Raw genomic sequence first — 47,362 nt, forward strand, 5'->3', positions numbered from 1 at the left:
CGGATTTCGACCGCAGCATGGAAAAGCCTCCGGCTTTCCCATGCTTCCCACAGGCCCGACTATCACTGAACAGAGGTGGGTTCCTTTTGCTTTATCACGGTGGGTCCCTTTTGCGTTGTCAAAACGATGCAATCCGACAGCGTCGTCACAGACCTGCCGCAGCGGATCTGGGCCATGATCACGAGCAATCTGGAGAGAACCGGTCCGACACGCGTCCTTGTCCGCCGAGATAGCTTAGAAGGAGGGGCGATGGGCATCCTGCGGATTCGGTGATCGTCGCGGATAACCTCGCCACGGTCTTGGATCGGGAGATCGACAAGCGAATTGGGAGATGCCCGAACATGTCGGCAGTGGATCAGGCTCTCCGGTTGCTTCTAGAACTCTAGACTCTTTAACGATTCTCTCCGTTCTCACGACAGGCCCTTCCCTCGAACGTCAAACCTTGCATTATGCTCAAACAGACCAAACAGACGCAACAGACGCTACGGACGCACATCTGCTTTAATCTATCGAAATAACATTAATATTGACCGGCGTGATTCAAATATGGTAAAAAAAAACCCAACTTACACGATCTTACCTCTCTCCAACCCTGGAAGAGGACCAGCGACTCAGATGTCTGCCCTCGGCGCTTCAGGGTCGACGCAAGCCCATTACCAAGCCGACCCTGTAAGTGAGAGGGCGAGAGCCTATCTGACCCACACGCTATCAACGCAATTAACGCGATAGACGCGATAGATAAGGTGGACCCACTTGTCAAGACAAGTTTTAGAGATATTTAAGTTACACCTTGGGATCTGAAGTTACGTGTTTTGGAAGAGAGAGAGATGTGGGCGTCATTCTCTTCCACTCTTGCATCCGATCTTTGAAAATAGACCTCCGCGGGGGTCATGTAATCGAGAGACTGGTGTGGCCTCTCATGGTTGTAGAAATTGAAGTAATAATCAATTCCCCGTCGTCCTTCAGAGACACATTGATAATCCCTGATGTAGATCTCTTCATACTTGAGAGAGCGCCATAGTCGTTCTGTAAAGATGTTGTCCATACACCGTCCCCGACCGTCCATGCTGATGTTGATCCTCTTGCCTTTGAGCCTGTCCGTGAAGGCGTAGCTGGTAAACTGGGAGCCCTGGTCGGTATTGAAGATGCCGGGGGCGCTGGCCACACACGCCTTCTCCAGGGCCGCTAGGCAGAACCCCGTCTCCATCGTGATCGAGGTCTCCCAGGCAAGAACATACCGGCTGAACCAATCCATGATCGCCACCAGGTAGAGCCAGCCGCGGTGCAGCCGGATGTACGTGATATCCGCCGCCCACACCTGATCCGGGTGCGTGATGATCAGCCCTCGCAGCAGATACGGATAGATCGGATGATGCACACCGGGCCGGCTCAGATGAGGCTTCGGATAGATAGCCTCCAGGCCCATCACCCGCATCAGCCGTTGCACATGCTTTACGGTTTACCGGATAATCATGGCCGTCTCAGGTGAGCCGCCATCTTCCTGGAACCGTAGAATGGCGTCTGAGTATATTGCTCGTCGATCATGCGCATGAGCAGCAGATCGTACTCATCCACCACCGGTCTATAGTAGATGCTGGAGCGTGAGATACCCAGAAGCTCCGCCTGATGGCTGATGGAAATCTCTCTAGTACCGTGTAACCATTAAAGTTGCGGATAAAGGCGCTTTAGCTTGATCCGAGCGTCCGCTGTAGTGAATTGCCAGACAATTTTTCTTGTGCGATCGTTCCGGTCTTTTTCCCATGCGGTCACTTCGGTTTGCATGGTCGTCATGTCGGCAATTCGGCGTTCAAGGCACTGTCCTTTCAGGACGCTGAGTTCAATCTCCGCCATGTTCAACCAGCTACCGTGTTTGGGCGTGTAATGTATATCAAGTCGCTCCGCCAACCTCCTGGCTTCTTTTGGCGGGAATGTGTCATAGAATGAGGCAATGCCGTGGGTGTTCAGATTATCCATAATCAGACGTACCTTGATTGCGTTCGGATACCGTTCATCAAGCATCTGTTTGATCTGCCTCGCCCAATCCTTTTTGGTGCGACGCTCTGTGACAACCACATGTCTTTTGCCGGCAAGCGGCTCTACTTCCATAAGTATCTCAGCCACACCGTTCCTTACGTATTCATCGTCAATGCGCGCCGGTTGTCCCGGCTTACACGGAATCGGGTCGCGTACTTCACCGATCATCTGCTTGCAGGATTCGTCCATATACACCACCGGGTAGTAGGGGTCATACGGCAGATGATACACCTCCAGGATAGCCTCCATGTTGGCTACAAACGCCGAGTTTCCTTCCGGGGGGATCTTCCAGTACTTGCACAGATGAGGCTTAAGTTCGTTTTTTTTAAAACCCGCTGCACGGTCATATGTGATACGGAAGAAGCGAAGTTCAGTTCAACAACCCTGTCGGCGAGGAGCCTGACTGTCCATCGCAGACGCCCTTTTGGAGCATCTGAACAGGCCAGTGCGATCAGCCTCGCCTCAAACGCCCCATCAAACGTGACTTCCCGGGGCGGCTTTTCCCGTGGTTTTCGTTCAAGCGCAGCTTCAAGTCCATCCTCTACAAAGCGCTTCTTGAGGTGCTCAATCGCTCGGCTGCTTACCCCAAGGGCCTCCGCCGTATCAGCGACAGTCCAAGCCGGGCCGCCTGCTCCGGCGTCACACAGCAACAACGCTCGGGCGTGTATGAATTTCCGCGCATGCGTCTTGCCGCGTTTCGTCAACGCCTCAAGCCCGTTGCGCTCCTGCTCGGTAAGAGTGACTCGGTACCTCGGCGACATGGCGGACTCCTTTGTTGAGTTTCCGCCAGTCTATCATCCCTCTAGTAAAGTACGCAGTATATAATGTTACATGGTAATAGTTTGCGGTTACTACTCGATGAGGGATGCGCTGCTTCATAGGGTTCAAGGGACTATCGACCGGCATCGAATGCTGGCAGCGGGAGATATTGTCGTCCTCGCCGTGTCTGGCGGCGTCGATTCGATGGCGATGTTCCACCTTCTGCTGCGCCTTCGAGCCCGCTATCATATTTCACTCCATGTCGCCCATCTGAACCATGACCTTCGAGGGACGGAATCGGCTGAGACGGCCAACTTTGTGCGTCGCCAATGCGAGGCCCATCAGATTCCTGCGACCATTACGACGGCCGATGGGAGGACGTTGCGGGACCGGGGAGTAGGCTCGCTTCAGGCCGCTGCCAGGGATCTCCGTTACCGGTTTTTGGAACAGGTGGCGGACGAGCAGGGAGCGGCCAGGATTGCCCTGGGCCATCATCGCAACGATCAGGCGGAGACTGTCCTGATGAACCTGCTCCGGGGGTCCGGGGTAAGGGGGCTTGGAGGGATCCCGCCAGTCAGGGGCCGGATCATCCGCCCGTTGATCGACTGCTCACGTGAGGAGATCGAGCGGTACGCACGGCAGCAGGGGATCCCGTACGTCGATGACTCCTCGAATCAGGTTCTCTTGTACAGCCGAAACCGGATTCGTCTGGAACTCCTGCCGGAGCTGGCGAAGCGGTATAACCCACGCGTCGTCCATGCCATGGCGAATGCAGCCACGATCCTTGAAGCTGAGGATACACTGCTGAACGCGATGGCCGACAAAGAGCTTCGCGCTGTCCTGATCTCGCGATCGCCTGAGGAGTTGGTGCTGTCTACCCACCGCATGGCGACCTTTCACACCGCTCTAAGATGGCGGATCATTCGGCGGGCCGCCGAGTATCTGCGAGAGGGCCGCTCAGGATTGACCTTCCAGCAGACGTTGGCCATCGATCGACTTTTGCTGACAGAGGGCGCGCAGGGCACCATCCAAGCGCCAGGTGGGTTGCGCGTAAGACGAGCAGGCGATGACATCGTCCTTTCGGTGGGGGAGAGTCAAGTGAGGGGTCCCATTTCGTCTTCCCCCCTCGCCGTCCCTGGCCTCACTGCCATTCCGGAATCGTCGCTCAGCCTTCGAAGCGATCTCCTGGAGGAGTGGACAATGGACGAACTTGCCCCGGATGCATGGACCGCTCTCCTTGATGCCGATTGTGCCGGACAGGACTTGCACGTAAGGCGGTGGGAGCCGGGTGATCGGTTCATCCCCCTCGGGATGAGTGGCCGAAAAAAGCTCCAAGATTTCTTTGTGGACGCAAAGGTGCCGCGCGATCAACGCGGGAGCATCCCGTTGATGGTCTCAGGTGATCAGATCGCATGGGTCGTGGGTTTTCGAGTAGATGAGCGGTTCAAGGTTACCGATTCGACCCGACGTATCCTTCGGGTGCGTGCAGCCACTACAGGTGAACAAGCGGGCTAACGCATGAATTAAGAAAATCTCCCCCCCTGATTAATACATGCAGGGGCAGGCTCTACCCCCTCTTTTCCAAAAAGGGGTGCATCCTCCCTTTGGCAAAGGGAGGTTAGGAGGGATTCTTCGATACCGTAAAGTTATTATTTTGAGCCAGTTAAGAATATTTGTTGGCTTGGTCGGTCAGGACTTCCAAGGGTTGGAGGGATGGTCTGTAGGTATATTGTGTTGAAAACGCATAAGCTTTTTGATATAAGTATTTGTCACGCTACAAAGTCGTGTACATTGACCTGCCGGGTGAGGAAAAGGGATTGAATGCAGGAGGTAAAAGGTTGAGCCCGTTTTTTAAGAATATAGCCCTGTGGCTTGTTATCGGATTAATCATGGTGCTGGTTTTCAACATTTTCAATCAGAGCCAGCCACTGGAAAAGGAGTTGATCTTTAGCGACTTCATGGCCAAAGTCACGAAGGGTGAGGTAGCCGAGGTCATCGTGAGGGGCGCGGATATTAAAGGTAAGCTCGCTAGCGGCGAGATCTTCCGGACGTATGCCCCTGACGATAAGGATATGATTTCAGAGCTGCGGCAGAAGGGGGTTCGGATTATTGCAAGACCGATCGACGAGAATCCCTGGTATGTCAATATGCTGCTGTCGTGGCTTCCGATGCTGCTGTTTATCGGGGTATGGATCTTCTTCATGCGGCAGATGCAGGGCGGAGGCGTGAAGGCCCTTTCATTCGGTAAGAGTCGGGCACGCTTACAGACTGACAAGCAAACCAAGGTGACCTTTGCCGATGTCGCGGGTGTGGACGAGGCAAAAGAGGAGTTGCAAGAGATTATTGAGTTCCTAAAGGACCCGCCCAGGTTTCAGAAACTTGGCGGGAGGATCCCCAAGGGTGTGCTGCTAATGGGCCCCCCGGGTACGGGTAAGACGCTGCTTGCGCGGGCCATCGCCGGCGAGGCTAATACCCCTTTTTTCAGTATCTCGGGCTCGGACTTTGTAGAGATGTTCGTTGGCGTCGGCGCCTCGCGCGTGCGGGATCTGTTTGAACAAGGCAAGAAGCATGCCCCTTGTATTATCTTTGTGGACGAGATCGATGCCGTGGGCAGGCATCGGGGTGCAGGTCTCGGTGGCGGTCACGACGAGCGGGAGCAGACTTTGAATCAGCTCCTGGTCGAGATGGACGGCTTCGAGTCGAACGTCGGGGTGATCCTGGTCGCAGCGACCAACCGTCCGGATGTCCTGGATCCGGCGCTGCTTCGCCCAGGGCGGTTCGATCGCCAGGTCGTGGTGGCAAGACCTGATATTAAGGGTCGCGAGGGGATCCTGCGCGTTCACACGAAAAATATTCCTCTTGACACCGACGTTGACCTCATGCTTTTGGCGCGAGGGACCCCTGGCTTTTCCGGGGCCGATCTGGCCAACCTCGTGAACGAGTCAGCCCTGTTGGCCGCCCGGCACAATAAGCAATCAGTGGCCATGACGGATTTCGAGAACGCCAAAGACAAAGTGATAATGGGCGTCGAGCGGAGGAGCATCGTCATCAGCGAGGAGGATCGAAAGCTGACCGCCTATCATGAGGCCGGACACGCCTTGGTGGCTAAGGTCCTCCCTGGAACCGACCCTATTCATAAGGTGACGATTATCCCGCGGGGCAGAGCGCTCGGCATGACCCAGCAATTGCCAATCGACGAGAAGCACAACTATGCGAAGGAGTACCTCCTTAACCAGATCGCAATCATGATGGGCGGACGTGTTGCGGAGGAGTTGGTCTTCGGTCAGATTACCACCGGGGCAGGTAACGACATTGAGCGGGCAACTGATCTGGCCCGGAAGATGGTGTGCGAGTGGGGCATGAGCGAGAAGCTGGGCCCTCTCACATTCGGCAAGCGCGAAGAGATGATCTTTTTGGGCCGGGAGATCGCCCAGCATAAGGATTACAGCGAACAGACGGCGGTAGAGATCGATCGAGAAGTAAAAGGGATCGTCATGACCAATTACGACAAGGCCAAGGCGCTGCTCATCGAACGAATGGGTATCCTACACGCCCTGGCCAAGGCCCTGCTGGAAACCGAGTCGCTTGACGGCCCTCAGATCGATGCTATCATGAAACGGGCTGCCGCCCCCTCCCCGGCGCCAGCCTAAGGCGTAACCCTCTGCCACTTGATCGGGTGCCGCAGGCGAGGACACCTGGGACTCTTCTTTCTGCAGCCTCGCCCACACTGTTTTCATCAACCTTCTTCGCCTGCTCCTGGTTCGACGCAAAGACGCAATCAACGCAATAAACGCTACAGACGCCATAGGCGCAATGACGCAATTAAGCTTTCGCTGCCGGAACCACCTGCTGGATGTGCGGGAAAAGACCTGGATTGTGGGGGTATTAAATATCACCCCGGATTCTTTTTCCGATGGCGGTCGCTTCCTGGATCCTGGGGCGGCCACCGATCAGGCGCTGCGGATGGTGGAGGAGGGAGCCGATATCCTGGAGCTGGGAGCTGAGTCAACCCGTCCAGGCGCCGTCCCTGTCTCTGTAGACGAGGAGCTTCGCCGGATCCTTCTGGTTCTACGCGACTTGCGTCCCAAGCTCACGATCCCGGTGGCGGTGGACACCTATAAACCGGAGGTGGCAAGGGTAGTCCTGGAGGAGGGGGCAGACATCATTAACGACGTCTATGGCGTTCGAGGAGAGGGACGTCTGGCAGCAGTGGTGGCTGAGAAGCGCGCCGGCCTTGTCATCATGCACATGAAGGGTACCCCTCAGGATATGCAAATCGAACCGCACTACAACGATGCCGTGGGTGAGGTCTTGGCCTTCCTGGCCGATCGCGTCGCCTTTGCCGAACGTATGGGCGTTGACCCTGAGTCAATCATTGTAGATCCCGGGCTGGGCTTCGGCAAGCGGCCGCAGGATAATTTGGTTCTGCTCCGACATCTGGCGGAGCTTGATTGTCTTGGGAAGCCGATTATGGTCGGTCCATCGCGTAAGTCGCTCGTTGGGAATGTACTGAATCTTCCCGTTGAGCAGCGCCAATACGGTACGGCGGCCTGTGTCGCGGCGGCGGTGCTGCAGGGTGCGGCCTTCGTCCGAGTTCACGATGTTCGGCCCTGTGCGCATCTGGTCAGGATGCTGGACGCGATCAAGAGGGCGTAGCGGCCACGTACTCAGGTAGATAGGCTGAAGGCTGAAGGCTTTTAGGGGTAAGCTATGCGTGATCAAAGAAAACTCAGAAAAGGTCTTGAATAGCTCGATTTATGCCTTGCGAGATAATGTAGAACCTTCAGCCTTCAGCCTAAACACATGAGTAGTTACAAGTAATCGCAGGGGTGAGGCGCATCGAGGATAAAGGAGTGATTGTGCGAAAACTATTCGGCACCGACGGAATTCGGGGTGTGGCCAACAGAGAGCCGATGACCCCGGAGACCATGGTCAAGGTGGGGCGCGCAGCGGCTCACATGTTACGCGGGACGAGCGAGCGGGCCGCGATCGTGATCGGGAAGGACACGCGCCTGACCGGCTATATGCTGGAGACGGCGCTGACCGCCGGCATTACCTCGATGGGCGTGGACGTGCTCTTGGTGGGCCCGCTCCCGACGCCTGGGATCGCCTTTATTACGCGAAGCCTTCGAGCCGACGCCGGGGTGGTGATTTCTGCCTCTCACAACTCGTACGAGGATAACGGCATCAAGTTCTTTTCTCACGACGGCCTGAAGCTGCCGGATGCGATGGAACATCGGATCGAGGAGCTGATCGGCAATGGAGAGATCGATGGGATCAGGGCGACGGCTCGTGAGATCGGCAAGGCCTACCGAGTGGGTGATGCCGTCGGCCGCTATATCGAATTTGTGAAAAACACCCTTCCCAAGGGAACAACGCTGAAGGGGATGCGGGTGGTAGTAGACTGTGCCAACGGCGCCGCCTACAAGGCGTCGCCGGCAGTTCTTCGGGAGCTGCATGCAGAGGTGGTGTCGCTCAATGTCCAGCCCGACGGAACCAACATTAACAAAGAATGCGGCTCGTTGCATCCCGAAGGACTGCGGCGAGCTGTCGTGGAACACAAGGCGCACATTGGGATTGCCCATGACGGGGATGCTGACCGAGTTCTGTTTGTGGACGAACAGGGTGAGACGATGGATGGCGACCACATCCTCGCCCTCTGTGCCCTCGACCTGAAGCGAGAAGGCCGTTTGCGTGAAGACACGGTCGTGGCGACCGTAATGAGCAACATCGGCTTAGACATCGCGATGCAGGAGGCGGGGATCAAGGTCGTTCGAACCGCGGTGGGCGATCGGTACGTCCTGGAGGAGATGCTGTCGAAGCGCTATACGCTGGGGGGCGAGCAGTCCGGGCATATCATCTTCCTGGAACACCATACCACCGGCGATGGGATAGTGACCGCCTTGCAGGTATTGGCAACCATGCAAAGGTGTGGGAAGCCGCTTTCGGAACTCAAGGCATGCATGCGCTCTTATCCCCAAGTCTTGATCAATACGCCCATTCGACGCAGAGCTGCCATTGAGGAGCTTCCACGGGTGCAGGAGGCGATTCGATTGGCGGAGGCGGGTATGGGCGGCAGGGGACGGGTCCTGGTTCGCTTGTCCGGCACGGAACCGCTAGCCCGTGTGATGGTAGAAGGCGAGGAGCCAGCGAAGATCGAGCGGCTGGCCCGAGAGATCGCACTGGTGATCGAAAAAGAACTGGACTAAGAACTGTTTCGAGTTTTGAGTTCCGAGTTTCTGGTCCGAAACCCGAAACCCGAAACCCGCAACTCGAAACGGCGAGCGGAGCGAGCGATGGTTGGGTTGTGTGTGAATGTTGATCATGTCGCGACGATCAGGCAGGCGAGACGGGTGCAGGAGCCTGATCCAGCTCAGGCGGTCATGCTGGCCGAACTGGCCGGCGCGTCAGGGATTACCGTACACCTACGAGAGGACCGCCGGCATATCCAGGATCGGGATGTCGAGCTCCTGCGAAGGCTGGTCAAGACGAAACTGAACCTGGAGATGGCAGCCACGCAAGAGATGATCCAGATCGCCCTTGCTGTCAAGCCGGAGATGGCGACGCTTGTCCCGGAACGGCGCGAGGAGCTCACCACTGAAGGAGGACTGGACGTTCACGGACACGTCGATGAGATAGGTATGGCCGTACGCAGCTTGCGAGAGGGCGGTATCGCGGTCAGTCTCTTTATCGACCCGGAACAGGATCAGTTATCGGCGGCTGCGCGCGCCGGTGCCGACTTCGTCGAGCTTCACACCGGAACGTATGCAGAGGCGAGGGATCGCAAGACGCAGCAAGCCGAGCTGGCCCGCCTCATTCAGTCGGCGACAGTAGGAAGAGAGTTAGGCCTTCTGATCAATGCCGGGCATGGCCTGGACTATCGCAATGTCGGGCCGATAGCAGCGATCCCGGAGGTGGAGGAGTTGAGCATTGGCCACAGTATCATCGCTAGAGCCGTTCTTGTGGGTCTGGAGCGTGCGGTCCGCGAGATGCTCGCAGCGATGAATACGGACCGTGCGAGGTAAAATCCCCTCTCGCCCCCCTTTATCAAAGGGGGGATGGGGGGATTTCGTGGGTGCTGAATGGTGATCGGGATCGGAATCGACGCCGTACAGATCGGACGATTCGAACGCGCTGTCGCGCGTCACGGCGCCCGCTTGCTCGATCGACTTTTCACTGCGGGGGAACAGGCCCACTTGAGAAGCTACCGGTCGCCAGGGCGGCACCTCGCGGCCCGTTTTGCGGCGAAGGAGGCGGCCTTCAAGGCGCTTCGTACTGGATGGGGGCAAGGGGTGGTGTGGCAAGACGTGGAGATAGTGGGCGGCGGGCCTGAGCCGCCTAGCGTGGTCCTTTCGGGCTGTGCCAGGGATGTCGCAGCCCGCCTTGGGATCACGCAGATGCTGGTGAGTCTTACGCACGATGGCGACTACGCGATGGCCTATGTTGTGGCCACTGACGGCAATTAGCGTCTTGCGTGCAGCGTCTATCGCGCCTATTGCGAACGACGCGATGACCCATGGGAGAGGACGATGGCTGTGAGCGTTGTGACGGCGAGCCAGATGCGTCAGCTTGATCGACGTGCGACGGAGGAGTACGGCATCCCGTCATTGCTGCTGATGGAAAACGCCGGACTTCAGGCGGTCCTGGAGCTGGAGCGCGCGTTCCCGCACCTGACGCGAAGCCGCGTGGCCATAGTCTGTGGCAGGGGTAATAACGGCGGCGATGGCTTGGTTGTGGCGCGTCACCTCTTCAATCGCGGGATCATGGTCGAGGTGTTTCTGCTGGCTCGACAGACGGAGATCAAGGGGGATGCCAGGACGAATCTCGAAATTATTCGAAAATCAGGTGCGCCGATCTATGAAGTGACTACCAGCCAGGAACTCGAGGCGATAGGAGAGGCGATCGAACGAGCCGATGTCGTTGTGGACGCCATCCTGGGAACCGGGACGATCGGACCCGCAAAAGGTCTCTTCGAAGAAGCTATCGAGCTGCTCAATCGGTTTGGCAAGTCGATCGTGGCCCTCGACATCCCCTCCGGCCTGAATAGCGATGAAGGGGTCATCCCATACCCTAGCATCAACGCGGTCCTTACCGTCACCTTCGGTCTGCCGAAGCGATGTCTGATCCTCTATCCGGCGGCCTCTTGTGCCGGTCGGGTCGTAACGGTGGACATCGGTCTGCCAAGGCAACTGCTCACCGATCCGATTCTCGATGTCTCGCTCGTACAGGCTGAGGATCTGGTGGGCGTGCTTCCGCCCCGCGACCCGAATGCCCACAAAGGGACCTATGGTCACGTCCTGGTCCTGGCCGGCTCGCCCGGCAAGACCGGTGCAGCGGCGATGTGCGCGCTCTCAGCGCTTCGAATCGGCGCGGGGTTAGTGACGCTTGCGTTGCCGGAGAGTCTGAACGACGCCATCGAGGCAAAGCTCACGGAGGTGATGAGCGAGCCGCTCCCTGAGACGAGGGAGCGTACAGTTGCCCACGCCGCGCTGGAAAGGGTCCTGGAGCTGATGCAGGGCAAGCGGGTTATCGCGATCGGTCCCGGCCTGTCGATCCATCCAGAGACTGCCGAACTGGTCCGGGCAGTCGTGAAGACCGCCAAGACGCAGATCGTGGTAGATGCCGATGGAATCAATGCCCTTGGACCGAATCTGGACATGCTACGCGATGTCTCACTCCCGCCGATCCTAACCCCCCACCCTGGAGAGCTCGCCCGTCTGCTCGGCATCGATCGGGATGAGGTGGTCCGGCACCGGATTCCAATCGCGCAAAAGGTCGCAACGAGTTTCGGCGTTCACCTGGTGTTGAAGGGCGCCCGTACCCTGATTGCGAATCCGGAAGGGCAGGTGGCGATCAACATGACGGGGAACCCCGGCATGGCGACCGGTGGGACCGGTGACGTGCTGACTGGTCTGATCAGTGGCCTCCTCGCTCAAGGGGTGAGTGCCGGGCTCGCAGTCAAGGCCGCGGTCTACCTCCACGGCTTGGCCGGGGACCTTGCGGCCGAGGCGGTTGGCCAGGAGGCGATGGTGGCCTCGGATCTGATGACACAGATCCCGAAGGCCATTCGACAACTGAAGTCCCACGCTACTTCCCTCACTTCCACCAAATCCCCCCATCCCCCCTTTGCCAAAGGGGGGTACGGGGAGATTTTCGGTAGAGGGTGACCGTGAGCCTGTATCACTCTACCTCACCCGAGCAGACGCGCGCGCTAGGAGAGGCAGTGGGCAGGCTTGCCGATGCGGGCGACTTGATCGCCCTCACCGGTGAAATCGGAGCCGGGAAAACCCTCTTCGTAGGGGGGCTGGCCCGCGGGCTTGGCGTAGACCCGGCGACTTATGTGAGCAGTCCGACCTTCACCATCATGCACCGATACGGTGGCCGCCTTCCCCTCTACCATATCGACCTGTACCGCATCGAGACCCCGGAGGCCTTTGCGAGCTTGGGGCTCGATGAGTATCTGGCAGGGGATGGTGTGGCCGCGATCGAGTGGGCCGAGCATGGCTGGGGGTGCTTGCCGAAGGAGATGCTAACGTTTAGACTTCGGTATACCGGGTCGGATACGCGAACAATCGAGATCGTTCCGGAGGGCGATCGATACATGCGATTGGTCCAGGCGCTGACACGCGATTTACTAGTGTAGTGTTTCATAAATTAATCGTAACTATTCAGGTGTTTAGGCTGAAGGCTGAAGGCTCTGAATTATTACTCAGAGTAGAAAATAGCTTACCCCCCTTTCGTAAAGGGGGAAGCCCTCTGTGTCGAAGCGTGTGGGCTTCTTGCCCAATGAGGAGTCATCTCTGATAGAACTAAAGGTTGTAGAACCCGAGAAGGTGTTGAATGGCGTGATTCGTGCCTTGCGAGATAATGTAGAGCCTTCAGCCTTCAGCCTTCAGCCTACACGCCTAAGCAGTTACATTCTATGATTCCCCGTCAGGTGGTGGCCTGGACCCTGTACGATTTTGCGAACTCATCGTTTGCTGCGGTCATCGCGGCGACCATCTATGCGACCTACTATGCCCAGGTCGTCGTCGGCAACGTCCATGGGGAGGGTGACCTGTGGTGGGGACGACTGATCTCCACCGCTATGGCCATCGTGGCACTGGCCTCCCCTGTCTTGGGGGCTGTTGCCGATCGGGCCGGGATCCGCAAGCGCCTCCTCTTTGCCGCAACCTACCTGAGCGTCGGCGCTACTGCATTGATGGCGACCGTGGAGCAGGGGATGGTTCTCTGGGGATTCGTGCTTGGCGTCCTCGGCATAGTGGGATATGAAGGGGCGATAGTCTTCTATAACGCCTATCTCCCGGACATTGCGTCTCGGGAGTGGCAGGGGCGCATCTCGGCCTACGGCTTTGCGGTCGGCTACGCCGGATCGATTGCGGCCCTCCTTATCGCCCTCCCATTCGCGCGGGTGGGTGCTCTCGGATGGTGCTTCCTATCCACCGCGGCGCTCTTCGGGCTCTTCGCCATTCCCACATTCCTGGTCCTTCCACAGGATCGGCCAAGCCATGTCGGGGTTATTGAAGCGGTCCGCGAGAGCGTTCGGGGTACAGTACGGACCTTCCGAGATGTTCTCGCGTTGCGTGAGCTACGGCGGTTCCTCGGGGCGTATCTGTTGTACGAGGATGGCGTGAACACGGTGATATTCTTTTCCTCTATCTTCGCGGCCAGGACGCTTGGCTTTGGGATGGTGCAGTTGATCGGCTTGTACGTCCTCGTCCAGGTCATGGCGTTGGTCGGGGCCTTCCTGTGGGGGAAGCCCACTGATCGCCTTGGCCCGAAGGCAGTCGTGCTCTGCATGCTGGTGCTCTGGATCGGCGTGGTGATCGCTGCCTACCTGGTCGAGTCGCAGCGGCAGTTCTACCTCCTTGCCGCCGTCGCTGGGTCTGGTCTCGGCGCCATACAAGCCGCCAGCCGAACCTTTATGGTCACGCTGATCCCGAAGGGGCGAGAGGGGGAGTTTTTTGGATGCTACGCCATCTGCGGGAAGACAGCCTCCATCCTTGGACCGCTCGTCTTCGGCGCGGTGTCATATACCATGGCAGGTAACCAGCGGGCGGCGATCCTTGTCGTCGGGCTATTTTTCGTCATGGGTCTGATCCTCCTGTCGCGTGTACGGGCCGGGGGACCTACGCGTGCAGCGTCTGCAGCGTCTGTTGCGTATGGGCGCAATGACGCAATGACTCAATAGGCGGAATTTGCTATGCTGGTAATGGGGATAGACACGTCGACAACGCAGGGAGGGGTGGCCCTCTTATCAGGGCAGGGCGTGATCTGTGAATATACGCTGAATATCAAGGCGACCTATAGCGAGCGACTGCTGCCTTTGATTGATCGGGCCTTACAGGATGCCGGGATCACCTTGGGCCAAGTCGAAGGTTTCGCCGTAGCTGTTGGGCCAGGCTCCTTCACAGGCTTGCGAATCGGCCTGAGTACCGCCAAAGGTCTGGCGGTTGTCGGTGGTCAACCGCTTGTCGGCGTATCGACCCTTGAAGCAATGGCATGGACGCTCCCGTTCTGCACTCACCAGGTGTGCCCCATCCTCGATGCCAGGAAAGGTGAAATCTACAGTGCGCTGTTCCGTCATGAGGGGGATCGGTTGATCCGTCTGATGGACGATGCCGCTATCGCGCCAGACATCCTGTTGAGGCGCATCCAACAGCCAACCGTGTTCCTGGGCGATGGATTGGTAGTCTACGAAGGCTTGGTGCAATCCCAACTGAAGGAGCTGGCGTTCTTCCCTCCCCTTGCGGGGCGCGGAGGACGTCCTGCCGCTGTGGCGGAACTCGGACGTCGCCGTCTCCTACGTGGCGACCGGGATGATCTCGTACAACTGGCCCCCCAGTACCTGCGGCCATCCGAGGCGGAGTTCAAACGCCTTGACAAATTCACCCCGGTGGGTTCATCGTAGCGAGAGGCGGGTCTAAGTGTAGGGGCAACCCCTTGTGGTTGCCCTGCATCCCAGGTGGGGACATTGGAGTGGGGCACAGATCCACTGGATACTGATGAGCAAGACGAGACTTTCAGTTACGTGCCATTCGATGCGCAGGGAAGATCTGCCGGAGGTGCTGGTGATTGAGAGCCTCTCGTTCGCCGAACCGTGGACCGAGGAGATGTTCTTGCAGGAGTTTACCTCCGAGGGGATAGCCGAGCCGCTCGTGGCAAGGGTGGATGAAGGTTCGGGAGAGCGGATAGTGGGCTTCCTGTGCGCGTGGATCGTCAGCGGGGAACTGCATATTAACAATATCGGGGTGCATCCGAGCTATCGACGACGCGGGGTCGCCGCTCAACTGCTGGAAGGGATGCTTGGTCGAGCCTATGCCAAGGGTGTCACAGTAAGCTACTTGGAGGTGAGGGAGTCGAACGAGGCGGCTGCTGCGCTGTACAAATGTTACGGCTATCATCCGATCGGCCGCCGCCGCAACTACTACGATCACCCACAGGAAGATGCCATCATGATGCGCAAGGCGCTGCTCTGACTTTACGGGGGCGAGGCGTGATAGGCTATAGTGGTCAGATAAAAGGGGAGTAGGCTGATCGCTGAATGCTATTATTTAAGGAACACTCCATCGGCCAGGGCCGCACCACGGTGCACGAAAACCCCCTCAATCCCCCTTTACGAAAGGGGGGTCAGGGGGGTTTATCTGAAGCTGACGTCTGAGCGCTGACGTCTGAGCGCTATTCTTCAAGGAGGGAGTAAAAATGATCGATAAGGAACTGCTTGAAATATTGGCGTGCCCCGCATGCAAGGCCGAGGTGGTGTTGGACGAGCCGGCATCCAGGATCGTCTGTACCGCCTGCGGGCGACGCTATCCTGTTCGGGACGGCATCCCGGTCATGCTGATCGACGAGGCGGAAGCTGGACCGCCGGCGAAGAAATAGGACGAACATGGCGTCCAAGGTAAGGGTCAGATTCGCGCCAAGCCCAACGGGGTTTCTGCACGTCGGTGGGGCCAGGACCGCGCTGTATAACTGGTTATTCGCCCGCCATGAGAATGGAGTCTTCATCCTTCGGATAGAAGACACCGATGTCGAACGGTCTACGGATGAATCGGTGACGACGATCCTCGATTCGTTGCGCTGGCTCGGCCTGGACTGGGATGAGGGTCCAGAGGTGGGCGGACCGGCTGGACCGTACCGGCAGGCTGAGCGCCTGACGCTGTACCAGGAGCATGCCCGGAAACTCCTGGATGAAGGGAAGGCCTATTACTGTACCTGTACGCCGGAAGAGCTGGAAGGCAGACGCAAGGCGGCGCTTGCTGCCGGGACCTCCCCGAAGTACGACGGCCGCTGCCGTGCGCGCGGAAACGATCTGGCGGGAGTGGGCGGAAGAGGCGCCGCCGTCCGTCTGCTGGTTCGGGACGAGGGGAGCATTGAGATTGCGGACCTCGTTCACGGTCCTATTCGCTTCGAGCGTGCCGATCTGGACGACTTCATCCTCCTTCGCTCCGACGGGATGCCAACGTATAACTTCGCTGTAGTGATAGACGATGTGCTGATGGACATTACGCACGTGATCAGGGGCGACGACCATATTTCCAATACGCCACGTCAGATCATGCTCTACGAGGCGATGGGTCTCCCTGTCCCATACTTCGCCCATATCCCCATGATTCTAGGGTCGGATCGCTCGCGTCTTTCAAAGCGGCATGGCGCTACGTCGGTCTTGGCCTACCAGCAGATGGGTTACCTGCCTGAGGCGATGGTGAACTACCTGGTACGGCTTGGTTGGTCCCACGGCGATCAGGAGATCTTCAGTCAGGAAGAGCTGGTCAGGCACTTCAGCCTCGAGAAGGTGGGCAAGACCCCCGCAGTCTTCGATCCGGTCAAGCTCGAGTGGCTGAATGGCCAGTACATCAAGCATATCGCCCCTGATCGGCTGACGGCGTTGCTGAGGCCCTTCTGGGAGGCGGCCGGCGTGAGTCAGCAAGAGCTGTTCCAGGGGGACGAAGCCTGGTTGCATCGGGTGGCCTGCCTCTTTCAGGAGCGGGCCAGGACCGTGACGGAGCTCGCATCCTCGTCCAGGTTCGTGTTCACCGGGAAGATAGAGCGCGACAAGGCAGTAGCCATGAAGGTTCTGTCAAACGAGGCGAAGGCCAGGATTCGCGCGCTCTTGCCGGAGATCGAGGCGCTGCCGACCTTTACTGCGGCAACCCTGGAGTCGCTGTTCCGGATGAGGGCAGAGGCCCTTGGTCTGAAACTGGTCGACCTGGCCCAGCCCTTCAGGGTTGGGCTGTCCGGGAAAAGCGTCAGTCCCCCCATCTTTCCGATTATGGAGTTGATGGGATGGGAGGCAGCGCGACGTCGGGTAGAAGAAGCACTGGAGGAGGAAGGATGAAGATCGATGCATTGCTTGATGGGCTTCGAGCAGAGTTCAATAAGCTCGATCGGGAGTTCAAGGTAGATATCCCGAAGAAGATCCAGACTGCCAGAGAGTTGGGCGATCTTAGTGAGAGCGGTGAGTACGAAACGATCAAGGACCGGCAGGGTTTTGTCAAGGCCCGGATGATCTTTCTACAACAGCGGATATCAGAGATCAGCAAGATCGACCTGAGAGCGGTCCCGAAGGACCGCGTCGCCCTGGGCAGCACCGTGCATCTTGTGGACGAAGATAGTGGGGAGGAAAGTGTTTACACTCTGGTCTTTCCAGAGCTGATGGATAGCAAGCGTGGCTGGATTTCGGTTGCCTCCCCGGTTGGACGAAGCCTCATCGGTAAACAGGTCGGCGATCGGGTCGTGATGAATATGCCAAGCGGGACCAAGGCTTTTGAAATGATGAGCTTTCAGACGCTGCACGAGAGCCTACAAAGCAACCCCGACGGGACGGGCTCCTGACACTACATCCACTCCCTTATCCAACCCTCCCCCCTCGGGTGGGGTGGGGGACTTTCGAGGCAATCTCACGTAATTCTTCAGTTGCGGGTGGAAAATCTCCCCTAACCCCTCTTTTCCAAAGAGGGGGACTAACCGTTTCCCCCTTTTAAAAAGGGGGATTAAGGGGGATTTTATAAACAAATATCACATTTTATTCAATGATTTCCCACACTCACTGAAGGATTACAATCTCGCTGTTTTTCACCTTGACTTTTCTCGGCTGTTCCTCCATATTCTGAACGTCCAAAGGGAGCCCCTTTGGACGTTCATTTTTGGTGGGGGGTCGTCCAATGGTAGGACAGCAGACTCTGAATCTGCTTATCGAGGTTCGAATCCTTGCCCCCCAGCCACTCGTTCACAGCCGTTGCCGCTGTACTGACGCTAGCGCCTTTAACCGGCCATAGTCATACTCGAAGAACCACAGCCCCTACTCCGCGGCCTTCAGCGCAAGCTCCGTATACTTTTCGCACTCCCATTCATGGAAAATGATTCATGCGCATCGGCCCTCACAAGCTCAAAAACAACCTGATTGTCGCCCCCATGGCTGGCGTGACGGATCGGCCTTTCCGCATGTTGTGCAGGAGCATGGGCGCAGGCATGGCGGTTAGCGAAATGGTGGCCTCCAACTCGCTGCTGTATGGTTCGGAAAAAACTAAACGGCGTACCAATCATGATGGCGAGGCCGATCCGATCTCGGTGCAGCTCCTCGGCGCTGATCCGAAAATGCTGGCACAGGCCGCCCGTTACAACGTGGATGCGGGCGCGCAAATCATCGACATCAATATGGGCTGCCCGGCGAAAAAGATTTGCCATGTTATGGCCGGTTCCGCGCTGTTGCGGAATGAGGCGCTGGTGGCACAAATACTTGAAACGGTGGTAGCGGCGGTGAGCGTACCGGTTACCTTGAAAATACGCACCGGATGGGATACGAAAAATCGCAATGCGGTGCGCATCGCGCAGATCGCCGAAATCAGCGGTATCCAGGCGCTTGCCATTCATGGCCGCACCCGCGCTTGCGCCTACACCGGTGAGGCGGAATATGACACCATCGCGGCAGTGAAAGCCAGCGTGAAGATTCCCGTCATCGCCAACGGCGACATCACCACCCCGGAGAAAGCCCACTATGTGTTGGAGTACACCGGTGCGGATGCCGTGATGATAGGCCGAGCCGCACAGGGCCGCCCGTGGCTGTTCCGCGAAATCGCTCATTTTCTAGAGACCGGTGTGCGCCTGCCCGCGCCACAAGTGGATGAAATTCAGCGCGTGCTGCTCAATCACCTGCACGGCCTGTACGATTTGTACGGTGAACGTACCGGCTTGCGTGTGGCGCGCAAACACATCTCCTGGTACACCAAAGGGCTGGCCGACTCGGCGCAGTTCCGCCACTACATGAATCAACTGGAAAGCATTGCGGAACAATTGATAGCAGTAAATGATTTCTTTGCTGGGCAGTTGCAGCGCGGGGAACGCCTGCACTATGCCGAGGAACTGGCTGCATAAGATGATGTCCATAATCGAACAGGAAAAAAAGGACTGCTGGTCCTGTGCGTATCAGAATATCTTACTCCAGACAACCTTGTTAGGTATTTGTACCTGGTTTGAGAAAAACAACAAGGGCCAAAACAAAGAAATACCTGCCGATCTAGTGGATAAAGGGTGCAAGCAGTGGATAAGGAAAACGGATCGGTAAACAACGTGAATAGTGTGAAGAAAATTAGTAATCACGAGGTAGATAGACTGTAGGAACGCGCACGGATGAGCCAGGCGTTTCCTAATGTGACGCGAAAATAATGGAGACCGAAAAGGTTCCGGGCGCCTTGATTCGGTCCATGCGTAATGACTAACAGCCTTCAGCCTACAGCCTAAACACCTTGTAGTTATAACAAACCAAGGACGGTCGATGCTACCTTCTCTCCAACTGATCAAATCGCCTATGCTTCAAACCATCGAACACCGCATCGCCACCGAGCTCGGGGTCAAGCCCGCCCAAGTCATTGCCACGGTTCAATTGCTCGAGGAGGGTGCCACCGTTCCCTTTATAGCCCGCTATCGCAAGGAAATCACCGGCGAGCTCGACGACATCCAACTGCGGTTGCTTGAGGAACGACTGACCTATCTGCGCGAACTCGAAGAGCGCCGTGCGACAGTGCTTGCGTCCATAGAGGAGCAGGGCAAGCTGACTGCCGAGTTGAAAGCCGGGATCGATGGTGCCGAGACCAAACAGCGCCTCGAAGACCTCTACTTGCCCTATAAATCCAAACGACGCACCAAGGCCCAGATTGCTCGAGAGGCAGGTCTAGAGCCCTTGGCCGATGCCCTGTTAGGCGATGCAACACTAGTTCCGGAGATTGAAGCCGCAAAATATGTTCGAACTGACATTGAACCGCCGGAGCAGTGTGTACAGGATGTCAAGGTCGCGCTCGATGGGGCGCGCCAGATCCTGATGGAACGGTTCTCTGAGGATGCCAGGCTGCTTGACGGGCTGCGTCATTACCTGTCCGATAATGCACTGATCGTCTCCAGGGTGGCCGAGGGCAAGGAGACAGAAGGCGCCAAGTTCCGCGACTGGTTCGATTTCCGTGAACCAATCAAAAGCGCTCCATCGCACCGGGTTCTGGCAATGTTGCGAGGCCGCAACGAGGAGATCCTGCGTTTGGCGCTGAAGACCGAACCTGAACTTGAAGAGCCGCCGCGTGCCTCGCCCTGCGAAGCCATGATTGCAGGCCATTTCGGCATCGCCGACAAAGGACGCCCGGCGGACAAGTGGTTGCTGGACTCGGCGCGCTCGGCCTGGATGGTCAAGCTCTCGCTGCACCTCAAGCTTGAACTGATGAACCAGATGCGGGAACGTGCCGAGGAAGAAGCCATCCGGGTCTTCGCCCGCAACCTTCACGATCTGCTGCTCGCGGCACCGGCCGGACCGCGCATCACTATCGGTCTTGATCCAGGGATTCGCACCGGAGTCAAAGTCGCTGTCATAGACAAGACCGGAAAACTCGTCGACACCTCCACGATCTACCCTCACGAACCGCGCCGGGACTGGGAAGGTGCGCTTGCTACTATTCGCCAGTTGGCTCAAAAGCACGGTGCAGAGTTGATCGCCATCGGCAACGGCACAGCCAGCCGGGAAACCGACAAGCTCGCCGCCGATCTCATCAAGCGCCACCCCGAATTGACACTGGCCAAGGTGGTGGTATCGGAGGCAGGGGCCTCCGTGTATTCAGCCTCCGAACTGGCCTCGAAGGAATTCCCCGATATAGACGTCTCATTGCGGGGTGCAGTTTCCATCGCGCGCCGTCTGCAGGACCCCTTGGCAGAACTGGTCAAGATCGACCCGAAGAGCATCGGTGTCGGCCAGTATCAACACGATGTGAATCAGGGCAAACTGGCAAAGTCGCTCGGCGCAGTGATCGAGGACTGCGTTAACTCGGTCGGCGTCGACGTCAATACCGCATCCGTGCCGCTACTGACTCGCATCTCCGGTCTCACCCCGACACTTGCCGGTAACATCGTCAGCTACCGCGATCAGCATGGCGCCTTCAAGAGCCGCAAGCAGTTGCTGCTTGTCCCCCGCCTGGGCGATAAAACATTCGAACTGGCTGCCGGTTTCTTGCGCATCAACAATAGTGACAACCCGCTCGACGCCTCGGCTGTGCATCCAGAAGCCTATCCCGTCGTCGAGCGAATTCTCGCCGACATCAGAAAGGGCATCCGTGAAGTGATCGGCGACAGCAAGGCCGTGCGCGCCCTCAAACCCGAGAAATACACCGATGATAAATTCGGCCTGCCCACAGTACAGGACATTCTCAAGGAACTCGAAAAACCAGGTCGCGATCCACGACCTGAGTTCAAGGCCGCCACATTCCGCGAAGGGGTTGAAAATCTCAAAGACCTTGAGCCCGGGATGATGTTGGAAGGCAGCGTCACCAATGTCACCAATTTCGGCGCCTTTGTCGATATCGGCGTACATCAGGATGGCCTCGTCCATATCTCAGCGCTTGCCAATAAGTTTGTCAAAGACCCGCACAGTATCGTCAAGGCTGGCGACGTCGTGAAGGTCAAAGTGTTGGAGGTCGATATCGCACGCAAGCGCATTGCCCTGACCATGCGCCTGTCGGACGAAGTCACAGCGAGGATTGACGGCACCATTGCGCATCGAGTAGGCAAAGCCTCGCGACCGAAACCAGATGCAGTACAACAAAGCGGTGCGATGGCAGCGGCTTTCGCGAAGTTGAATCAGTCATAATGGGTGGGGCCGGAATCTTCCGCATGCCTGGAAGTACCAATCGACTGCAGCGTCGCGCAATCCGACCCCGTAATAATACGTGGGACAAGTGAGACACCGCGATGCCCGTGACGCAGGCTATTCTCGTTCGCCGACCGAGTGATTTGACGGTCGCCTGGGCGCAACGCATCGTTTCGCAACATGCTGCCGACGCCACCGTATCTGAGGTCAATGTCCTGTCCGTTGATATCGGGACGACCACCCGGGTACGCGTCGCGGTTGAACACAATGGGCCGGAAGCGTTGCCCCGTCGTTGGTTCGTGAAGCTGCCGTCGCGGTCTTGGCGAGCATGGTGCATCACGGCGTTACCTCGCCTCCTCCAGACGGAAGTGCGTTTCTATCAAGAAACAACGCAGGCTGTCCCGGTACTTCAGCCCACCGTCTTAGCGGCGCAGAGCCAATGCGGACGGGGTACGACACTGGTCCTTGCCGACGTGACAGAGCATGGCGCTATCCCCGGCGCTCCCGGGGATGCTTTGACGGCGGAGCAAGCGGCCCTGGTGGTCGAACAACTGGCCCGACTCCACGCGCAGTTTTGGCAGAAAGCTAGCCTCGACCATGAATATCGCTGGATGGCTGGTCCTGTCCGGCGCTGGGAAGATCGGCTGGGAACAGCCATGGCAGTGCCATTGATGCAACGGGGGTTACGGCGTGCCGGGAGCGCCGTTCCCATAGCGCTCCACGCCCCCGCTACGCACTATGCGCGCCGGCGTTGCCACGTGATGCGTGTGCTTGCAGACGGCCCACGCACCCTCGTCCATCACGATGTACATCCCGGCAATCTCTTCTGGCAGCAGTCCCAACCAGGACTCCTCGACTGGCAGCTCGTCCGCATTGGTGAGGGGATTGGCGATGTCGCGTACTTCCTGGCCACCGCGCTCACACCCGAAATCCGGCGGACGTGCGAAGCGCGCATCCTCGCACGGTATCAACAAGTCCTTGCGGACCATCAGATCGCGGCTCTCGATTCCACAACGCTGCGGCAAAGATATCGCGCCCATCTCCTCTATCCCTTCGAAGCCATGGTGGTGACGCTTGCGGTCGGTGACATGATGCCCCTGGAGAGCAATCTCGAACTCATCCGCCGAGCGGCCGCGGCGATTGAGGATCACGACGCCTTTGCGGTCATACCGGCAGGAAAGTAAGGCAAACCCTAATGTCAAGATAGAAAAAGGTAGTAGTGAGCCTGTAGGTCGGGTTAGCGCAGCGTAACCCGACGAAGCACATGCTGGAATGTATCCAGCGGAGTGGGGACAGGGTGCGATAGAAATCGAGGGGGTGGGATTTGAGGGATGGAATAGGATTGTCGGGTTATGCTACGCTAACCCGACCTACTTACCGTCGGCGCATACTTTACGCTCGTGTGGGTCTTGGAGCGTTTCGGTGTGAGTCTGTAGGGTCACGCCCAATCAGACATTGAAGCGGATGGTCATGATATCGCCGTCAGCCACGAGGTACTCTTTTCCCTCAAGGCGTAGCAGTCCTTGGTTTCGGGCCGTTGCCAGCGACCCACAGCGGTCGAGCGCCTCGTAGGCCACCACCTCTGCTCTGATGAAGCCATGCTCCAGGTCGCTATGGATGGCCCCGGCCGCCTGCATCGCCGTCGAGCCGTGAGGGATCATCCAGGCCCGCACCTCATCGCTGCCTACGGTAAAGAACGTCGTGAGACCAAGGAGGTCATAGCAGGCCTGGCGCAGCCGTGGCGCCGCGGAAGCCCCAAGGCCAAGCTCGGCACAGAAGGCGCTCGCTTCATCAGGGGGCAGGTCCGCCAACTCCAGTTCCAGTTTGGCGGATATGGCCATTGGGGCTGACTGAGAGGCCCCCATCGCCGGTAGGGCCTTCAGGCCGTCGGGCCCTCCATCAGCCTCTTCACCGGTGTTGACCACCAGAAGGCTCGGCTTGGCCATAAGGAACTGAAAGCCGCGAAGCAAGCGCTCATCTTCAGCGGTCAGTGCCATCCCGCGCAGGGGCTTTTCCTCCTGCAGTGCTGCGTAACATCGTTTCAAGAGGGCCAGCTCCTGAGGACTCTCGCCCTTCTTCCCCTTTCGCATCGCCTCTTCGATCTTGGCGATTCGCTTCTCTACCACATCCAGATCGGCCAGGATCAGTTCAGCCTGTAGTGTGTCCGCATCCTTGGCCGGATCGACGCGCCCTTCGATGTGGGGGACCCGCTCGTCCTCAAAGGCCCGAACGACCATGAGCAGGGTAGTGGTCTGCCGCATCTGAGGGAGGAGCTGTCCACCAGGGCTCGTGGGTTTGCCGGATTCTTTCACGAGCGGGGCGAAGTCCACGAGCTCGAAGCTGGCAGGTGTGAGCTTTTTTGGCTTGAACATAAGAGCCAGCCGATCGAGACGGGGATCGGGGACCTTGACGACGGAGATCGAGGCCTCCAACTGGCCCGCATGGTGGCTTGGCTGGCCGTGGGTCAGCAGTTGGTAAACGGTGCTCTTGCCGGAGGCCGGCAGTCCAATGATACCGATGCGCATCTGCTCTATCTCCTGATTATGGTCCACCTCGTAGGCCGCTCATACGGCGTTGTCACAGTATCACAGGCTCAGGGTACGCGCCACCGAAACCGGCCTGGCCTCGTGCTTTTGAATTGAAATATTCCCGACCTGTGGTAAGCTCAACTTCCAATGAAGGCCTACCTGGATATCGAAACCTCGTTCGATGGCGCCATTACGGTGGTAGGCTTGTATGCTGCCGACCGAGGGCTGATTCAGTTGGTCGGTACAAAGATCAGCGATGTCACAGTCTGGCAGGCGCTTGAAGGCGTGGATACGGTCTGTACGTATAACGGCAGCCGCTTCGACCTTCCGGTGATCCGCCGCCGTCTTGGCCTCGACCTGCGCGCGACGCTTCAATCCCACGACCTGATGTATACGTGCTGGCGACATCGCCTGTTCGGCGGGCTGAAACGGGTAGAGGAGCAGCTCAGTATCCCCCGGCGTTCGAAGGGGGTCGATGGCATTGAAGCGATGCGGCTATGGTCCAGATATGAGGATGGCGGTGATGAGGAGGCGCTACAGGTGCTCCTCACCTACAACGGCGAGGATGTTTTGAACCTCCCGGTCCTCGAAGCACGGCTAGTGGAGCTCGAAAGCACGTATGCGCGTCGCGATTAAGACCCTGGGGTGCCGGCAGAATCAATCTGAGAGCGATGCCCTCCAGGAGTCGCTACGGCGGGATGGACACACGGCGGTTGGCCCTGACGAAGCGGCCGATCTTTTCATCATCAACACCTGTGCCGTGACGCAGGAAGCCGATGCCGACTCGCGACAGATGATCCGGCGAGCGATCCGCCACAACCCGTTGGCCCGTGTGGTCGTTACGGGGTGCTATGCCCAGGTGGCTTCCGGGGCAGTTGCCGCAATCCCCGGTGTGGACTTGGTTGCAGGTAATGGCGAGAAGGCACAATTGCCTGCGCTAATATCGGGCCTGGGCGACCGGAGGCCGCCGCTCATTGCCGTCGGCGACATACAGCGGGTAAGCCGCTTTACCGCGCTTCCACCACCGATTGGTGCAGCACGGAGCCGGGCGCTGCTCAAGATCCAGGATGGGTGCAACTATCGGTGCACCTTCTGTATCGTACCAGAGACCCGCGGGCCGAGCCGGAGTCAGACGAACGATGCCGCAATGCGAGACTTGCGGGCCCTCGTGGATGCCGGGTATCCCGAGGTGGTCCTGACCGGGACTCACCTGGGCACGTACGGGCGCGACCTGCCGATCGGCAGTTCAATTGCCGGATTAGTCGCTCGGATGCTGGAGGTGGCGGCGCCCGCGAGGTTGCGTCTGAGCTCGCTCGATCCGCATGAGGTGGGGGAGGATCTGGTCGCCCTCTTTGATCGCTTCGGAAACCTTTGCCGTCATCTGCACCTGCCACTGCAGAGCGGCGATGAGGCTGTCCTGAAGCGCATGCGACGCCCGCACACGGCCGACGATTTTCGCCGGCTGGTAGAGCGGCTTGCGGAGGCGGTCCCCGGGATCGCCATCGGGACAGATATCATTGTCGGTTTTCCTGACGAGGGGGACGCAGAGTTTGAGAACACCTACCGGCTGCTCGACCGTCTGCCGATTGCCTATCTTCACGTGTTCAGCTACTCACAGCGGAAAGGAACCGTCGCTGCCTCAATGCCGAACCATGTTCCTAAAAGCGTGAGGGCAACCAGGAGCGCTGCTATCCGGGCGCTGAGCGAAGCGAAGTGGCAGAAGTTTCGACAGACACAGGTCGGGCAGTTGTTCACGGCTGTCGTCCTGGACAGGCGGGATGCGCGACCCGGGCGGATCGAGGCGCTGACCGACAATTATATCACGGTGGGAATCCAGGATGCTGAGGGGTACATCGGTCGCACGGTCGATCTGAGCATCGAGGCGGTGACCGAACGGGAGACCGTTGGGCGCCTGCGCGCGCGATGTGCCGATGATTTCATACCTACGCCGGAGGGAAAATGAGCCAGGGGCTGATCGGTATCATCGGCGGAAGCGGGTTGTACGAAATGGAGGGACTCGATCGGGTTGAGGAGCGGCGCATCGAAACCCCCTTTGGGGCGCCGTCAGATGCCTACATTATCGGGTCCCTGGCAGGGCGACGGGTGGCGTTTCTCGCGCGGCACGGACGCAGCCATAGCCTGATGCCGTCCGAGCTGAATTTCCGCGCAAACATCTTCGGGTTCAAGCTCCTGGGCGCGGAGTGGGTAATCTCCGCCTCGGCGGTGGGCAGCATGCGCGAGGATCTCCCGCCTCTGGACATTGTCATTCCAGATCAGTTCTTCGATCGAACGAAGGGGCGGGTCAGCACCTTCTTCGGGGGCGGCCTCGTAGCCCATGTGAGCTTCGCCGATCCGACGTGTCCGATCCTGGGAAAGTCGCTGTTCGCCGCCGGGCAGTCGGTCGGGGCCAGAATACATCGCGGTGGCACGTACCTGTGCATCGAGGGGCCGCAGTTCTCGACCAGGGCCGAGTCGCGGATCTATCGAAGTTGGGGCGTGGATGTCATCGGGATGACGAATCTGCAAGAGGCGAAGCTCTGCCGCGAGGCCGAGATCTGCTATGCGACGCTGGCCCTGGTGACCGATTATGATGTCTGGCACGAGACAGAGCAGGATGTGTCGGTGGAGGCGGTAGTGGCTATCCTCAAGCAAAACGCCGAGACCGCCAAGGCCATCATCAAGACCACGGTGTCGTCGTTTCCGGCCGGCAGGGAAGGCTGCGCGTGCGGGAGCGCGATGCAGGATGCGATCATCACCGCTCGCGACGCCATCCCAGCCGATGTGCGCGAGCGACTGCGGCCGATCATTGGGAAGTATGTTCAGTAACGTGAGAAGTGTACCCCCCCACCCTTCCCTCCCCCTCGGAGGGGGGAGGGGTAGAGAGGGGGTGCGAGGCGCATTATGAGTATCCTTGTTGTTGGATCGGTCGCGCTTGACTCCGTCCAGACGCCGTTCGGTAATGCGAAAGAGGCGCTGGGTGGTTCCGCGACGTACTTCTCGGTGGCGGCAAGTTTCTTTACCGATGTTCGGGTTGTGGCAGTAGTGGGGGAGGACTTTCCAGAAGAGCACCTGGCGTTTCTGAAGAGCCGGTCGATTGATCTTGAAGGGCTGGTTCGGGTCCCTGGGCGGACCTTTCGGTGGGCTGGAGAGTACGGGTTTGATCTGAACGAGGCTAAGACGCTGGAGACGCAGCTCAATGTGTTTGCAGCGTTTCAGCCGGAGATCCCGAAGGCGTACAAAGAAAGCGAGTTGGTCTTCCTGGCCAACATCGATCCCGATCTGCAGCGGCAAGTTCTTGGCCAGGTGAGCCTGCCGAGGCTGGTGGCGGCCGACACGATGAACTACTGGATCAACGGGAAGCCCGAGGCGCTCCGGGAGACCCTGAAGCTGGTCGATATCCTGCTGATTAACGACGCCGAGACCCGTCAGCTTGCCGGAGAGCCGAACCTGGTCCTGGCGGCGCAAAAGATATTGAGTTGGGGACCCACCTCGCTGGTCATCAAGCGGGGAGAGTACGGCGCGCTGATGATCCGAAAGGGCGGGTGGTTTGCCGCGCCAGCGCTCCCACTCGATTCGGTGTTTGACCCGACGGGAGCGGGTGATTGCTTTGCCGGCGGATTCATCGGGTATCTTGCCAATACGATGAATTTCGAGGAGCAGAACATCCGGAAGGCGATCGTGATGGGATCGGTAATGGCCTCTTTTAACGTTGAGGCCTTTTCGCTCGATCGCTTACGACGGCTTACCTATCCTGAAATCGAGGCGAGGTACAAGGCGTTCAAACGCCTCACGCAATTTGAAGACCTTTAGGCCGAAGGGGAGAACATGATGGCGAATGAGCGCCATAAGGACAAGCTGGAAGAGCTGCGCCGCCGACGCGAAGCCGCCATGCAAGGGGGCGGGCAAGGGCGCATCGATCGGCATCACCAGTCGGGGAAGCTGACAGCGCGCGAACGGATCGACGTGCTTCTCGATCCGGGGAGTTTCACCGAGCTGGACGCCTTCGTCACCCATCAGTGCCACGACTTTGACATGGATCAGCAACGGATCCCTGGTGACGGGGTTGTCATCGGATACGGGACGATCGATGGGCGACAGATCTACATCTTCGCCCAGGATTTCACCGTGTTCGGCGGTAGCCTGAGCGGGGCCCACGCCGCCAAGATCTGCAAGGTGATGGATTTGGCCATGAAGATGGGTGCTCCAATCATCGGCTTGAGCGATTCTGGAGGGGCCAGAATTCAGGAGGGGGTCGTCTCGCTGGCGGGATATGCCGATCTCTTCCTCCGCAACACGTTGGCCTCAGGGGTGATCCCGCAGATCGCGGCCATCATGGGACCATGCGCCGGCGGTGCTGTCTATTCACCGGCCCTGATGGACTTCGTCCTCATGGTGCGCCATACCAGCCACATGTTCGTCACAGGACCTGATGTGATCAAGACCGTCTTACACGAGGAGGTGAGCTTCGAGGATCTGGGTGGCGCGATGACCCATAATGCCACGTCGGGTGTTGCCCACTTTGCTGTCGATTCAGAGCAGGAGTGCCTGGCTTCGATCAGGGAACTCCTCTCTTACCTCCCTCAGAACAACGTGGAAGACCCGTCTCTCCGCGAGTCCAGTGACGATCCGGAGCGGCAAGAGGATGCCCTGAACGCCCTTATCCCAGACAGCCCCAACAGACCGTACGATATGAAGGAGCTGATCCGCATGGTGGTGGACGACGGCGAGTTTCTAGAGGTTCAGGAACACTTTGCCCGGAATATGGTGGTTGGCTTTGGGCGCTTGGGGGGACAGTCGGTCGGGTTTGTCGCCAACCAGCCCATAGCGCTGGCTGGCTGCCTCGACGCCAACTCATCCGTCAAGGCAGCCCGCTTTATCCGCTTTTGCGATGCCTTCAACATTCCCATCATTACCTTGACGGATGTTCCGGGCTACCTCCCAGGCACAGCCCAGGAACATGGCGGTATCATCAAGCACGGAGCGAAGCTGCTTTACGCCTACGGAGAGGCCACGGTACCGAAAATCACCATCATCGTCCGAAAGGCCTACGGGGGCGCCTATTGCGTGATGGGCAGTAAGCATATGCGGGCCGATATCAACTTTGCCTATCCGACGGCGGAGATCGCCGTTATGGGACCAGAGGGGGCGGTCAATATCCTGCATAAGCGGAAGATTGCCGAGGAGGTTGATGACGCTTCTTTCCGCACGGAAAAGGTAGCGGAGTTCCGCGATAAATTTGCTAATCCGTACATTGCCGCAGAGCGGGGCTACATCGATGAAGTGATCGAGCCGAAAGAGACTCGTCCAAAACTGATCAAGGCGCTTAGGTCACTGAGGACAAAGCGCGTGACTAACCCTCCAAAGAAACACGGGAACATCCCACTGTAGAGAGGCAGCGTTCAGCCATCGTAGGGGCAGGGCTTGCCCTGCCCCAGAAGGGCGCAGCAAGCAGCGCCCCTACGATGGGGCTGAATGCTGATAGCTGGCGGCTGATTCACATGTTTGACAAGATCCTGATTGCAAATCGTGGGGAAATCGCTGTTCGGGTGATCCGAGCCTGTCGCGAGATGGGCATCGGCACGGTGGCGGTCTACTCAGAGGCCGATCGAGCTGCGCTGCACGTCAGGTTGGCGGACGAGGCGTACCTGATCGGTCCAGCCCCTTCCCCCCAGAGTTATCTCAAGGTTGACCGGATCATCGAGACCGCGAAGCTGTCAGGCACGAATGCCATCCATCCAGGATATGGCTTCCTGTCGGAGAATGCGGAGTTCGCCTTGCGGTGCGAGGAAGAAGGATTGGTGTTCATCGGTCCTTCCTCTCACGCAATCCGCGCGGTGGGCGGTAAGACTGCCGGCCGGAACCTGGCGAGCAATGCCGGTGTCCCTATCGTCCCAGGGACGACCCGAGACCTCACCGATCAGGAGGTACGAGAGGCCGTCCGAGAGCTTGGCCTGCCTGTGGTCATTAAGGCCTCTGCCGGAGGGGGCGGAAAAGGGATGCGAATCGTCTCAAGCGAGGCGATGCTCGGTAGCGGCATCCGCGCCGCTCGCTCTGAAGCCTCCTCTGCGTTCGGTAGCTCTGCCATCTATGTGGAGCGGCATCTGGGTTCCGCTCGCCACATCGAGATGCAGATTATAGCCGATACCCGGGGCAACGTGGTGTACCTTGGGGAGCGCGAATGCTCACTACAGCGGCGTCACCAGAAGGTCATTGAAGAGTCGCCGTCACCCTTTGTGGACCTCGAACTGAGGCACCGGATGGGAGAGGCGGCGGTGAGGATAGCCAGAGCCGCAGGCTACACGAATGCCGGAACGATGGAGTTCCTGGTCGATCCGTCCAGGAACTTCTATTTCCTGGAGATGAACACGCGGCTACAGGTGGAGCATTCGGTCACCGAGATGGTGACCGGGCTTGACCTGGTGAAAGAGCAGATCCGGATTGCGGCTGGGGAACCGCTCTCAGTACGGCAAGATGAGATCCAGTTGTACGGTCACGCGATCGAGTGCCGTATCTACGCCGAGGATCCCTTCAATAACTTCATGCCGTCGCCAGGACGGATTCGGGCGCTGCGTACGCCTGGTGGGCCTGGCATCCGGATCGAGAGCGCGATCTACGAAGGCTGCGAGGTTCCGATCTACTATGATCCCCTGATCTCGAAATTGGTCGTCTGGGGACGGGACCGTAGCGAGGCGATCGGGCGAATGCGACGCGCCCTGGCTGAGTATGTCGTACTCGGCGTGAAGACTAACATCCAGTTCCACCAACAGGTCCTTAATCTTTCGGAGTTCGTTACGGGCCAGATCCATACGGAATTTCTTGAGAGTTGGCTGGCCACCGGACTAAAGCCAGAGGGCGAGGCTTTCGCGGAGATTGCGCTGATTGCTGGAGCGCTCTATCTCCATACCAGGAAGCGCGCAGCCCCCTCGCCCATCGGGGCCGGCGGCCAGGTGGAAAGTGCCTGGAAGCTCGCCGGCCGTCAGGATGGGCTGCGACGACGATGACCTACTCCGCTGATCTGCATGGCAGAATTCACAGGCTCGCGGTGAAGGGTACGGGATCGCCAGTACCGGTTCAAATTGACGGGAAGACCTATGATGTCGATTTCAGCGCTGGTGACGGCAGTCTTCTCTCACTTATCGTGATGGGCCGCTCGTACGAGGCCGATGTGGTCGAAGAATCGGAGGGGGTCCTTACGGTATGGGTGGAGGGCAAGCTGCACCGAATCGAGTACCAGGAGGAGGGGCGTCGCCCCCGAAGAGGTGCAGGGGTTCCCCGCCAGGACATAGGAGGCCGCCAGATGATTGTGGCCCCGATGCCGGGAAAGGTTGTGGCGTTACTCGTCTCACCAGCGCAAGAGGTGAGTGCGGGTCAAGGGGTGATTGTCATTGAGGCGATGAAGATGGAAAACGAGTTGAAAGCTTCGGGGCCTGGGGTAATCAAAGAGATCAAGGTTCAAGAAGGGGACGCTGTCAGCGGAGGCGATGTCCTCATTATTATTGAGTAACTGTACGGACGGCCAGACCGCACCACGGCGCACGAAACGGCATCTTCACCCCCCCATCCTCACCTTCCCCCTCATGGGGGGGAAGGGACACCTCACGCGAACTCCTCCCCCCGTGGAGGGGGAGGATACAGGTGGGGGGGATTTTCCAGGGAAGCGATATGGACGACGAAGAGCGAATGAAAAGGCTTAAGCGCGAGTGCGATGACTGGCAGGCGAATGTCCTTGAGCCTGCCCTTACGCGCACCCCGGAGCGGAAAAAAGAGTTCCGGACCAGCTCATGCATCGAGGTGAAGCGTCTCTATACGCCCCTGGATCTTGCCGATCATGACTATCTGGATCGGCTGGGATTTCCGGGTAGCTACCCGTATACCCGCGGGGTGAGGCCGACGATGTATCGAAGTCGCCCTTGGACCATGCGGCAGTACGCCGGCTACGGAGTTGCGGAGGAGACCAACCGGCGGTTCCACTTTCTACTTGAGCAGGGCCAGACAGGGCTGTCGGTAGCCTTCGATCTTCCTACCCAGCTCGGGTATGATGCGGATGACCCGATGGCCGCCGGCGAGGTGGGCAAGGTAGGTGTAGCCATCGACTCCCTGGCCGATATGGAGACGCTGCTGCTAGGCATTCCCCTAGATCGGGTGAGTGTCTCCATGACCATCAATGCCACCGCGGCTATCCTGCTGGCGATGTATGTGGTCGTTGCCGGTCGACAGGGCGTCGCGTCCGAACAGCTTGCGGGGACCATTCAGAACGATATCCTCAAGGAATATATTGCTCGTGGGACCTATATCTTTCCGCCCGGACCTTCTATGCGTCTAGTGACCGACACGGTCGCGTACTGTGCCGCGCATCTTCCGCGCTGGAACGCGATCAGCGTCAGTGGGTACCATATTCGGGAGGCAGGTTCGACGGCAGTCCAGGAGGTGGCCTTCACACTGGCCGATGGCATCGCCTATGTGGAGGCGGCAATCACTGCTGGTCTTGACGTGGATCGCGTTGCCTCGCAGATCTCCTTCTTCTTCAACGCCCATAACGATCTCCTGGAGGAGGTAGCCAAGTTTCGGGCGGCTCGTCGCCTCTGGGCTAGGATGATGCGGCGGCGGTTGGGCGCACGCGACCCGAGATCGTGGATGATGCGCTTTCATGCGCAGACCTCCGGCGTGAGCCTCACGGCGCAACAGGCTGAGAACAATGTCGTCCGCGTGGCACTGCAGGCTCTCGCTGCGGTTCTTGGTGGGGTTCAGTCGCTGCACACCGACTCGCGCGATGAGGCGCTGGGACTTCCCACCGAAGACGCGGCCCGCCTCGCGCTCAGGACCCAGCAGATCATCGCCTATGAGAGTGGGGTAACCAACACTATTGATCCGCTCGGCGGCTCCTACTATCTGGAAGCGTTGACCGATCGGATAGAGCGAGAGGCCACCGCCTACATTGAAAGAATCGACGCTATGGGAGGGATGCTTCGGGCGATCGAGGTTGGATTCATCCAACGGGAAATCCAGGAGGCTGCATACCGGGAGCAGTTAGCTACGGAGGAAAGGCAGCGCATCGTGGTTGGAGTAAACGACTATACTACCGCCGAGCCTGTCCACATCCCCGTCTTTGCTGTCGATCCCAAGGTTGAGATGGAGCAGCGGGCGAAACTTGATCGGCTCCGTCGCAGTCGAGATAACAGCAGTGTGGAGCGGGTCCTCCATGCGGTGGATAAGGCGGCGAGAGGGAGCGATAACCTGCTGCCGGTCTTGATCGAGGCGGTCGAGGCCTACGCCACTATTGGGGAGATCTGCGGCGCGTTGCGGTGCGTCTTCGGAGAGCATCGCGAATCGGTCGCACTATGACAGGCGCGAAGCTTACAGCAGTCAGCTTTCAGCTTCTTGGTGATAGCTGATGGCTGATAGCTGACTGCTCTCCTGGCTGGAATATTATGGTTCGTCGGATCGAGCATATTGCCATTGCGGTGAAAGACGTTGAGACCTCGGTGAGGCTATTCGAAACGCTTCTGGGGAAGAGTTGTGGTTCTATCGAGACGCTTCCAGATGAGCGCGTGAAGGTGGCATTCTTCGAGCTTGATGGAGGTCGAATAGAGTTGGTGGAGGGAATCGGCTCGGATAACCCCACGAGTAAATTTATCGAGAGGCGGGGCGAGGGTCTCCATCATATCTGCCTTGAGGTCGAAGACCTGCCTGAGACCCTGAGGCTCCTCCATGCTGCCGGATTCCCCCTCATCGACACGGCTCCCAAGCCGGGGTCCAGCGGTACGAGGGTAGCCTTCTTGCACCCAAAGGGATGCAATGGTGTGCTCATAGAGCTTGTTGAGCAACCCAGTGAAGCGTAGTCGCTGGAGGATCACTATGGGTTGCAGACGATTTATTCCGCTGGTTCCAACTCCTCGCATTGCGTTTCTTTTTGTCCTTCTATTCTCCATATCCCTCATCGCCTCGCCCAGCGGGATGGCGCTGGGACAAGAACGAACGCCTGTTCGAGGCGGAAGCCCCTCTTCCGCTAGAGAGCCGCAGGGCGGATTTGCTGAATCCGCCAGGGTTGTGGCCGAACGACTCGCCGCTTCCTTTCCCCGCGTTGATGGTCTTGTCATCGGATTCGAGCGCGGTCAGGTTCTGATTGATCGTGGGACGGCAGAGGGTGTTTTCCAGGGAATGGAACTCGACGTGTTCCGTGAAGGGGAAGAGTTTAAACACCCGCTCACGGGAGAGATCCTGGGAAGGTTAGATAAGGACCTGGGGATGCTCCGAGTCCTTCGCGCTCACGAGCGCTATTCCGAGGCTACCGTGATCAAAAAGGCCGAAAAGGCCGGCTTTCAAAAAGGTGATCGGGTGAGGGTCTCCATGGCGCGGATGATCGTGGCATTTCCCAATGTCGACGTTGAAGGGGTCAGTGGAGTGGGTGCGCGATCGATGACCAAGGAACTGGCCGCCGCCCTGGTTCGGACAGCGCGTTTCGAGCTGATTGATGAGCGACAGTTGCGATCGATGTTGTTGGCTGACAAGAACCTGAGACCGGAAGAGTTAGCAGATCCTCTAATACTCAAACAACTTTCTGACAAAGGTAAGGTCCAAACGCTTCTGCTGAGCCGCCTGACGCCCACAGCGGACGGCATGTCTCTCGATGTGCAGGTCTATTCAACGTTGACCGGTAACCCGATCGTCCTTGCCAGTGCACAGGTACATCCTGGTGTCATTACTCACGACAAGCCGTCCAGTGGACCCCGGACTGCTGTGGCTGCTAGACCGGCTGTGACGGCGCCGCCGGATACTAGCAAGCCGGCCATTGCACCCCCCCAAGCATCCAGCAGGCCAACAGTCGCGTCCATGCCTTCAGAACATGTTGTACTTGATCCTGTACTCGACGGCTCCATGATGGCTATGGCGGTTGCCGATCTGGAAGGCGACGGAAAGAGCGAGCTTCTCCTGGCAGGGGTTGATCGACTTGTCGCTTTTCGAATCGATGGTCCCGACCTCAGGCCTCTTGCGGAGTACTCGTTGAGCGGCAAAGGAACGGTGGTGACTCTGGAGGCAAATGACGTCACTGGCGATGGAGTGGTCGAGGTCATCATGACCTTGTCGCATAAGGGTCGTTTTAACGCCCTGGTTTTTCAGTGGGCAGACGGTAAGCTCAGACCGATCTTGGAGATACCAGACCTTGTTCTCCGACCTCTGTTTTCCAACGGTAAAACACCTCAGCTCTTTGGCCAGGCGCTGGTGCCAGGGGATCGGACCACGAAACCGATCCACCAGTACACGTGGGATGGACGGAACTTCCAGCCGGGACCTGCCCTCGATGTTCCGGAGGGTGTCTTGCTGCTGGAATTCATGATGGTCGATCTTGGTGGGGATGGAGCAGTGCGGCTCGTAACTTTCAAGGGGGGGACAACACTTGAAGTCCACTCACAAACCGGAGATCGTATTGGGAGCCATAAAGTGAGTGAAGAGGCGATGGCTCCAAAGAACCGAACGTGGCATCGGATTCTGATTGAAAAGGAAATAGTCGGAGAGAGGCCGCAAATAATTCTGCAGCGAGAACAAGAGGCTGGAGTCTGGACGCGACGCTATTGGACTGGAAGCACGGCGATAAGCTTGACCGTTCTAAAATGGGATGGAGCCAGATTCCATGAGGTGAGGGAGATGCCCATATCTGATGGAGCGCTGGTCGACTATGCTGTTGCAGATCTTGGGGAAGGGCTTGGGCGCCGCCTCCTCGCGCTCGTTGTGAAGAGCGGAAGATTGGGATTGGGCAAAAGAAGCGAGATTCAAGGCTTTCGGCTGCAATGACACTCTTGTCTATCTGGTCATTTGATCTAATCTGTACCCATAACCCATCTCCCCTTTTGCAACACCTTGAACCTTGAACGTCGAACCTTGAACCTTGAACATTGCCCTTCTTAGCTCTTCTCGTACATCTGCTCTGCTAGATAGTTTTCATACCCCAGTTCGCTGATCTTGTGAAGCTGCTCCTCGAGCCAACCTACATGACGTTCTTCATCGACAGTGATGCGCTCCAGCAACTCTCGGCTTCCGTTGTCTTGAAGCTCGATGCAGAGCTGCACGCCGGGATTCAAGACCTGGAGCGCAGCCATCTCCAGCGCGAGATCGTTCTCCAGTTGCTGCCGAACATTTGTGCCAATCGTAAGCCGGTCAGGGCCGGACATGTTTGGGGCGCCATCAAGGAATAGGATGCGCTCGATGATCTTGTCGGCATGTTTCATCTCGTCTATCGATTCATCAAAGATCGCCTTGGCCAGGACCTGATAACCCCAGCTCTTACACATTCTGGAGTGCAGGAAATACTGGCTGATCCCCGTCAGCTCCATCCGGAGCGCACTGTTCAATAGCTCAATGATCTGCGGCTGTCCTTGCATCTGATCTCCTCAACTGGAAGGTAGGGGTTAGTAAACTCGCGCGTAACTACTCAGGTAGATAGGCTGAAGGCTGAAGGCTTTTAGGGGTAAGTCATGCGTGATCATACAAAGCTCCGAAAAGGTCTTGAATGGCTGATTTGTGCCTTACGAGATAATTTAGAACCTTCAGCCTTCAGCCTAAACACCTGATTAGTTACAGCCCATCAATCTCTTCTAGACTAAGTTCGCACGTGATGATGTTCGCATAATTGGCCGGGGGTGCGGGGTGTCTTACGTATTCTTTAAGAAGTTTCGCGCTTCTTTGTAGGCGGGATCGATCTCCATAGCTCGCCTGGCGCAACGAACGGCTCCACTACTATCGCCTAATTCCTTCAGGCAGGTAGCCTTATGGAGCCATGCCTCCTTGAAATTGCTGTCGTAGCGGAGCGCCTCATTGAAGCAGGTGATCGCGGTGGAGTGACGTTTCTGGCTCAAGAGGCATGACCCCTTGCAGTGCCATGCCTTCAGGAGCTTGCTCGGGTCCGTCAGCTCTTTGATCGCGCGGTCGAACAGCTCAATCGCACAGTCGAACTCTTGTATGTGCATCAGGGCCTTGCCGTTACTCAGAATGGTATCGCTGTTGAGAGAGCTGGGGGTTCCAACCCCCTTTTGGGCAGCGATCCCTGTGGCTGGTGGCACGGCAAGAGTGAGATACGATTCACCCTTTATGGAGAAAAACAGCTCCTCATCGCTGGCCGCTTTGGCCGTTATCCGATAGAGGTGACCCCTTACCCCTTTATGGCGGAGCAGCTCATCGAATCGGCTATCCTGCACGTCGCTTGCGTATCGGAGAAGCAGGGTGGAGTAGAGAGTGCTGAGGTGTTGGCTCCGGAGTCGGTCCTTCTCCAGGCTTGACAGGGGGCGGCGTTCCAGCTCGTCCGAGATAGAGAGAAGCTCATCTATTGGTGCAAATAGGGCGTAGGAAAGGGCTGAGGGGGAGACCGCCAGAAACTTTGGAAGCCAGGACCTCTCCTCCTCAGAGAGTTTCAGGTGAAAGCGTCCCTCCAAATAGGGAAGCAGTCCAGCCACTAACATCTGGACCGCAAAGTTCGAGCGGAGGAACTTGAATCGCTGAGATCCATCCAGGAACTGGCGGGCCAGGTTGAGGAAGATATCGAATTCTGGCTTGATGGAATAACGATTAAACCGCCACCGCGGCAGACCGGCAGGCTCTGTGATGAGGAACCCTTCATCGAGAAGCTCCTGCATCACCTCCCGAAGATCGCTTAGGGGTTCTTTGGTATCCCGCGACAGGAACTCGATGTTCTTTTGCCCGGACTCTGCCAGGGCAAGGAGGACCTTTTCCATGGCTTGCAGGTTCAGGCCGCGCTTTCCCTTCAAGGAGCCATCTAGCCGTTTGATGGAGATGGCCACGCGAGGGGAGACCGGTGATCCGTAGGCATCAAGAGCCGCGTATGCAGCCCCTCTTTTGGACTCAATTCGAAAAATCCAGTAGAACCTTCCCGCCATTAAGACGAGGTTCCCTGCCCCAGGTCTTGCCATAACCCGGCCCTCGATCGTGTGGACGATGTGATCGGAGGAAGCGATTAGCTTTGCACGCCGAAGCAGGACACACATCTTGTCAACCCCGAACAGGTGATAGTCACCCCTCGCCGCGGCATCAAGACGTGAAAACCAGTTTCGGGCGGTTGGGTGGAAACCGGAAACGGAGAAGAAGATACCAATAAGGTCCTTATCCTGGCGCCGCGCCTGCATATAGCGTCTATGTACTCCCTGCAGTTCCTCCAGGCGAACCTCGTGAGGGATTGTACACCCATAGCAGTGCAGGCGGTGAGCGCTGGAACGGTGGCGTGCCTTCAGATCGATGGTAAGACGTATTGCGGAAAGCTTAGGGTGAAAATCGGTATAGCCGAGATCGTCGAGGAGGTCCTCTATGAGCTGCGCTAAGGCGAGCGCCCTCTCTTTGTTAGATCCAGCCAGGATCTTCATACCGATCGCCTCAGAAGGCGGTTTTGCTGTAATCCTTGGCTGTTTTCGTGTCACCCTCGCTAACCCTCCTCGTACAACGGGTCCCTCGTGACTAACCTTTTTTTATTCAATTAACATAAGAAGCCTCAAAGGTCAAGCGAGAAGTTGTTTTCTTGGTAAATACTGGCTTGGAATCGTCTCAGGTTGACAATTTCGGAGGGATCATGGTATTGATTAGAGAAAGTGAAAGAAGTAATATTTCCTAGATAATGCATGAGGGATGGTTCGTAACATGCGTGTACAAAGGCGTTGTAAAGAATGTATCGTGATATCATTATTAGTTCCATCAAGATAATCGCTTAACGTGATCGAAGAATCCCTCCTGACCTCCCTTTTCCAAAGAGAGGTACCCCTCTTTGGAAAAGAGGGGCGAGGGGAGATTTTCTTAGTGGAGCGATACGACCGGATCGTGGAGAGACTGCGATGAAGGTTCGAGTGCGATGTTTCGCGGCCGTTCGTGAGATTGTCGGGGTCGGCGAGCTGATCGTTGATCTGCCGGAGGGGGCCGCGCTGATTCAGCTCATAAGCCAGCTTGGATCCCAGTTCCCGAGGTTGCAGGCGCTCACTGGATCGCTCCTGTTTTCAGTTAATCGAGAGTACGCTTCTACTGATAAGAGGTTGGCAGAGGGGGATGAAGTTGCGTTAATCCCCCCTGTGAGTGGGGGAACCGATGTTTGAAATCACCGATCAGCCGCTCTCGCTGGAGCCGCTCGTGAATGCCGTGAAGCGGTCGAGCTCTGGGGCCGTCGCAACCTTCCTCGGCGTGGTGCGAGAGCAGACGCGGGGTCGACAGGTCCGCTACTTAGAGTATGAAGCCTACCGGGAGATGGCGATTCCCAAGATGCGCGAGATCGTCGAAGAGATCCACCAGAAATGGAAGGTGGACGAGGTCGCCATGATGCACCGGATCGGCCATCTACAGGTCGGGGAGGCGAGCGTGGCCATCGCCGTGTCTGCCCCCCACCGTCACGAGGCGCTCGCCGCCTGCGCCTACGCGATCGACCGCCTTAAAGAGATTGTACCGATCTGGAAAAAGGAGGTCTGGACGGATGGTGAGGAGTGGGTCGGCCCCGGAACCTGCGAGCACCACTGAAGAATTTGTCATTTTGTAGGGGCAGGCCTTGTGCCTGCCCAGATCGGGCGACCACAAGGGTCGCCCCTACGCCGAAGAGGGTGGGGTTTTCGGGACAATCTCACATTAATCGAGAGCGTGGATTGCTTCGTCGCGTTACTCCTACTCAGAAACTGGCTAAGTTTCTGCCACCTGCGGGTCCGCCCCCGCTGGATGGGGTACTCGCCATGACCGGTCGATTTGTTATTAGTACCGTCAGACCCGATAGTCCTCTGCCTCGATGATGCGTCTGGCGATGGCCCTTCGCAGGCGGGTAGTGTTGCTGGGTGTGTAACGGGTCAACTTCTTCAGGGCGCTGAGCTGAGTCCAGAGCGTATCACCCTCCTCCATCGAGGCCAGGCCCTCCTTGGCCAGTAAGTCGATCCGGGCGAAGGCGTCGCTCATATAGACCTTGACCATATCCGATTTCGATTCTACCGCGCCCTCCCCATCTCGCTCTACCGATTTCAGCGTGCGGAGCAGCGCGCTCTCCATGGCAAACAGCTCGATCACCAGATCGCTCAGTACCCCCAGGATCTCCTGCTCGTCTGCAAGCCGCTCGCGATACTTCTGGACGACGGCTCCAGAGACCATCAACGCGATCTTCTTTGCTAGCTGGAGCATCCGGATCTGCTCACCAAGGTGACCCTTGGGCGCCTCCTCTTGACTCGGGCTGTACGCGAGCAGGTCAGCCATCAACTTCTGAGTCGCAACGAAGAGTGGCAGGCGTCCCTGCAGCGTTCGCCGGAAAAGCGTCGTAGGAATCAACAATCGGTTGATCTCGTTGGTTCCCTCGAAGAGTCGGTTGACCCTGGCATCCCGATAGATCCGCTCGGCCGGATAGCCCGCGATGTAGCCGTAGCCGCCGAAGATCTGGACGGTCTCGTCAGCGACGTAATCGAGGGCCTCGGAGGCATAGACCTTGTTGATTGAGCACTCAACGGCGTACTCCTCAACCCCCTTGGCGGTCTCGATCCCCGCCCGCTCGTCTTCCTGGTCGATACCTGATATGTTCCGCTCGATCAGGCCGGCAGTCCGATAGACCATCGACTCGGTGACATAGGTCCGAATCGCCATCTCGGCCAGCTTTTTCTGGATGAGGCCGAAGGAGGCGATAGGTTGTCCGAATTGTGTGCGCTGCTTCGCGTATCTGACCGCCTCGCGCAGGGCCAGCTTGCAGAGACCCAGGCAGCCGGCTCCGAGCTTGAGCCGGCCAATGTTCAACAGGTCGAAGGCGACCTTGTGTCCCTTGCCGATTTCATAGAGGAGGTTCTCCACGGGGACCCTCGCATTCTCCAGGATCACGCTCCTGGTGGAGGTTCCCTTGATCCCCATCTTTTTCTCTTCCGGTCCCAGGCTGACGCCGGGCGTGTCCTTGTCGATGATGAAGGCTGTGAACTTGTCGCCGTCCACCTTGGCGTAGGTAATGTACAGATCGGCAAAGCCGGCGTTCGTAATGAACTGTTTCGTGCCGTTCAGGATGTAGGACTTTCCGTCAGGCGAGAGGAGCGCCTTCGTTTTGGCGCTGAGCGCATCAGAGCCGGAGCCCGGCTCCGTGAGCGCATAGGAGCCGATCTTTGCGCCGGTGGCGAGCAGGGACAGGTAGCGGGCCTTCTGCTCGGCATTGCCGAACCAGGCGATCGGGAGCGATCCGATTCCCGAGTGGTCCAAGACCGAGATGGCAAAGGAGCCACCCTCAATCATCTGTTCAGCAATGACCGTGGAGGTGATCAGATCCAGCCCCAAGCCGCCGTACTTGGTCGGGATATCCACCGACAGTAGCCCCAACTCCCCAGCCTTCTTGAAGAGGGTGAGCGTAAGGTCCCAGTCCTGGTGCTCGATCTGCTCGGCTTTAGGCTTGACCTCGGCCTCGATGAACTCCTGTGTCAGCTTCCGCATCATCTGCTGTTCCTCGCTCAGATCTTCAGGCGTAAAGACCTCCTGAGGAGGTGTCTCGCGGATGAGAAAGCTACCGCCCGCAACGAGCTCATTCTTTGCCGTAGTCATCCGATCCTCCTCTAAGAGCAAGGGTATAGGGTATAGCCTAAGAATAGGCTTAATGAACTACCCCGCGGCAAGCCGCTGGGTATCGTCTTCTGTTCTGGCCCGTCATTCCGTGCTTGACACGGAATCCAGTCGGGCCCTCTGGATACCGGCTTCCGCCGGTATGACGAACTCTCGGCAAGCCGCGGGGAATGAACCCCCAGTGGATTCAACTGACTCCACCTCTAGACCTAACTGCATACCCTAACCCCTAGACCCTTTCGAATATGCCCGCAGCCCCCATGCCTCCGCCTATGCACATCGTGACCATTCCGTAGCGGGCTTTTCGTCGCTGCATTTCATACAACAGCGTCGCCGTCAGTTTCGCGCCGGTGCAGCCGAGGGGATGACCCAGGGCGACGGCGCCGCCGTTGACGTTCACCCGAGGGGTAGGGATCTTCAGCTCGTGGATGACGGCAAGAGCCTGGGCGGCGAACGCCTCATTTAGCTCGATCAGGTCGATCTGGTCAAGGGTGAGTCCCGCCAGCTTGAGCGCCTTAGGAATCGCCTCGACCGGTCCGATCCCCATGAGATCCGGCGGCACGCCTGCGACGGCGAACGCCCTGAAGACCGCGAGCGGCGTGAGCCCCAACTGGCGCGCCTTCTCCTGCGACATGACTAAAACCGCGGCCGCGCCGTCGCTGGTCTGGGACGAGTTGCCGGCGGTAATGGTACCGCTCTTGTGGAAGACCGGCTGGAGCCTGGCGAGCGCCTCGACAGAGGTATCGTACCGGACCCCCTCGTCGGTGTCGAAGATCATCTCATCGGTGACGATGCGTGGCGCACCCTCCCCACGGAATGTCCTCCTCACAACGGTGAGCGGGACGATCTCGTCCTTAAATCGTCCCTCCCTGATGGCGGCGGCGGCCTTGAGGTGGCTCTGCAGGGCAAAGCCATCCTGCTCCTCTCGGCTTATCTGATACGTGTGGGCAAGATTTTCGGCGCTGTTTCCCATCGAGATGTAGACAGCCGGATAGTGCTCCGCGAGGTAGGGGTCGGGCGCGTATGTATTCCCGCTCATCGGGACCAGGCTCATGCTCTCTGCTCCGCCGGCAATGATCACGTCGGCAAAGCCGGCCATGATCCGCTCGGCCGCCATAGCGATGGTCTGGAGCCCGGAAGAGCAGAAGCGGTTTACGGTCTGCCCAGCAACGGTGTAAGGCAACCCTGCCCGCAGCGCCGCGACCCTCGCCATATTCATGCCCTGTTCCGCCTCCGGGAAGGCACAGCCGATGATGACATCCTCGACCTCTCCAGGTTGAAGTCCAGGCACCCGCTTCATGAGTCCGGCAATCACAGTCGCCGCCATCGCGGTAGGGGGTGTGGCGCTGAGCGTACCGCGTGGCGTCTTACCCACCGCCGTTCTCACCGCCGCCACAATCACAGCCTCTTTCATGCCTTTACTCTCCGCGTGTCATTGCCTGGCAAGTCCCCCCTCCCTCCTCGGCGTAGGGGCGACCCTTGTGGTCGCCCGATCTGGGCAGGCACAAGGCCTGCCCCTACAGGGGAGGGTGAGGAAGGTGGGACAGCACGCTTCTGAAGCGTTCTGTCAGTTCCTCAGCGGCTTGCCGGTCTTCAGCATGTGCTGCATCCGCTCCTGGGACTTTCGTTCACCGCACAGGCTGAGAAAGGCCTCCCGCTCCAGATCCAGGAGATGCTGCTCAGTGACCAGGGTTCGGGGCGCCACATCGCCACCAGCAAGGATATTGGCCAACTTCCTGGCGATCCGCTCGTCATGATCGCTGATGTAGCCTCCACGCTTCATGTTATACAACTGCGTGTCTACTGCGGCGATGGCGCGCGTCCCTAGAACCTTGATGTCATCTCTTGGCTGGAGTGGAGTATACCCTTCGGCAACCAGCCCAAGGGCCACCTGCTTCGCCTCGTGCAGCAGGCGATCCTGGTTCATCGTAAACCTATCGGTTGGCCTGATGTAGCCGAGCCGCTGCGCATCCTTCGCGCTGGTGGAGACCTTAGCGAAGGCGATCGTTTCGAAGGCATGGCGGAAGAACGGAAGCAGATCCACCTCCGCCCCTTCCGGGATACCTTCCAGGCTTCGGAGCAGCATCTCCTTGCAGCCTCCTGCGGCCGGGATCAACCCGACGCCCACTTCCACGAGCCCGATGTAGGTTTCGGCGGCAGCGCGGATCCTCGCGGTGTGCAGACAGATCTCGCACCCGCCGCCGAGCGTCATGGAAAACGGGGCCGCTACCACCGGTTTCTCGAAAAGCTTGAGCGCCATGTTGGCATCCTGGAAGGCCCGCACCATCAGTTCGATGTCGTCCCAGTTCTCATCCTGGGCCTCGAAGAGGATGGCCATCAGATTCGCGCCGACACAGAAGTGTTTTCCCTGATTTCCGATCACCAGGGCGTCAAATTGCTCGGTGCAATGCTGCAGGCTCGTCCGCATCATCTGAAGGATGTCAGGACCGATGGCGTTGTTCTTGGAGTGGAACTGCAGACAGGCGACCCCATCTCCCAAGTCGAGAAGCGACGCGCCGGGACTGCGATCGACCACCTGTTGCCGTTCATGCAACGTTCGGAGATGAATGATCCCAGATCGCTCCGGAACCTCAACCTGTTTGGCTGCCCAGAGGTCAAAGGCGTATTGCCGTCCCGCCTCGCGACGGTAGAAGCTCTCGGTACCGCTCTGAAGCAGCGTGGTCACCAGCGGTGCAAGCGCCTTGCCCTCTTGCGTCATACGAGCGCTAGCCTGCTTGACCCCCAGCGCGTCCCAGAGCTCGAACGGTCCCAACTCCCAGCCGAAGCCCCACTTCATGGCCTGGTCCACACTGATGATGTCATCAGCGACCTCAGGGATGCGATGTGCAGTGTAGAGCAGGGTCTCGCGTAAGACCTGCCACACGTAATGACCGGCGCGGTCATCGGCAGAGGTCAGCGCTCGAAGTCGCTCCACGGGCTCCTCGATCCCCTGGGTCATGTCGAGTGAGGGGAAGGTCACCGGCCGCTGCTGTCGGTACTCCATCGTCTTGTAATCGAGGACCAGGATCTCGCTCCCGTTGGCCCCTTTGACCCGCTTGTAGAACCCTTGTCCGGCCTTCTCGCCCAACCAGCCGCGCTTCACCAGCTCCAGGAGGAAGGGGGGAATGGTATAGGCCTGCCGCTCCTGATCGTCCGAGAGAGCCTCGGCGATATTGGTGGCGATGAGCACCACCGTATCGAGGCCAACCAGGTCGACCGTTCGAAACGTTGCGGTCTTGGGGCGACCAATGGCGCCTCCGGTGAGCCGATCCACCTCCTCGATCGAATAGTCTCCCTCCACCATGAGCCGCATGGCGGTAAAGAGGCCGAAGGCGGCAATCCGGTTGGCGATAAAGTTCGGGGTGTCCTTAGCAAAGACAATTCCCTTGCCCAGCGTCCGTTCCGCGAAAGCGGCCATCCGCTGCCTCACCTCGGGCAGGGTCTCGGGACCAGGGATCAGTTCCAGGAGTTTCATGTATCGCGGCGGGTTAAAGAAGTGCGCGCCCAGAAAGTGCCGGCGAAAGTCGGCAGACCGCCCCTCGACCAGTAGCCGGATCGGGATCCCCGAAGTGTTGCTGCTGATGAGGGTTCCCGGTCTGCGGTGGGCTTCAACCTTTGCAAGGAGGGCCTGCTTGATCTCAAGCCGCTCGGGTGCCGCCTCGACTATCCAGTCGGCCCTGGAGAGCCATTCGAGATGGTCTTCGATATTCCCGATGGTAATCAGGCGGGCGTCTTTAGGCGAGTAGAAGGCGGGCGGAGAAGCCTTGAGGGCGTACTCAAGGCCTTTTGCAGCGATACGATTGCGGAACGCAGGGCTTTCCCTGGTCAGCCCCTTGCGTCGCTCTTCCTCCGTCAGCTCAGACGGAACAATGTCAAGCAGGAAGGTAGGAATGCCGGCATTCGCAAGGTGCGCGGCGATACCGCTCCCCATCACGCCCGCCCCCAGAACAGCCACACGCCTGATCTCTGACGACATCCTTTCTCCGATCCATACCCCCTTTCCAACCCTCCCCCCCTCGGAGGGGGAGGGGACGGGTGGGGGGCTTTCTGGGCAATTCCAACGTGCGCTATGCTGTCCGCTCGTTTGGGGGGATTTGCTAGCCAAAGAGTACTTGACAGGCCAAGGGTTGTAAAGGCGAATTAAGCCTTAATTTCTTATTGACAACGAATCCAATGGGATGGATATGTAATCGGGGGCACGTGGCAACGTGCCCCTACAATCGAACGGTTCGGGAAACCGACATCGAACACCAATGGACGATAGATCGTGAAAATCCTGTAGGGGCACGTTGCTACGTGCCCTAGACGGAAGGGTAGGGTGGCATGAACAATAACCTCCAACGCCCGCACCGCCGCAGCGTCCGTCTGACGGGTTACGACTATTCGCAGGCTGGGGCGTATTTCATCACCACCTGTGTCCAGGATCGGATATTGTTGTTCGGCGAGGCGGTGGATGGAGAAATGCGATTAAATGAATATGGTGAAATCGTACGTCGGGAATGGGAACGGACCGGTAAAATCCGACAGGATGTGGGGATAGACGCATTTGTGATCATGCCAAACCATTTCCATGGAATTATCGTCATCGACCCGGGTAGGGGCACGTTGCAACGTGCCCCTACAACCGAACGGTTCGGGAAACCGACGTCGAACACCATTCCGACCATTGTTCGACTGTTCAAATCGACAACTACCAGACAAATTGATTTCGCTAGAGTAAAAGGGACCCACCTAACACGGCAATGATCGAGCAAAAGGAGCCCACTCTGATACGCTCGCTGTTTCTCGTGTGTTCGAGCAAGACCACACCAGAGACAGGGAGGGAGAGGAGTGCTAGGGATGGATCAGTACGAGCTCATCAGGACGGCCGCTCGGGTGTATCAGAAGAGTATTCGTCAGATCGCGCGGGAGACTGGGCATACACGCAAAACGATCCGCAAGGTTCTAGCTGGCTGGGAGCCTAAGTACCGGAGGAGGCACGAACCGGCCTCCCGGGTGATGGACTCGGTCGCCGCCATCATCGAGGGCTGGCTCCGCACGGATCAGGAGACCCCCAAGAAGCATCGCCACACGGCGCACCGGATCTGGACCCGACTGGTCGAAGAGTATGCCTTTCCGGGTGCGGAGTCGACAGTTAGACGATGGGTGCGGGAGCAGAAGGCTCGGCTGGGATGGCCGACAGTCACAGCGGTCATCCCCTTAGACCCGGAGCTCGCGCAGGAGGCGGAAGTCGACTGGGGAGCTGCCTGGGTCCGCATGGCAGGAGAGGAGCGGCAGGTCAAGCTCTTCTGTATGCGATCGCGCTATTCGGGCATGCCCTTTGTGCGGGCCTATCCGTACGAGCGACAGGAGATGTTCTTCGATGGCCACACCCGAGCCT

The 47,362-nt window shown here is 58.3% G+C and carries 38 protein-coding genes, 1 tRNA gene and 1 pseudogene; 32 read left to right on the forward strand and 8 right to left on the reverse strand.

Annotation, left to right across the window (positions count from 1 at the left end):
- Positions 1–778: 778 nt before the first annotated feature.
- The gene (locus CLG94_RS01945) at positions 779–1,447 is read right to left on the reverse strand and encodes an IS3 family transposase (protein ID WP_275666209.1); all 669 of its coding nucleotides are present in this window, start codon (positions 1,445–1,447) and stop codon (positions 779–781) included.
- Positions 1,448–1,662: 215 nt separating this feature from the next.
- A protein-coding gene (locus CLG94_RS01950; protein WP_432264752.1) for an IS630 family transposase occupies positions 1,663–2,795 on the reverse strand; the annotation gives its coding sequence in 2 pieces (ribosomal slippage) (positions 1,663–2,366 and positions 2,366–2,795; 1,134 coding nt in all).
- Between the two features lie 97 nt (positions 2,796–2,892).
- Between CLG94_RS01950 and tilS the strand changes: the two genes are divergently transcribed.
- The 18 genes from tilS (at position 2,893) to CLG94_RS02045 (ending at position 23,097) form a co-directional block, all read left to right on the forward strand.
- The gene (tilS, locus tag CLG94_RS01955) at positions 2,893–4,308 is read left to right on the forward strand and encodes a tRNA lysidine(34) synthetase TilS (RefSeq protein ID WP_161953968.1); all 1,416 of its coding nucleotides are present in this window, start codon (positions 2,893–2,895) and stop codon (positions 4,306–4,308) included.
- Between the two features lie 323 nt (positions 4,309–4,631).
- Positions 4,632–6,443: an ATP-dependent zinc metalloprotease FtsH gene (gene ftsH / locus CLG94_RS01960; protein ID WP_107561224.1), complete on the forward strand. Its 1,812-nt coding sequence runs from the start codon at positions 4,632–4,634 to the stop codon at positions 6,441–6,443.
- Between the two features lie 163 nt (positions 6,444–6,606).
- Positions 6,607–7,449 (forward strand): dihydropteroate synthase, encoded by an 843-nt coding sequence (folP, locus tag CLG94_RS01965; RefSeq protein ID WP_239993078.1) that lies wholly within the window; start codon positions 6,607–6,609, stop codon positions 7,447–7,449.
- Positions 7,450–7,652: 203 nt separating this feature from the next.
- Positions 7,653–9,002 carry a phosphoglucosamine mutase gene (gene glmM, locus CLG94_RS01970; protein ID WP_107561226.1) on the forward strand — a complete coding sequence of 450 codons (1,350 nt, stop codon included), beginning with the start codon at positions 7,653–7,655 and terminating at the stop codon, positions 9,000–9,002.
- Between the two features lie 87 nt (positions 9,003–9,089).
- Positions 9,090–9,818 (forward strand): pyridoxine 5'-phosphate synthase, encoded by a 729-nt coding sequence (locus CLG94_RS01975; RefSeq protein ID WP_107561227.1) that lies wholly within the window; start codon positions 9,090–9,092, stop codon positions 9,816–9,818.
- Between the two features lie 57 nt (positions 9,819–9,875).
- Entirely contained in the window at positions 9,876–10,259 is a 384-nt protein-coding gene (locus CLG94_RS01980; protein WP_107561228.1) for a holo-ACP synthase, read from the forward strand.
- A gap of 63 nt (positions 10,260–10,322) precedes the next feature.
- On the forward strand, positions 10,323–11,960 hold the full coding sequence (locus CLG94_RS01985) for an NAD(P)H-hydrate dehydratase (RefSeq protein WP_107561229.1): 1,638 nt from the start codon (positions 10,323–10,325) through the stop codon (positions 11,958–11,960).
- Positions 11,957–12,436: a tRNA (adenosine(37)-N6)-threonylcarbamoyltransferase complex ATPase subunit type 1 TsaE gene (tsaE, locus tag CLG94_RS01990; protein ID WP_239993080.1), complete on the forward strand. Its 480-nt coding sequence runs from the start codon at positions 11,957–11,959 to the stop codon at positions 12,434–12,436. The genes CLG94_RS01985 and tsaE overlap by 4 nt, the downstream gene beginning before the upstream one ends.
- A 279-nt stretch (positions 12,437–12,715) precedes the next feature.
- On the forward strand, positions 12,716–13,984 hold the full coding sequence (locus CLG94_RS01995) for an MFS transporter (RefSeq protein ID WP_107561230.1): 1,269 nt from the start codon (positions 12,716–12,718) through the stop codon (positions 13,982–13,984).
- A gap of 21 nt (positions 13,985–14,005) precedes the next feature.
- A complete protein-coding gene (gene tsaB / locus CLG94_RS02000) occupies positions 14,006–14,704 on the forward strand; it encodes a tRNA (adenosine(37)-N6)-threonylcarbamoyltransferase complex dimerization subunit type 1 TsaB (RefSeq protein ID WP_275666210.1) in 699 nt (232 codons plus the stop codon).
- 94 nt (positions 14,705–14,798) lie between these two features.
- Complete coding sequence (gene rimI, locus CLG94_RS02005) at positions 14,799–15,272, forward strand: ribosomal protein S18-alanine N-acetyltransferase (protein ID WP_107561232.1); 474 nt, start codon at positions 14,799–14,801, stop codon at positions 15,270–15,272.
- A 223-nt stretch (positions 15,273–15,495) separates the two neighbouring features.
- Positions 15,496–15,675 (forward strand): Trm112 family protein, encoded by a 180-nt coding sequence (locus CLG94_RS02010; RefSeq protein WP_107561233.1) that lies wholly within the window; start codon positions 15,496–15,498, stop codon positions 15,673–15,675.
- Positions 15,676–15,682: 7 nt separating this feature from the next.
- On the forward strand, positions 15,683–17,131 hold the full coding sequence (gene gltX / locus CLG94_RS02015; RefSeq protein WP_107561234.1) for a glutamate--tRNA ligase: 1,449 nt from the start codon (positions 15,683–15,685) through the stop codon (positions 17,129–17,131).
- Entirely contained in the window at positions 17,128–17,628 is a 501-nt protein-coding gene (locus tag CLG94_RS02020) for a GreA/GreB family elongation factor (RefSeq protein ID WP_161953969.1), read from the forward strand. Before gltX ends, CLG94_RS02020 begins: the two co-directional genes overlap by 4 nt.
- 315 nt (positions 17,629–17,943) lie before the next feature.
- A tRNA-Gln gene (locus tag CLG94_RS02025) sits at positions 17,944–18,017 on the forward strand.
- 142 nt (positions 18,018–18,159) lie between these two features.
- A complete protein-coding gene (gene dusB / locus CLG94_RS02030; protein WP_107561236.1) occupies positions 18,160–19,167 on the forward strand; it encodes a tRNA dihydrouridine synthase DusB in 1,008 nt (335 codons plus the stop codon).
- Positions 19,168–19,600: 433 nt separating this feature from the next.
- Entirely contained in the window at positions 19,601–21,913 is a 2,313-nt protein-coding gene (locus CLG94_RS02040) for a Tex family protein (RefSeq protein WP_107561256.1), read from the forward strand.
- A 101-nt stretch (positions 21,914–22,014) separates the two neighbouring features.
- Complete coding sequence (locus tag CLG94_RS02045; protein ID WP_193450624.1) at positions 22,015–23,097, forward strand: phosphotransferase; 1,083 nt, start codon at positions 22,015–22,017, stop codon at positions 23,095–23,097.
- Between the two features lie 264 nt (positions 23,098–23,361).
- Here CLG94_RS02045 and ychF read toward each other — a convergent pair whose 3' ends face one another.
- A complete protein-coding gene (gene ychF, locus CLG94_RS02050) occupies positions 23,362–24,438 on the reverse strand; it encodes a redox-regulated ATPase YchF (protein WP_107561238.1) in 1,077 nt (358 codons plus the stop codon).
- Between the two features lie 150 nt (positions 24,439–24,588).
- Here ychF and CLG94_RS02055 point away from each other — a divergent pair, with 150 nt between their 5' ends.
- The 10 genes from CLG94_RS02055 to CLG94_RS02100 all read left to right on the forward strand — a co-directional run bounded on the left by CLG94_RS02055 (position 24,589) and on the right by CLG94_RS02100 (position 36,231).
- Positions 24,589–25,077 (forward strand): ribonuclease H-like domain-containing protein, encoded by a 489-nt coding sequence (locus tag CLG94_RS02055; RefSeq protein WP_107561239.1) that lies wholly within the window; start codon positions 24,589–24,591, stop codon positions 25,075–25,077.
- Positions 25,061–26,404 carry a tRNA (N(6)-L-threonylcarbamoyladenosine(37)-C(2))-methylthiotransferase MtaB gene (gene mtaB, locus CLG94_RS02060; RefSeq protein WP_107561240.1) on the forward strand — a complete coding sequence of 448 codons (1,344 nt, stop codon included), beginning with the start codon at positions 25,061–25,063 and terminating at the stop codon, positions 26,402–26,404. Before CLG94_RS02055 ends, mtaB begins: the two co-directional genes overlap by 17 nt.
- Entirely contained in the window at positions 26,401–27,267 is an 867-nt protein-coding gene (gene mtnP, locus CLG94_RS02065) for an S-methyl-5'-thioadenosine phosphorylase (protein ID WP_107561241.1), read from the forward strand. The genes mtaB and mtnP overlap by 4 nt, the downstream gene beginning before the upstream one ends.
- Positions 27,268–27,342: 75 nt before the next feature.
- The gene (locus tag CLG94_RS02070; RefSeq protein WP_107561242.1) at positions 27,343–28,251 is read left to right on the forward strand and encodes a PfkB family carbohydrate kinase; all 909 of its coding nucleotides are present in this window, start codon (positions 27,343–27,345) and stop codon (positions 28,249–28,251) included.
- Positions 28,252–28,266: 15 nt separating this feature from the next.
- Positions 28,267–29,829, forward strand: a complete 1,563-nt coding sequence (locus CLG94_RS02075; protein WP_107561243.1) for an acyl-CoA carboxylase subunit beta — start codon at positions 28,267–28,269, stop codon at positions 29,827–29,829.
- A gap of 110 nt (positions 29,830–29,939) precedes the next feature.
- On the forward strand, positions 29,940–31,442 hold the full coding sequence (accC, locus tag CLG94_RS02080) for an acetyl-CoA carboxylase biotin carboxylase subunit (protein WP_107561258.1): 1,503 nt from the start codon (positions 29,940–29,942) through the stop codon (positions 31,440–31,442).
- Positions 31,439–31,945 (forward strand): acyl-CoA carboxylase biotin carboxyl carrier protein subunit, encoded by a 507-nt coding sequence (locus tag CLG94_RS02085; protein ID WP_107561244.1) that lies wholly within the window; start codon positions 31,439–31,441, stop codon positions 31,943–31,945. The genes accC and CLG94_RS02085 overlap by 4 nt, the downstream gene beginning before the upstream one ends.
- A 158-nt stretch (positions 31,946–32,103) precedes the next feature.
- Positions 32,104–33,783, forward strand: coding sequence for an acyl-CoA mutase large subunit family protein (locus CLG94_RS02090; protein ID WP_107561259.1), 1,680 nt, complete (start codon positions 32,104–32,106; stop codon positions 33,781–33,783).
- A gap of 86 nt (positions 33,784–33,869) precedes the next feature.
- Positions 33,870–34,280, forward strand: a complete 411-nt coding sequence (gene mce, locus CLG94_RS02095; protein ID WP_107561245.1) for a methylmalonyl-CoA epimerase — start codon at positions 33,870–33,872, stop codon at positions 34,278–34,280.
- A gap of 16 nt (positions 34,281–34,296) precedes the next feature.
- Complete coding sequence (locus tag CLG94_RS02100; RefSeq protein WP_107561246.1) at positions 34,297–36,231, forward strand: VCBS repeat-containing protein; 1,935 nt, start codon at positions 34,297–34,299, stop codon at positions 36,229–36,231.
- A gap of 110 nt (positions 36,232–36,341) precedes the next feature.
- Here CLG94_RS02100 and bfr read toward each other — a convergent pair whose 3' ends face one another.
- Together bfr and CLG94_RS02110 are read right to left on the reverse strand one after the other, a co-directional pair.
- Positions 36,342–36,818 carry a bacterioferritin gene (bfr, locus tag CLG94_RS02105; RefSeq protein WP_107561247.1) on the reverse strand — a complete coding sequence of 159 codons (477 nt, stop codon included), beginning with the start codon at positions 36,816–36,818 and terminating at the stop codon, positions 36,342–36,344.
- Positions 36,819–37,088: 270 nt separating this feature from the next.
- Positions 37,089–38,861, reverse strand: coding sequence for a tetratricopeptide repeat protein (locus tag CLG94_RS02110; protein ID WP_133174600.1), 1,773 nt, complete (start codon positions 38,859–38,861; stop codon positions 37,089–37,091).
- 408 nt (positions 38,862–39,269) lie between these two features.
- Here CLG94_RS02110 and CLG94_RS02115 point away from each other — a divergent pair, with 408 nt between their 5' ends.
- Both CLG94_RS02115 and CLG94_RS02120 read left to right on the forward strand, forming a co-directional pair.
- Positions 39,270–39,524 carry a MoaD/ThiS family protein gene (locus tag CLG94_RS02115; protein WP_107561249.1) on the forward strand — a complete coding sequence of 85 codons (255 nt, stop codon included), beginning with the start codon at positions 39,270–39,272 and terminating at the stop codon, positions 39,522–39,524.
- A complete protein-coding gene (locus CLG94_RS02120) occupies positions 39,517–39,939 on the forward strand; it encodes a molybdenum cofactor biosynthesis protein MoaE (protein ID WP_107561250.1) in 423 nt (140 codons plus the stop codon). The genes CLG94_RS02115 and CLG94_RS02120 overlap by 8 nt, the downstream gene beginning before the upstream one ends.
- A 234-nt stretch (positions 39,940–40,173) precedes the next feature.
- On the opposite strand, the gene CLG94_RS02125 is transcribed toward CLG94_RS02120, so the two are convergent.
- The 3 genes from CLG94_RS02125 to CLG94_RS02135 form a co-directional block, all read right to left on the reverse strand.
- The gene (locus CLG94_RS02125; protein ID WP_107561251.1) at positions 40,174–41,964 is read right to left on the reverse strand and encodes an acyl-CoA dehydrogenase FadE; all 1,791 of its coding nucleotides are present in this window, start codon (positions 41,962–41,964) and stop codon (positions 40,174–40,176) included.
- Between the two features lie 247 nt (positions 41,965–42,211).
- Positions 42,212–43,396: a thiolase family protein gene (locus CLG94_RS02130; protein ID WP_107561252.1), complete on the reverse strand. Its 1,185-nt coding sequence runs from the start codon at positions 43,394–43,396 to the stop codon at positions 42,212–42,214.
- 153 nt (positions 43,397–43,549) lie between these two features.
- A complete protein-coding gene (locus tag CLG94_RS02135; RefSeq protein WP_107561253.1) occupies positions 43,550–45,958 on the reverse strand; it encodes a 3-hydroxyacyl-CoA dehydrogenase/enoyl-CoA hydratase family protein in 2,409 nt (802 codons plus the stop codon).
- A 347-nt stretch (positions 45,959–46,305) separates the two neighbouring features.
- Between CLG94_RS02135 and CLG94_RS02140 the strand changes: the two genes are divergently transcribed.
- Positions 46,306–46,728 (forward strand): transposase, encoded by a 423-nt coding sequence (locus tag CLG94_RS02140; RefSeq protein ID WP_107561254.1) that lies wholly within the window; start codon positions 46,306–46,308, stop codon positions 46,726–46,728.
- A gap of 93 nt (positions 46,729–46,821) precedes the next feature.
- Positions 46,822–47,362 (forward strand): annotated as a pseudogene (locus CLG94_RS02145) (IS21 family transposase); the annotation flags it as partial.

It is taken from the genome of Candidatus Methylomirabilis limnetica (assembly GCF_003044035.1).
GTDB classification, from domain to species: Bacteria; Methylomirabilota; Methylomirabilia; order Methylomirabilales; family Methylomirabilaceae; genus Methylomirabilis; species Methylomirabilis limnetica.

Bases quoted from the DNA above. Each gene is read 5' to 3' on its own strand.
- tilS (WP_161953968.1), top strand. From the start codon at position 2,893: ATGAGGGATGCGCTGCTTCATAGGGTTCAAGGGACTATCGACCGGCAT.
- folP (WP_239993078.1), top strand. From the start codon at position 6,607: ATGACGCAATTAAGCTTTCGCTGCCGGAACCACCTGCTGGATGTGCGG.
- CLG94_RS01975 (WP_107561227.1), top strand. From the start codon at position 9,090: ATGGTTGGGTTGTGTGTGAATGTTGATCATGTCGCGACGATCAGGCAG.
- CLG94_RS01980 (WP_107561228.1), top strand. From the start codon at position 9,876: ATGGTGATCGGGATCGGAATCGACGCCGTACAGATCGGACGATTCGAA.
- CLG94_RS01985 (WP_107561229.1), top strand. From the start codon at position 10,323: ATGGCTGTGAGCGTTGTGACGGCGAGCCAGATGCGTCAGCTTGATCGA.
- CLG94_RS01995 (WP_107561230.1), top strand. From the start codon at position 12,716: ATGATTCCCCGTCAGGTGGTGGCCTGGACCCTGTACGATTTTGCGAAC.
- tsaB (WP_275666210.1), top strand. From the start codon at position 14,006: ATGGGGATAGACACGTCGACAACGCAGGGAGGGGTGGCCCTCTTATCA.
- rimI (WP_107561232.1), top strand. From the start codon at position 14,799: ATGAGCAAGACGAGACTTTCAGTTACGTGCCATTCGATGCGCAGGGAA.
- CLG94_RS02010 (WP_107561233.1), top strand. From the start codon at position 15,496: ATGATCGATAAGGAACTGCTTGAAATATTGGCGTGCCCCGCATGCAAG.
- gltX (WP_107561234.1), top strand. From the start codon at position 15,683: ATGGCGTCCAAGGTAAGGGTCAGATTCGCGCCAAGCCCAACGGGGTTT.
- CLG94_RS02020 (WP_161953969.1), top strand. From the start codon at position 17,128: ATGAAGATCGATGCATTGCTTGATGGGCTTCGAGCAGAGTTCAATAAG.
- dusB (WP_107561236.1), top strand. From the start codon at position 18,160: ATGCGCATCGGCCCTCACAAGCTCAAAAACAACCTGATTGTCGCCCCC.
- CLG94_RS02040 (WP_107561256.1), top strand. From the start codon at position 19,601: ATGCTTCAAACCATCGAACACCGCATCGCCACCGAGCTCGGGGTCAAG.
- CLG94_RS02045 (WP_193450624.1), top strand. From the start codon at position 22,015: ATGCCCGTGACGCAGGCTATTCTCGTTCGCCGACCGAGTGATTTGACG.
- ychF (WP_107561238.1), bottom strand. From the start codon at position 24,438: ATGCGCATCGGTATCATTGGACTGCCGGCCTCCGGCAAGAGCACCGTT.
- CLG94_RS02055 (WP_107561239.1), top strand. From the start codon at position 24,589: ATGAAGGCCTACCTGGATATCGAAACCTCGTTCGATGGCGCCATTACG.
- mtaB (WP_107561240.1), top strand. From the start codon at position 25,061: ATGCGCGTCGCGATTAAGACCCTGGGGTGCCGGCAGAATCAATCTGAG.
- mtnP (WP_107561241.1), top strand. From the start codon at position 26,401: ATGAGCCAGGGGCTGATCGGTATCATCGGCGGAAGCGGGTTGTACGAA.
- CLG94_RS02070 (WP_107561242.1), top strand. From the start codon at position 27,343: ATGAGTATCCTTGTTGTTGGATCGGTCGCGCTTGACTCCGTCCAGACG.
- CLG94_RS02075 (WP_107561243.1), top strand. From the start codon at position 28,267: ATGATGGCGAATGAGCGCCATAAGGACAAGCTGGAAGAGCTGCGCCGC.
- accC (WP_107561258.1), top strand. From the start codon at position 29,940: ATGTTTGACAAGATCCTGATTGCAAATCGTGGGGAAATCGCTGTTCGG.
- CLG94_RS02085 (WP_107561244.1), top strand. From the start codon at position 31,439: ATGACCTACTCCGCTGATCTGCATGGCAGAATTCACAGGCTCGCGGTG.
- CLG94_RS02090 (WP_107561259.1), top strand. From the start codon at position 32,104: ATGGACGACGAAGAGCGAATGAAAAGGCTTAAGCGCGAGTGCGATGAC.
- mce (WP_107561245.1), top strand. From the start codon at position 33,870: ATGGTTCGTCGGATCGAGCATATTGCCATTGCGGTGAAAGACGTTGAG.
- CLG94_RS02100 (WP_107561246.1), top strand. From the start codon at position 34,297: ATGGGTTGCAGACGATTTATTCCGCTGGTTCCAACTCCTCGCATTGCG.
- bfr (WP_107561247.1), bottom strand. From the start codon at position 36,818: ATGCAAGGACAGCCGCAGATCATTGAGCTATTGAACAGTGCGCTCCGG.
- CLG94_RS02115 (WP_107561249.1), top strand. From the start codon at position 39,270: ATGAAGGTTCGAGTGCGATGTTTCGCGGCCGTTCGTGAGATTGTCGGG.
- CLG94_RS02120 (WP_107561250.1), top strand. From the start codon at position 39,517: ATGTTTGAAATCACCGATCAGCCGCTCTCGCTGGAGCCGCTCGTGAAT.
- CLG94_RS02125 (WP_107561251.1), bottom strand. From the start codon at position 41,964: ATGACTACGGCAAAGAATGAGCTCGTTGCGGGCGGTAGCTTTCTCATC.
- CLG94_RS02130 (WP_107561252.1), bottom strand. From the start codon at position 43,396: ATGAAAGAGGCTGTGATTGTGGCGGCGGTGAGAACGGCGGTGGGTAAG.
- CLG94_RS02135 (WP_107561253.1), bottom strand. From the start codon at position 45,958: ATGTCGTCAGAGATCAGGCGTGTGGCTGTTCTGGGGGCGGGCGTGATG.
- CLG94_RS02140 (WP_107561254.1), top strand. From the start codon at position 46,306: ATGAACAATAACCTCCAACGCCCGCACCGCCGCAGCGTCCGTCTGACG.